Origin of the sequence: Streptomyces sp. Tu6071, from assembly GCF_000213055.1 — a bacterium.
In the GTDB taxonomy this organism is placed as follows: Bacteria; Actinomycetota; Actinomycetes; order Streptomycetales; family Streptomycetaceae; genus Streptomyces; species Streptomyces evansiae.
In genome coordinates this window covers 5324235-5381905 of record NZ_CM001165.1, presented here as the reverse complement: position 1 = coordinate 5381905, position 57671 = coordinate 5324235, and the positions used below count along the sequence as shown (strand labels likewise).

At 72.7% G+C, this 57671-nt stretch carries 39 protein-coding genes and 2 tRNA genes (2 of these 41 cut by a window edge); 3 read left to right on the top strand and 38 right to left on the bottom strand.

Annotation, left to right across the window (positions count from 1 at the left end; translation table 11 throughout):
• The 21 genes from STTU_RS22525 to proB all read right to left on the bottom strand — a co-directional run.
• Window positions 1-255, bottom strand: partial view of a helix-hairpin-helix domain-containing protein gene (locus tag STTU_RS22525; RefSeq protein ID WP_007827143.1) — the beginning only. The gene continues 714 nt to the left of window position 1, outside the view; the window shows 255 of its 969 coding nt (coding positions 1-255); its start codon is at window positions 253-255; its stop codon lies off the left edge, out of view.
• Between the two features lie 229 nt (window positions 256-484).
• Window positions 485-1330: a DegV family protein gene (locus STTU_RS22520; RefSeq protein ID WP_007827142.1), complete on the bottom strand. Its 846-nt coding sequence runs from the start codon at window positions 1328-1330 to the stop codon at window positions 485-487.
• A 129-nt stretch (window positions 1331-1459) separates the two neighbouring features.
• Window positions 1460-2203 carry a hypothetical protein gene (locus tag STTU_RS22515; RefSeq protein ID WP_007827141.1) on the bottom strand — a complete coding sequence of 248 codons (744 nt, stop codon included), beginning with the start codon at window positions 2201-2203 and terminating at the stop codon, window positions 1460-1462.
• A 219-nt stretch (window positions 2204-2422) separates the two neighbouring features.
• Window positions 2423-5323, bottom strand: a complete 2901-nt coding sequence (gene leuS / locus STTU_RS22510; RefSeq protein WP_007827140.1) for a leucine--tRNA ligase — start codon at window positions 5321-5323, stop codon at window positions 2423-2425.
• A 331-nt stretch (window positions 5324-5654) separates the two neighbouring features.
• Window positions 5655-5727 (bottom strand) — tRNA-Ala (locus tag STTU_RS22505).
• A 185-nt stretch (window positions 5728-5912) separates the two neighbouring features.
• Entirely contained in the window at window positions 5913-6146 is a 234-nt protein-coding gene (locus STTU_RS22500; RefSeq protein WP_009065228.1) for a hypothetical protein, read from the bottom strand.
• Window positions 6147-6434: 288 nt separating this feature from the next.
• A tRNA-Ala gene (locus tag STTU_RS22495) sits at window positions 6435-6507 on the bottom strand.
• 854 nt (window positions 6508-7361) lie between these two features.
• Window positions 7362-8015, bottom strand: coding sequence for a histidine phosphatase family protein (locus STTU_RS22490; protein WP_007827138.1), 654 nt, complete (start codon window positions 8013-8015; stop codon window positions 7362-7364).
• A 2-nt stretch (window positions 8016-8017) separates the two neighbouring features.
• On the bottom strand, window positions 8018-8485 hold the full coding sequence (rsfS, locus tag STTU_RS22485) for a ribosome silencing factor (RefSeq protein WP_007827137.1): 468 nt from the start codon (window positions 8483-8485) through the stop codon (window positions 8018-8020).
• Between the two features lie 568 nt (window positions 8486-9053).
• Entirely contained in the window at window positions 9054-10895 is a 1842-nt protein-coding gene (locus STTU_RS22480) for an LCP family protein (RefSeq protein WP_007827136.1), read from the bottom strand.
• 15 nt (window positions 10896-10910) lie between these two features.
• A complete protein-coding gene (gene nadD, locus STTU_RS22475) occupies window positions 10911-11561 on the bottom strand; it encodes a nicotinate-nucleotide adenylyltransferase (RefSeq protein ID WP_007827135.1) in 651 nt (216 codons plus the stop codon).
• 47 nt (window positions 11562-11608) lie between these two features.
• Window positions 11609-11767 (bottom strand): hypothetical protein, encoded by a 159-nt coding sequence (locus STTU_RS35010; RefSeq protein WP_010286342.1) that lies wholly within the window; start codon window positions 11765-11767, stop codon window positions 11609-11611.
• 160 nt (window positions 11768-11927) lie between these two features.
• Window positions 11928-12296 carry a hypothetical protein gene (locus tag STTU_RS22465; RefSeq protein WP_007827133.1) on the bottom strand — a complete coding sequence of 123 codons (369 nt, stop codon included), beginning with the start codon at window positions 12294-12296 and terminating at the stop codon, window positions 11928-11930.
• A gap of 290 nt (window positions 12297-12586) precedes the next feature.
• Window positions 12587-14002, bottom strand: coding sequence for an extracellular solute-binding protein (locus tag STTU_RS22460; RefSeq protein ID WP_007827132.1), 1416 nt, complete (start codon window positions 14000-14002; stop codon window positions 12587-12589).
• A gap of 5 nt (window positions 14003-14007) precedes the next feature.
• Window positions 14008-16566 carry a caspase family protein gene (locus STTU_RS22455; RefSeq protein ID WP_043256017.1) on the bottom strand — a complete coding sequence of 853 codons (2559 nt, stop codon included), beginning with the start codon at window positions 16564-16566 and terminating at the stop codon, window positions 14008-14010.
• Window positions 16567-16569: 3 nt separating this feature from the next.
• Window positions 16570-17250 carry a hypothetical protein gene (locus tag STTU_RS35630; RefSeq protein ID WP_007827130.1) on the bottom strand — a complete coding sequence of 227 codons (681 nt, stop codon included), beginning with the start codon at window positions 17248-17250 and terminating at the stop codon, window positions 16570-16572.
• 150 nt (window positions 17251-17400) lie between these two features.
• A complete protein-coding gene (locus STTU_RS22445) occupies window positions 17401-18483 on the bottom strand; it encodes a hypothetical protein (RefSeq protein WP_234019300.1) in 1083 nt (360 codons plus the stop codon).
• A gap of 69 nt (window positions 18484-18552) precedes the next feature.
• Window positions 18553-19119 carry a hypothetical protein gene (locus tag STTU_RS22440; protein ID WP_007827128.1) on the bottom strand — a complete coding sequence of 189 codons (567 nt, stop codon included), beginning with the start codon at window positions 19117-19119 and terminating at the stop codon, window positions 18553-18555.
• 131 nt (window positions 19120-19250) lie between these two features.
• Window positions 19251-20534, bottom strand: a complete 1284-nt coding sequence (locus STTU_RS22435) for a glutamate-5-semialdehyde dehydrogenase (protein ID WP_007827127.1) — start codon at window positions 20532-20534, stop codon at window positions 19251-19253.
• 184 nt (window positions 20535-20718) lie between these two features.
• Complete coding sequence (locus STTU_RS22430; protein WP_007827126.1) at window positions 20719-21207, bottom strand: hypothetical protein; 489 nt, start codon at window positions 21205-21207, stop codon at window positions 20719-20721.
• A 188-nt stretch (window positions 21208-21395) separates the two neighbouring features.
• Window positions 21396-22511 (bottom strand): glutamate 5-kinase, encoded by a 1116-nt coding sequence (gene proB / locus STTU_RS22425; protein ID WP_043256016.1) that lies wholly within the window; start codon window positions 22509-22511, stop codon window positions 21396-21398.
• A 645-nt stretch (window positions 22512-23156) separates the two neighbouring features.
• On the opposite strand from proB, the gene STTU_RS22420 reads away from it, so the two are divergent.
• Window positions 23157-25292: a hypothetical protein gene (locus tag STTU_RS22420; RefSeq protein WP_007827124.1), complete on the top strand. Its 2136-nt coding sequence runs from the start codon at window positions 23157-23159 to the stop codon at window positions 25290-25292.
• 218 nt (window positions 25293-25510) lie between these two features.
• On the opposite strand, the gene galE is transcribed toward STTU_RS22420, so the two are convergent.
• Window positions 25511-26482 carry a UDP-glucose 4-epimerase GalE gene (galE, locus tag STTU_RS22415; RefSeq protein ID WP_007827123.1) on the bottom strand — a complete coding sequence of 324 codons (972 nt, stop codon included), beginning with the start codon at window positions 26480-26482 and terminating at the stop codon, window positions 25511-25513.
• A gap of 275 nt (window positions 26483-26757) precedes the next feature.
• Between galE and STTU_RS22410 the strand changes: the two genes are divergently transcribed.
• Together STTU_RS22410 and STTU_RS22405 are read left to right on the top strand one after the other, a co-directional pair.
• Window positions 26758-29802, top strand: a complete 3045-nt coding sequence (locus STTU_RS22410; protein WP_007827122.1) for a CDP-glycerol glycerophosphotransferase family protein — start codon at window positions 26758-26760, stop codon at window positions 29800-29802.
• Window positions 29803-29836: 34 nt separating this feature from the next.
• A complete protein-coding gene (locus STTU_RS22405; RefSeq protein ID WP_007827121.1) occupies window positions 29837-33427 on the top strand; it encodes a bifunctional glycosyltransferase/CDP-glycerol:glycerophosphate glycerophosphotransferase in 3591 nt (1196 codons plus the stop codon).
• A gap of 70 nt (window positions 33428-33497) precedes the next feature.
• Here STTU_RS22405 and STTU_RS22400 read toward each other — a convergent pair whose 3' ends face one another.
• The 16 genes from STTU_RS22400 to folC form a co-directional block, all read right to left on the bottom strand.
• Window positions 33498-37238: a bifunctional glycosyltransferase/CDP-glycerol:glycerophosphate glycerophosphotransferase gene (locus STTU_RS22400; RefSeq protein WP_007827120.1), complete on the bottom strand. Its 3741-nt coding sequence runs from the start codon at window positions 37236-37238 to the stop codon at window positions 33498-33500.
• 316 nt (window positions 37239-37554) lie between these two features.
• Window positions 37555-39000 (bottom strand): GTPase ObgE, encoded by a 1446-nt coding sequence (gene obgE / locus STTU_RS22395; RefSeq protein ID WP_007827118.1) that lies wholly within the window; start codon window positions 38998-39000, stop codon window positions 37555-37557.
• 180 nt (window positions 39001-39180) lie between these two features.
• Entirely contained in the window at window positions 39181-39435 is a 255-nt protein-coding gene (gene rpmA, locus STTU_RS22390; protein ID WP_007827117.1) for a 50S ribosomal protein L27, read from the bottom strand.
• Between the two features lie 14 nt (window positions 39436-39449).
• Window positions 39450-39770, bottom strand: a complete 321-nt coding sequence (gene rplU, locus STTU_RS22385) for a 50S ribosomal protein L21 (protein WP_007827116.1) — start codon at window positions 39768-39770, stop codon at window positions 39450-39452.
• A 514-nt stretch (window positions 39771-40284) separates the two neighbouring features.
• On the bottom strand, window positions 40285-44334 hold the full coding sequence (locus STTU_RS22380) for an Rne/Rng family ribonuclease (RefSeq protein ID WP_007827115.1): 4050 nt from the start codon (window positions 44332-44334) through the stop codon (window positions 40285-40287).
• A 358-nt stretch (window positions 44335-44692) separates the two neighbouring features.
• The gene (locus STTU_RS22375) at window positions 44693-45607 is read right to left on the bottom strand and encodes a TIGR03936 family radical SAM-associated protein (RefSeq protein ID WP_234019297.1); all 915 of its coding nucleotides are present in this window, start codon (window positions 45605-45607) and stop codon (window positions 44693-44695) included.
• Window positions 45608-45729: 122 nt separating this feature from the next.
• Window positions 45730-47667 (bottom strand): TIGR03960 family B12-binding radical SAM protein, encoded by a 1938-nt coding sequence (locus tag STTU_RS22370; RefSeq protein WP_007827114.1) that lies wholly within the window; start codon window positions 47665-47667, stop codon window positions 45730-45732.
• A 194-nt stretch (window positions 47668-47861) separates the two neighbouring features.
• Window positions 47862-49397, bottom strand: coding sequence for a CYTH and CHAD domain-containing protein (locus STTU_RS22365; protein WP_007827113.1), 1536 nt, complete (start codon window positions 49395-49397; stop codon window positions 47862-47864).
• A 98-nt stretch (window positions 49398-49495) separates the two neighbouring features.
• The gene (gene rodA, locus STTU_RS22360) at window positions 49496-50692 is read right to left on the bottom strand and encodes a rod shape-determining protein RodA (RefSeq protein ID WP_007827112.1); all 1197 of its coding nucleotides are present in this window, start codon (window positions 50690-50692) and stop codon (window positions 49496-49498) included.
• Window positions 50692-52947: a penicillin-binding protein 2 gene (gene mrdA / locus STTU_RS22355; RefSeq protein WP_007827111.1), complete on the bottom strand. Its 2256-nt coding sequence runs from the start codon at window positions 52945-52947 to the stop codon at window positions 50692-50694. The genes rodA and mrdA overlap by 1 nt, the downstream gene beginning before the upstream one ends.
• Window positions 52948-53134: 187 nt before the next feature.
• A complete protein-coding gene (gene mreD / locus STTU_RS22350) occupies window positions 53135-53827 on the bottom strand; it encodes a rod shape-determining protein MreD (protein WP_007827109.1) in 693 nt (230 codons plus the stop codon).
• Window positions 53828-53834: 7 nt separating this feature from the next.
• The gene (mreC, locus tag STTU_RS22345; RefSeq protein ID WP_007827107.1) at window positions 53835-54815 is read right to left on the bottom strand and encodes a rod shape-determining protein MreC; all 981 of its coding nucleotides are present in this window, start codon (window positions 54813-54815) and stop codon (window positions 53835-53837) included.
• Window positions 54816-55189: 374 nt separating this feature from the next.
• Window positions 55190-56209, bottom strand: coding sequence for a rod shape-determining protein (locus STTU_RS22340; protein WP_029397024.1), 1020 nt, complete (start codon window positions 56207-56209; stop codon window positions 55190-55192).
• 356 nt (window positions 56210-56565) lie between these two features.
• Complete coding sequence (gene ndk, locus STTU_RS22335) at window positions 56566-56979, bottom strand: nucleoside-diphosphate kinase (protein ID WP_007827104.1); 414 nt, start codon at window positions 56977-56979, stop codon at window positions 56566-56568.
• Between the two features lie 157 nt (window positions 56980-57136).
• Entirely contained in the window at window positions 57137-57499 is a 363-nt protein-coding gene (locus tag STTU_RS22330; protein ID WP_007827103.1) for a DUF4233 domain-containing protein, read from the bottom strand.
• Window positions 57500-57501: 2 nt separating this feature from the next.
• Window positions 57502-57671, bottom strand: partial view of a bifunctional tetrahydrofolate synthase/dihydrofolate synthase gene (folC, locus tag STTU_RS22325; protein WP_007827101.1) — the final stretch only. The gene runs 1351 nt beyond the window's last position; only the last 170 of its 1521 coding nucleotides appear in the window; the start codon falls outside the window, past its right edge; the stop codon is at window positions 57502-57504.

The following is a 57671-nucleotide window of genomic DNA, read 5'->3' as shown; positions in this document are numbered from 1 at the left end:
CAGCACGACGGCCAGCGCCAGCACTCCTCGCCGTTCGAGCGCGAAGCGCGACCTCAGCCACAACGGAAGGTGATCGGCGACCGCGCTCAACCCCCGCCTGAACGGCGTGGCGACGTTGGGAGTTTCGGTGCCCGGCGCCCCGCGCGGGGGCGCCTTTCCCGCGTGCCGGGCCCACGGCGCTCTCCCGTCGCCCGCGTACGTCGGTCCGGAAGCCATGAGCGCGAGCGCCGCATTGATGTCTGTGCGTCGTTCCATGTCACCGAACGTAATCGACGCCTACGTCACCACTCGCCTCACGAGTGGAATCTGTGGATAACTTCGCGAAACCCGATATTCCTCTCACTCAAGAGAGTGATGAGAGTGCCAGCGAAGAGGGCCCGGAGACCAACTGCCCTGTGGATAACTACCGCTGACCCCGCCGCGCGGGAAGACAGCCCAGCGGCAGAACCGCCCACCGTCAGAACCACTCGGCGGGAAGAGCCGTTCAGCGGGGAGAGACCACGACCCCCAGGAGCCCCGGCCCGGTGTGCGCGCCGATCACCGCGCCCACCTCGCTGACGTACAGCGACGCCACCCCCGGCAGGCGGGCACGCAGCCGCTCGACGAGGGCCTCCGCACGGTCGGCGGCGTCGAGGTGGTGGACGGCGAGATCCACCTGCCCCGCACCCGCCCGCTCCGCCACGAGTTCTTCCAGTCGGGCGACGGCCTTGGTCGTGGTGCGGACCTTTTCCAGCGGCTCGATGCGGCCCCCGGTCAGCTGGAGCAGCGGCTTCACCGCGAGAGCGGAGCCGAGGAGCGCCTGCGCGGTCCCGATCCGGCCGCCGCGCCGCAGGTGGTCGAGGGTGTCGAGGCAGAAGTACGCCGAGGTCCCGGCGGCACGTTTCTCCGCCGCCGCCACGATCTCCTCGGCCGTACCGCCCGCCTCCGCCTGCTCGACGGCACTGAGCGCGCAGAAGCCGAGCGCCATGGCCACCGCGCCGGTGTCGACGACGTGCACGGGCACCGCGGCGTCCCGGCCCGCGAGGGCGGCGGCGTCGTACGTCCCGGACAGCTCCGCGGACAGGTGCAGCGAGACGATCGTGGACGCGCCCTCCTCCGCGAGCCGGCGATAGGTGCGCGCGAATGCCTCGGGGCTGGGTCGTGACGTCGTCACGGGGCGGTGTTTGCGCAGGGCCTGGGCGAGCGCCCCGGGCGAGATCTCCGTGCCCTCCTCGTACGCGCTGCCGTCGAGCACGACGGTCAGGGGTACGGAGGTGATGCCGTGTCGCGCGCTTGTCCCGGGCGGCAGGTAGGCCGTGGAATCAGTGACGATCGCGACATGGCGTGACATGGCTCGGAGGTTACCTGGCCCGCACAGCGCCCGGCAGCCCGCCCCCGCCGGAGCAGGAGGAGCGAGGGGAGCGACAGGGTCCGTGAGGGGGATGACAGGCGCGGGAGGCGGGGCGGGGCCGGCTGCCTGTCACTCCGGGCGGGGCTGCTCCTGCGGCTTCTTGAGCAGGCGTTCCCAGGGATGTGGTGCGGGCCGCGCCTGGTCGAGCGGGGGTGGGGACTGCCCGGGGGCCGGCGCGGGACCGTCGTCCCAGCGCTGCGCCACCGTGTCGGCGTCCGGCCCTGTCGGCGCGGCCGGCCAGGGCTGCGGGGCGGGTTCGGGGCCCTCGGCGGGCGCCCAGTGGCGCAAAGCCCCGGTCTCCATGTCGATCTGCCGGCTCAGCTCGTCCAGCTCGTCGTCCGCGTCGTGGTGCGCGCGATCCCTGAGGGCGTGGCGCAGGCCGTCCGCCGCTCCCACGATCTTCCGGGTACGGTCGCGGAGCGCGGGCAGTTCGGCGGCGAGCCCCGCGCGGTCCGGGTCGCTCTCCAGGCGTCGCAGCTCGTCGTCCAGCGCGTGGCCGTGCACGCTCAGGCGGCGGAAGAGGTCGCGGGACTCGGTGAGGCCGCCGTCGTCGCCCGCTCGCGCGGCGAGGGATTCCTGCGTCGCCCGCATCGAGGAGCGCAGGGAGAGCCGAAGCCCGGCGATCTCCCCGTGCGGACCCGGGCGCGTGTAGGAGCGCGCCTTGAGCGTGGAGTCCTCGACCGCCCTGCGGGCCTGGTTCACCGTACGGTCCACGCCGCGCTTGGCCGCGCCCACCACCTTGACCGTCACGTAGGCACCAGTGGCGACGAACAGCACGAAGATCAACGCAAGGACGATGAGCACGGCCGACATCGGGTCCCCTTCCACCGGTGGTCGCGGTACTTCTCCAAGGTAAACGGCGAAGGGTGGATCAGGGGTTCCCTCGCGAACCCTGATCCACCCCCTAGGGGAAAACCCCTATAGACACGGTGCGTGAGCTTCGCGCACGCTGTGTGCATGAACGTGTTCACGCACCGTGTCGCCGGTGTCCTTCGCGCCTTGCGGGCGCCTGCCGCTTCGGACGGTCCCGGTTCAGGCCGTCACGATGTTGACCAGCTTCGGGGCCCGCACGATGACCTTGCGGACATCGGCGCCCCCCAGGGCCGCCACGACGCGCTCGTCGGAGAGCGCGACTTTCTCCAGGTCGCCGTCGGTGATCTCCGGGGAGACCTCCAGGCGCGCCTTGACCTTGCCCTTGATCTGCACGACGCACGTCACGGTCTCGTCCACGACGTAGGCCGGGTCGGCGACGGGGAAGGGCTGGTGGACGACGCTGTCGTCGTGCCCGAGGCGCCGCCACAGCTCCTCGGCGATGTGCGGCGCGAGCGGCGCGACCATCAGTACGAGCGCCTCGGCGACCGGGCGGGCGAGCGGGCCGCCCGCCTTCGTCAGGTGGTTGTTCAGCTCGGTGATCTTCGCGATCGCCGTGTTGAACCGCATCGCCTCCAGGTCGTGGCGCGTGCCGTCGATCGCCTTGTGCAGCGCGCGCAGCGTGGCCTCGTCCGGGGCGTCCTCGGAGACCGTCAGGGCTCCGCTCGCCTCGTCCACGACGTTGCGCCACAGCCGCTGGAGCAGCCGGAACTGGCCGACGACCGCGCGGGTGTCCCAGGGGCGCGAGACGTCCAGCGGGCCCATCGCCATCTCGTACAGGCGCAGCGTGTCGGCCCCGTACTCGGCGCAGATCTCGTCGGGCGTCACCGCGTTCTTCAGCGACTTGCCCATCTTGCCGAGCAGGCGCGAGACCTTCTCGCCCTCGTAGTAGTACGCGCCGTCGCGCTCCTCCACCTCGGCGGCGGGCACGGCGATGCCGCGGCTGTCGCGGTAGACGAAAGCCTGGATCATGCCCTGGTTGTAGAGCTTGTGGAACGGCTCGGCGGAGGAGACGTAGCCCAGGTCGAAGAGCACCTTGGACCAGAAACGCGCGTACAGCAGGTGCAGCACGGCGTGCTCGGCGCCGCCGACGTAGAGGTCGACACCACCGGTGGGCATGCCCTCGCGCGGCCCCATCCAGTACTGCTCGATCTCGGGGTCGACGAACTGCCGCTCGTTGCGCGGGTCGAGGTAGCGCAGCTCGTACCAGCAGGAACCGGCCCAGTTGGGCATGGTGTTGGTCTCGCGGCGGTACGTGCGGGGCCCGTCGCCCAGGTCGAGGGTGACGTTGACCCAGTCCTCGTTGCGCGAGAGCGGGGTCTCGGGCTCGGCGGTCGCGTCGTCGGGGTCGAAGGTGCGCGGCGAGTAGTCCTCGATCTCGGGCAGTTCGAGAGGCAGCATCGACTCGGGCAGCGAGTGGGCGATGCCGTCCTCGTCGTAGACGATCGGGAAGGGCTCGCCCCAGTACCGCTGACGGCTGAACAGCCAGTCGCGCAGCCGGTAGTTGATGGTGCTCTCGCCGATGCCCCGCGCGGTCAGCCACGGGGTGATCCGCGCCTTGGCATCGGTGACGCCGAGGCCGTCCAGGCTGATGTGCTTGTTCGTGGAGTTGACGAGCTTCGCCTCGTACGAGGAGAAGGCGTCGTCCCACGTGGCGGGGTCCTCGCCGCGGCCGTCCGTGGGCGCGACGACGCAGCGCAGAGGCAGCTCGAAGGCGCGGGCGAAGGCGAAGTCACGGCTGTCGTGCGCGGGCACGGCCATGATCGCGCCGGTGCCGTACCCCATCAGCACGTAGTCGGCGATGAAGACGGGGACGCGTTCGCCCGAGACGGGGTTGGTCGCGAAGGTGCCGGTGAAGACGCCGGTCTTGTCCTTGGCCTCGGCCTGACGCTCGACGTCCGACTTGGCCGCGGCCTGGGCCCGGTAGGCGGCGACGGCGTCGGCGGGGGTCGCGTGCCCGCCGGTCCACGCCTCGCGGGTGCCCTCGGGCCAGCTCGCCGGGGTGATCGCCTCAACCAGCTCGTGCTCGGGGGCGAGGACCATGTAGGTGGCGCCGAACAGGGTGTCCTGCCGGGTGGTGAAGACGGTGATGTCCCGCGCCTCGCCCGCGGCGGTGGTGACGGGGAAGTCGACGCGGGCGCCCTCGGAGCGGCCGATCCAGTTGCGCTGCTGGAGCTTGATCGCCTCGGGCCAGTCCAGCCCGTCCAGGTCGTCGATCAGGCGGTCCGCGTAAGCGGTGATGCGCATGTTCCACTGCCGCAGCTTCGCCTTGAAGACGGGGAAGTTGCCGCGCTCGGAGCGGCCGTCGGCGGTGACCTCCTCGTTGGCCAGGACCGTGCCCAGGCCGGGCGCCCAGTTGACCGGCGCCTCGGAGGCGTAGGCGAGGCGGTACTCGCTCAGCAGGTCGGCGCGCTCGCTGCCGCTCAGCTCCGCCCAGGGCCGGCCGTCGGGGGTGGGGCGGGTGCCGGCGGCGAACTGCTCGATCAGCTCCTCGATCGGGCGTGCCTTGCCGGCCTCGGTGTCGTACCACGAGTTGAAGATCTTGACGAAGATCCACTGCGTCCAGCGGTAGAACTCCGGGTCGATCGTGGCGACGGAGCGGCGCTTGTCGTGGCCGAGGCCCAGCCTGCGCAGCTGCTGGCGCATGTTGGCCATGTTGGCCTCGGTGGAGATACGGGGGTGGGTGCCGGTCTGCACCGCGTACTGCTCGGCGGGCAGCCCGAAGGCGTCGAAGCCGAGGGTGTGCAGGACGTTGTGCCCGGTCATCCGCTGGTAGCGGGCGAAGACGTCGGTGGCGATGTAGCCCAGCGGGTGGCCGACGTGCAGTCCGGAGCCCGAGGGGTACGGGAACATGTCCATGACGTACTTCTTGGGGCGGCCGACCAGTTCGGGGGAACCGGCCAGGTCACCCGTGGGGTTGGGCGCCTCGTACGTGCCGTGGGCGTCCCAGAAGTCCTGCCAGCGTGCCTCGATGTCGGCGGCGAGGGCCGCCGTGTAGCGGTGCGGCGCGGCCGTCTCGGCGGCGCCGGCGGGCCCGGCTGCGGAGGGGTTCGTCTGACTCATCGGTTCTCAAGACTCCATCGATCGCATCTGCTCCCGGAAACGAAAAAACCCCTCGCACAGGAGGGGACGCCGCGCCGATTCCGGCCACAAAGCCCGGTGGGTTCTCACCGGGAGCCAGGGTGGCGGGGACTGATCAGCGCGGCTCGCTAAGCAGAAGGCGTACGGCACGCATGGCGTCAGGGTACCGCAGTGCCCGCGAGGCCCGCACGGTATGCCCGGCCCGTGGACGGAGCGCGGGGACGGCACGAGGCCGGGCGCATCGGGGCGCCGACCCCCGCCACAAACAGCGAGCGGGCCACCCGTACCGGATGGCCCGCTCGATCAATCGCTGTGGAGCTAAGGAGAATCGAACTCCTGACCTCTTGCATGCCATGCAAGCGCTCTACCAACTGAGCTATAGCCCCGCACTCTTCAACACCTCCGAGGAGGTGTCTCACAGTCGGTGTCACCGGTCCGGACGGGCCGTTTCCCTGGCGACATCGAGAACTTTAGCGGGTCCCCCGGCCGTCCACCAAATCCGTTGCCGACCGCGACGCATTGCCCGGTTCGCCCCGCTTGGGGCAGCCGATTCGGGACGGAAACGCCGGGGTCAGGCGGAGGCGAAGGAGTAGAAGCGCTTGAGCGTGCAGTGCTCGTCGAGAAGGCGGCCATAGATCGGCTCGCCCTCCAGTTCGCGGTACGTCTCGATCGGGTCGCCGGTGATGATCAGCGCACGGGCGCACTCCTCGCACCAGTACTGGTAACGGCTGCTCACCGGCTCCATGTCGCGGACGATCGGCGTCCCGCTTCCGCACCAGTCGCACGTCCTCCTGTGCGCGCCCAAGCGGTCACCTCCGCCCTTCGCCGCGAGGAGCGGCACAGGCCGGGGTGTCTCCGGGAGAGCGAGAGGGCTCCCCGCAGACGTGCACAGGCATTCCGCGCTCCCTCCTGTGAGGCCCGTCTCCTCTGCCGGGCGTCCGATTCTGCCACGGGCCGGGCCGCCGGGTCAGTGCCGCGGAAATACCGGTACGGACACGGTCCTGCGGCCGGCGAGGGAAGAGGCCCGGAACGGGGTGGCGATGGGTGCCCCGGCAACGCGAAAGGTCCCACCCGGAGGTGAGACCTTTTCCTGTGGAGCTAAGGAGAATCGAACTCCTGACCTCTTGCATGCCATGCAAGCGCTCTACCAACTGAGCTATAGCCCCGCGCGTTCTTCCCGCCCTGCGGGCCGAACAAGAGGAACTTTAGCCTGTGACCAGCCGGAAAGTGAAATCCGGTCCTGGCGCCGTTCCCGAGGCCCACAGCATCGACGGCTGACCGTGACCGGCCGGGTCCTCGGGAGGCTCGCTGTCACCGGCAGGGAGCGGTGCGCAGCGGGGGCGAGTGGCCCGTGAAGGGGCCGGGTGCGGGCAAGAGGCGAGGGCTCGGTGCACGAGCAGTGCGCATCCACAGGCCCCGGCGCGAGCCGTCCCTCGTAAGGGTTCCGGATTCTCCCTGTAGCGGACATGCGCTGACACTCATCACCCCTGCGGGTGAGTCGCGTGGCAAGTTCGCCGGAGTTATCCACGGATTTCGGCGGATGGGTCGGCGGGGGTTGCGGAACGCGAAAGGATGGAATCGGGGCCGCCCCCCAGGGAGGGTGGGGGCTGCCCTGGCGCACCCAGGCGCGAAGTTCCGGCACCCGACCCCCGCCCGCCCCGGGCCTCAGACGAAACCCTCAGCCTTAAGCCGCCAGAGCCCAGCCCCAGCACTCAGCCCCTGAGCAGCGACCTCAGACCTCCACAAGCCCTCAGCCCCTAGGCCGCAGCCCTCAGCCTTCCAGCCGCAAGCCCTCAGCTCCTGAGTCACAAGCCTCAGGCCCAGCCGCGGCCCTTGAGCCCCAGCCCGCGCACCTCAACCCAACCGTCACCACTCACCGCTCACCGCTCATCACGAACCACTCGCCGCTCGCCACTCACGGCTCACGGCTCACGGCTCACGGCTCACGGCTCACGGCTCACGGCTCACGGCTCACGGCTCACCATCCACAGCCCGGCCGGGCCCCGCGCCCCCACACCCCTCAGACCTCATCCCCCAGCACCGGTTCCGCGAGCGTCCCCGCGTTGTGCTCCAGCAGCCGCCACCCCCGGGCTCCCTCGCCCAGGATCGACCAGCAGCAGTTGGAGAGGCCGCCGAGGCCCTCCCACTGGTAGGGGTCGAGCCCGATGAGGCGGCCGATCGTGGTGCGGATGGTGCCGCCGTGGCTCGTGACGACGAGGGTGCCGTCCTCGGGGAGCTTCTCGGCGTGGGCCAGGACGACGGGGGCCGCGCGCTCGGCGACCTCCGTCTCCAGCTCGCCGCCGCCCCTGCGTACCGGCTCGCCGCGCTTCCACGCCGTGTACTCGTCCCCGTGGCGTTCGAGGATCTCCTCGTGCGTGAGGCCCTGCCAGTTGCCGGCGTAGGTCTCACGCAGGCCACGGTCGAAGGTGATCTCCAGGCCGGTGAGCGCCGCCAGCTCGCCCGCCGTGTCGGCGGCGCGGCCCAGGTCGGAGGCGATGAGGGCGTCCGGCCGGAGCGAGGCGAGCAGCCGGGCCGCGCGCTTGGCCTGAGCGCGGCCCGTCTCGGTGAGCGGGACGTCGGTGTCGCCCTGGAAGCGGCGCTCCAGGTTCCAGGCGGTCTGGCCGTGGCGCCACAGGATGATGCGGCGCCCGCGCGGCGCGGCCGGAATGGTCACCGCTACTCCCCTTCGATGCCGATGCGGTCGAAGTCCGCGAACTCCGGTTCCTCGGGGGCAGCGGCGAGCTGCGCCGCGTACTCGGCGCCCTTGCCCTTGGTCGCCTTGGCGTCCTCGGGCAGGTCGATCTCGGGGCAGTCCTTCCAGAGCCGTTCGAGCGCGTAGTAGACGCGCTCCTCGGAGTGCTGCACGTGGACGACGATGTCGACGTAGTCGAGCAGGATCCAGCGGGCGTCGCGGTCCCCCTCGCGGCGGACGGGCTTGGCCCCGAGGTCCTTGGCGAGCCGCTCCTCGATCGCGTCGACGATCGACTTGACCTGGCGGTCGTTGGGGGCGGAGGCCAGCAGGAAGGCGTCCGTGATCGACAGCACATCGCTGACGTCGTACGCGATGATGTCGTGGGCGAGCTTGTCGGCGGCGGCCTGGGAGGCGGCCTTGATCAGCTCGATGGAGCGGTCCGTGGCGGTCACTGCACAGCTTTCGGGTAGGCGGGCATACAACCTCAAGGGTCTCACGCCGCCCGCCCCCACCTCTCGGCGGTTTTCCCGGCACTCGCGCGGTACGGGCCGAAAGGGGGAACGACCGGCCCGGAATCGGGTACGGGCCGCCGGCGGACGAGCCCCTCGCACCCACCGCACCCATCGCACCCGTCGCACCCCCACGGGCCTCGCCCCTCCCTCGCCGGTACGGGTCGGACGCACCACCCGCGCCGCGCACCACCCGCGCCGCGCCCACCCGCACCGCGCACCCTCCGCGCCCACCGCCACCACGAGCCGGGACGGCCCGTAGACCTCCCGGACCGCCCCAAGCCGCCCGCTCACTGAGCCCGCAACCGCAGCGCTCACAACGAGAGCACCCGCGCCCAGGCCCCGAGCCTCAGGCCCTCACGCCCCGGGCCCCCGCGCCCAGTCCCTCCCCCGCAGCCAGAGCCTCGCGCCAAGCCCCCAGCCCCGCCCCAGCCCCCGCCCGTCACTCAACACCCGACACCCGACACCCGACACCTGGCACCCAGCACCCAGCCCCCGGCACCCAGCCTCCTCACTTCCCCGTGTAGTCCTCCCCCAGCACCACCGACACCGGCGCGTTCCCCCCGACCTTGCCCTTCTTGACCGCCGCGTCCTTGAGGCCCAGCGTGCGGGCGATCTCCACGGCCTTGCCCTTGTTCTTCTCGTCGGCGTACGTGACGGCCGAGGTCGCGACCGCGTCCGTGCTGCTGCCGTCGACGAAGGTGTAGCCGCCGTTGACGAGGGTGACGCGGGCCTTCTGCGCGAGGTCCTTCTTGCCCGTGGCGTTGCGCACGGCCACGCGGGTGTCGTCCTCGGAGGCGCCGCCGGCGGTCTTGCCCGTGCCGCCGAGCACGTCCTTGACGATCTTCTCGTTCGTCGCCTCGGAGAGCGTGCCGTTCTTCTCGACCGGGAGGACCGTGCTCGTGTAGTCGCCGCCCTTGGCGAGGTCCGAGAGCTTGGCGAGGAAGGCGCCGAGGTCCTTGTCGGTGAGCGGCGGGTCGAGGATCTGCGCGAGCGACTGGATCGTGAGCGTCGCCGACTGCTGATCGCTGGAGATCTTCCGCAGGATGCCGCGCATGACGTCCGCGAACCGCTTGAGCTGCGCGGTCTCCGGCTCGCCCTTCGCCTGGTACGTGGCATAGGCGACGGCCATCTCGCCGCTGAGGCTCTGCGCCTCGCCCTTGTGGACGAGCGGGTCCGCGCCCTTCTTCTTCGGGTCGGGCACGGCCGTGTCCGTGTCGACCTCGATCGTGCCCACGAGGTCGACGAGGTTGCTGAGGTACGGGGTGTCGAGCCGCCAGGAGCCCTGGATCTCGGTGCCGAGCAGGCCGTCGAGCGCGTCGCTCGTGCCGCTGGAGCCGTCGTCCGAGACCGACTTGCCGAGCGTCGTGTCGTTGCCGTCCTCGTCGGTGAGCGCGAGGTCCTTGGGCAGCAGGACCGCGTAGCCGTGCTTCGCCGTCGTGTTGTCCACGAGCAGCATCGTCGACGAGGCGCCGTCCTTCTTCGTGTTGCGCAGGTGGACCACGAGCACGTCGCGGTTCTGCGGGCCGCTCGTGTCGGCCGCGCCGGAGCCGGAGTCCGAGGAACCGGGGAGCTTCCCCGCGTACCAGAGATAGCCGAGGCCGCCCACGACGACGAGGGCGAGGACCACGACGAGCGCGATGACGCGGCTGCGTCCCCTGCGGCGGGCCTCCTCGCGGCGCTCGCTGCGGCTCTCGCTGAACTTCAGCCAGTCGATGACGTCTTCGGACTGCTCGGTGGGCTCCTCGATGAAGGAGAACATCTCGGTGCGGTAGTCGCGCGGGTCCTCGCCGGGGGCGGGACCGCCGGGGGTCGCGGGGCGCGGCGGCGCGTCGGTGCGCGGGAGTTCACCGCTGGGCGGGCCCTCGGGCGTCGCGGGCTGCTGCTGCGGAATCCACGCCTTCGGCTCCTCGACCCGCGTGTCGGGCGCCTGCTGCCGCTCGTACGCGCCCGGGGCCTGCTGCCCTTCGTACGCGCCGGGCGCCTGCTGCCGCTCGTAGCCGCCGGGCGCCTGCGGGGCCGCCGGGTTGTCGTAACCGGGGTTGCCGTAACCGGAGTTGTCGTAGCCCTGGCTGTCGTAGCCCGTGTTTCCGTAGTCCTGGTAACCGGCCTGCGGCTGCCCCTGCTGCTGGCCGCCGTACGTGCCGTAGGGGTCGTAGCCGTAGCCGCCGCCCTGCGGGGGCGGGGACGGTACGGCGGGCTGCTGCCCGGTCTGCTGCTGGGCCTGTTGGTAGACGGGGCGGCCGTACGCGTCGTAGCCGACGAGTTCGTACGGACCGGAGCCCTGGCCGCTCTGCCCGTTGCCGTAGGGGTCTCCCTCGTACGGCGGGTACGGGTTGTCTCGGTCGTTCACCGGTGCCCCTCTCGGCTACGCGCCGCGGTACAGCTGTCGCTTGTCGATGTAACGCACCACGCCGTCCGGAACCAAGTACCAGACCGGCGCTCCCCGCGCCACTCTCGCCCGGCAGTCCGTCGACGAGATCGCGAGCGCCGGGACCTCCACGAGGGAGACCCCGCCCTCCGGCAGCCCCGCGTCCGTGAGCTGGTGGCCCGGTCGGGTGACGCCGATGAAGTGGGCGAGCGAGAAGAGTTCCTCGGCATCGCGCCACGTGAGGATCTGGCCGAGCGCGTCGGCCCCGGTGATGAAGAAGAGTTCGGTGCCGGGGTTGAGCGTGCGCAGATCCCGCAGTGTGTCATTCGTGTACGTGGGCCCGCCGCGGTCGATGTCGATCCGGCTGACCGAGAACTGCGGGTTCTCGGCCGTGGCGATGACCGTCATGAGGTAGCGGTCCTCGGCGGGGCTGACCCGCTTCTCGCTCTTCTGCCAGGGCTGTCCCGTGGGCACGAAGACGACCTCGTCGAGATCGAACTGCATCGCGACCTCGCTCGCCGCCACGAGGTGCCCGTGGTGGATCGGGTCGAACGTGCCGCCCATGACGCCGAGCCGGCGTCGTCGGGTACTGATGGAGCCGCTCGCCGGGCTGCTGACCGGGCCAGTGGGCATGTCCTGCTCTCCCATGCGTGCAGAGCCTACTGTCCCGGCCGGGCGGCCCCCTCCGCGGCCGTTCAGCGGTCGCGGTTGAAGCGCGTGGTGATCCACAGCAGGAGGAGGAGCGCGAAGAGCGCGCCGCCGCCGGTCAGGTAGGGGCTGAGGCTTTCGTGGTTGCCGCCGTGCTCGCCCTCGGCGAGGGGGAGCAGCTGGATCGCGGTGCTGGAGAGGCTCATCGTCGGCAGGACCAATCGCGAGGTGAGAGGGGGATAAGTTCGCGCCCATCGTATGCGGGCCGCTCCCGGGCGCTCACGCCGACTCAGTTCCGCGGGGTACGAGGCGTCCGCCGAATGCCGAGCCCTCGTCAGGCCCGGCGCTCCGCGCACCGCGCCGGGATCAGTCCTCGGACGAGGACCGCTCGCCCGCGTCGGCGGAGCGCGGCGCCTCGGCGGCGGGGGCCGCGCCGGGGGCGGGCGACGTGCCGGGGGTACGGGGCGTGTCGGCGCCGGTGGTCGCCTCGCCCGTACGGTCCGTACCGCCCGCGGTCCCCGTCTCCGCCGCGCGGCTCGCCGGGACCCGCTCCGCCCGGGGCGCCTCCCGCGTCTCGTTCCCCTGCCGGTAGCCGCGCAGCAGGAACCACGCGAGGAGGATCGCCCCGAGCACCATGACGATCAGGACGGTGCGCAGGAAGTTCCCCGGGCCTGGCTGGTTCGAGATCACCGCGAGCAGGTGCTCGTGGTGGAGTCCGGTCGTGCTGTGCGTCATGGGGGTGGCTCCTTCGTGTACCGCGGCGGCCCCACGCTAGACGCCGGCCCCCCGCGACCCGTGCGCGCCCCACCCCGTTTTCCTCTCCCATGACCTCCTTGACCGGGCGGAGACCGTACGGGGACGGGGGCACCCGGATCCGCGGGCGGTGCGGGGCCGCGCGAGACGGGCAGGGGGCGCCCGGGGGCGCGGGCGCTACCGGACCGGCGCCGCCCGCGCGCCCGCCTCCTCCGCCCGCGCCCCACTCCCCGTCTCTATCCCCCCACCTCTCCCTCCCCACCTCTCCCCGCTCATCTCCCCCGCAGCGTCCTCGCCAGCTCCGCCGCGAAGGGGCGCACGTCACCCTTCCTCATCGCGCCGACCCGTTGCTGGATCTCCCGCGTCACCGCCGCGTAGTACGGCGTGACGGGGCGTGTGCGCGCGTCCTCCAGGGCGGCGCGCAGGGCCGTGTCGTACGCGCGCCGGAAATCGGCGGGCAGCTCGGTGCCGCGCGGCGTGGCGCCCCCGACGTCCTCCCCGGCCTCGCACTCCCCCGCGAGCGCGGAGCGTCGCGCGGGCACGAAGCCGCCGTCGCGCAGGCAGCGCTCGGCCCCGGCGCCGGTGAGGTACGTGAGGAGGTCGCGCGCGAGGGAGTCGTGCCCGCTGCCCGCCACGACGGCGAGGTTCTGGCCGCCGAGCGCCGCCGCCGAGGCACCCGTCCTGGCGCGTGGGAGCTGGGTGACGCCGTAGCGGGGGCGGTCCTCGCCCGTGCCGCGTTTCTCGGCCTGGGCGAGCTGCACGGCGGCGAAGGGCCAGTCGCGGAGCATGAGCGCGTCGCCGGAGAGGAAGCGCTCCAGGCTGCTCTGCTCGTCCAGGTGCCGCGAGGAGTCTCCGATGACGGGCAGCCCGGGGCTGTCCTCGTCGCCGACGGCCTTGACGAGGTCGAGCAGCCCGGCGGTCGCCGCGGGCTCGTCCACGGTCACCCTCGCCTTCTCGCCCTCGCCCGAGACGATCTCGCCGCCCGCGCGCCACACCGCCTCGGCCGCGTTGACGGTGAGTCCCTCGTACGGCCTGAGCTGCGTCAGCAGTCCCGCGCGCACGCGTGGGTCGCGTTCGCGCCGGAAGGTCCTGACGGTCTCGGCGAGCGCGTCCCACGTGCCGAGTCCGCCGGGGCCGATCAGGTCCGCGCGGTAGAAGAGCAGGCCCACGTCGGTGTTCCACGGCACGGCCCAGCTCTCGCCGCCGTAGCGCACGCCCTTGCTCGCGGCCGGCCAGAAGTCGTCGCCGCCGGGGTCGACGGGGGTGATGAGGCGCTGCGCCGCGAACTCGGCGGTCCAGGTGACGTCGAGGTTGACGAGGTCGTAGCAGTACGGGTTGCCCGCCTGGAGCGAGGCCACGAGCTGACTGCGCTGGCCGTCCGCCGTGTCGGGGAGCTGGACGATCCGTACCGGGACCTTCCGCTCCTCGGCCCAGTGCTGGATGAGCAGCGCGCGGATGTCGGTGCCGGTGAGGTCGCCGCCCGTCGCGATGCGCAGGGTGTCGTCCCCGGGGCGGCAGGCGGCGGAGCGGGGCGCCGGAGGGTCCTCGTGCCGCCAGGAGCAGGCGGCGGCGAGCAGGCACAGGACGAGGGCGAGCACGAGTCGTGCGCGGGGCCTCGCCGCGGCCCGGCCCCGGAGCGCCGCTCCCGTACCCGGCCGCGCCCCGTCTCCCGCCCCCCGTTTCCGCATCGCGCTCAGTCCTCCCCTTCGTCGAGGGCCGTGACGGTGCGGCTGAGCGCGGCGGCGAGTCCCGGGCCGAGGCGGGTGCAGCCGCCGCCCGAGTTCTGCGCGACGGTGTCGGCCTCGTGGCCGGCCGCGCAGCCTTCCGGGCGGGTCGCCACGACGTGGACGGGCGCGCCCTCGACGCGGCCGAGCCGCGCCGCCACGTCGGCGAGCGCGCCGAGCTGGGGCCGCTTCCCCTCGCGGTAGTCGCCGTCCGTCACCAGCAGCACGGCGTACTGGTGGGGCGGCTCGTCGCCGGGCGTGCTCCTGTCGGCCGCCTTGGCCGCCGTGATGTCGCCGCGCACCGTGCCGAGGACGCTCACGAGGTCCGCCTGCCGGTCCTTGTTGACGTCCCCGGGCCCCAGCCCCAGTTTCTTCGTGCCCGTGGCCCGCCAGGGGCCGTCGCGCAGGGCGCTGCCCTCGCCGTCCTCGCCGGTCGGGAAGACGCGCAGCTGGTAGCGGGCCTTGCCGCCGAGGTGGCCGAGTGCCTCGTCGAGGGCGGCGCGCGCGCCGGTGAGCTTGCTGTCCTCGGCCATCGAGCGCGAGACGTCGAAGACGACTTCGACGCGGAGTTCGGGGTGTGCGGCGCGGTAGGCGTTGAGCTGGTCCGCGACGTGCCCGGGGTCGAGCCGTACGTTCTCCTCGCGCGCGGCGGGATCGAGGTGCACGGCGGTGAGGGCCTTCCTCCCCGCCCCGGACGTCGTCCAGGCGAGGAAGTGCGCGATCTCGTCGGCGCGCGGCGAGCCGTCGTCCGTGCCGACGCGTACGAGCGGGTGGTCGAGGGCGGGTGCCCCCGCCACGCGGTAGGCGCGCAAGGGGGTACCGGGGTCCTCGGCGGTGTGCCGTTCGCAGTCGGCGGCCTGGAAGGAGCGGGTCGCGCGCAGCGTGGTGAGCGCCCCGGCGTAGCGCGCGGCGGGTTTCCCGGCGAGGAGGGCGCACAGCGCGTCGTCGCCGTCGAGCACGGACCCGCCGCCCGCGATCAGGGTGCGTTCCAGGTCGTCCCGCTCGGCCGGGGGGATGGTCGGGGTGCCGGTCCGGTACGTGAACGACTCGCCGCGCTCGCCGCCCGGGTCCGCGCGCCCCGCCGGGGGGACGTCGTGGCCCATGCCGAGGTAGTGGACGAGCCCGGTCCCCGAGAGGGCCGGGCTGGGGCGCAGGAGGCGCGCGTGGTCCTTGAGTCCCGCGAGGGCGCGGCGCAGGGTCGCCCAGTCGACGGTGCCGAGGCGGCCGGGCCCCGGGTCGGGCAGTCCGAGCCGCTCGCCGCCGCGCGCGGTGACGGTCAGGACGGGCAGGTCGCGGGCGACGTGGACCGGCGCGGAGAAGCGTGTGTCCGGGCCCCGCACCCGGTCGAGGTCGGCGCTCGACGGGAGGAGCAGCAGGTCGGGCTGGGGGCCGGCGGTGCTGAGCAGGTTGTTCGCGCCCTCGCTCCAGCCCTGCGGGTCGCGGAAGCCCTCGGCGAGGGCGTCGAGCCCGGCCCCGGTGACGCTGACCCGGCCGCGGTGGCAGGAGGTGCCGAAGGCGGACTCCTCGTAGGCGGTGGCGACGGCGGTCATCGCCGCGGCCTCCTCGGGCGCGGTGGCGAGCCGGAGTTCGACGGGCGGCGCGCACGGGGACTCCGCTCCGGCACGTACGAGGGCGGGGACGCCGGCGCCCGCGGCGAGGAGCGTGAGCACCGCGGCGAGCGTGAGCAGGCGCCGCCCGCGCGTTCCGGTGAGCAGGACCCACAGGCGCGCGAGCGGTCCGGGGCCGGGGTCGTCGTCGTGGTGCGGGGGCGCGGGCGGGGGCGGGGGTGTGCCGGTGGGGCGGGTCAGGTGGGTACCGGCGCCGTCGCCGCTGGAGAACTCCTCCGGTTTCCAGGGGAAGACCGTCTCGGGCGGCTGCCTCTTCGCGAGGTTCTTGAGCGCCTTGCCGAGCTGGTGGACCGTGAGGGGGCGGCCGGGCGGCCCGGGGGTGCGCAGGACATCGGCGAGGGCCGCGGTGAAGGGGGTGACGCCGCCGTCCTCGCCCGCCGTGACGCGCTGGCGCTGGCGGGCGGAGGTGAGGAAGGAGAGGTTGCGGTCCTCGCGGAGCAGGTGGTGCGTCAGGTTCCCCGAGTAGCACGTGTCGAGGACGAGGACGACGCGTTCGCTGCCGCTCGCGAGCGCCCAGGCGACGAGGTCCTCCAGGGCGACGGCGGTCGAGGTGACGTGCCGCGGGTCGGTCTGGCTCACCGTGAGGTAGAGGCGGTCCTGGAGCGGTTCCGCGCCGGGCAGGAGGCGGCCGTGGCCGACGTAGTAGAGGAGGAAGAGCGCGGGCGCGGAGCGTGTCGCGGCGTTGACGGCGCTCTCGACGTCGCCGGTCAGCGCGGGGGAACGCAGCCTTTCGATCCCGGCGCCCCTCGTCCCCCTGAAGAGCGCGTGCGGCGGCTCGGTGAGGGCCCGGTACACGGCGTCGATGCTCGCGTCCGCCTGGCCGGGCCGCAGCAGCAGGTCCTCGTCGTGGTAGGTGTCGACGCCGATGAGGAGGGCGCGCATCCGGGGCGCCTTCGCCATGGCTCACTCCCCCGCGGCGGTCCCGCCCCGCGGCACCTCGGGCGCGCCGCCGGCCGGTCCCCCGCTCGCGGCGGGGCCACCGTCACCCGGACGGGGCGCGTCGCGGCCGGTACGCGCGTCGCCGCGACCCGCATCCCCGTCGCCGCCCGCACCCCCGTCGCCGCTCGTATGCCCGTCGCCGGGACCCGCGCCTCCGTCGTCCCCTGAGCCCTCGTCGCCCTCCGCGTCCTCCCCGCTCTCCGCCCCCGTCGCCGCCCGCCGGTGGGCCTCCACGGCGGTGCGGACCAGCGCCGCCATCTCCTCGTTGCTCGCGGGGTGGCGGCGCAGGGTGTGGCGGCTGCCGTCCTCGAAGTGGATCGTGACGGTCTCCTCCTGCTCGCTGCGGGGCTGGCGGCTGCGCAGGAGGCGGTAGAGGACCACGGTGGCGGCGGTGATCAGGTCGGGGGTGATGTTGACGAGGACGTCGTACCAGAAGTCGCCGAAGCCGAGCGAGGGCGTCGTCTCCTCGGCGGTGCGCGGGAGCCGGACCTCCTCGACCGTCGCGAGCTCCGTCAGCTCGGTGGTCCCCGCGAGCCAGGTGCGCAGCTCGGCGGCGGCGTGTTGCTCCCCGGCCGCCGGTCCGTCGCCCACGCGCAGCCGCAGGCGCACCACCTCGTCCCCCGTGGTCCCAGGCGTCGACGGCATGACCGGTTCCTCCCCCGACTCCGGTGCGCGCGGAGTGCAATGGTAAACCCGGGCTTGCGCAACTACCCCCGTTTCGCGAGGAGTTGCTTGAAGGGCGGAGGCTCGGCCGGACCCGTGAAACACCCGGGCGGGGCCCGCGCCCTCCCCGGCTCAGGTCCTCGTCGGCAGCGCGTGCTCGGCGAGCGTGCCGCACAGGCTCGTCGAGGCGTCGGGCGCGTACGGGTCGGTGCCCTGTGCGGGCCCGCCGCCGCTCGCGCGGGCGCCGGCGAGGAGCGGGTGGAGGCGGTCGGCGGACTCGGTGGCGCAGTCGAGCGGGCCCGCCTGGACGGTGGAGGTGAGCACCTCGGCGCGGTGGCCGCGCAGGTCGGCGGGGTCGATGCGGAAGTGGAGTTCGCGGCGGACGCTGAGGAGGGAGACGAGCGAGCCGGGCTTCGGGGCGCGGAGCGCGTAGGCGAAGACGTGGTCGGAGGTGACCTCCAGGGTGCCGCCGCGTTCCTCGACGCTCAGGGTGCCGTTGACGCGGGCGGGGTGGCGCGGGTCGGCGAGGCTCACCTCGTGCGGGTCGAAGCGGACGACCCAGCCGGTCGCGGCGTGACGGCCGTCCGGGCGCGGGCGGTTCATGCTCGCGTCGAACTGGCGCCACTGCCCCTCGTCGACGAGGGCGCGGACGGCGTTGGTCGGGCCGCCGGAGAGGACGCGCGGGTCGAGCGAGGAGCTGACGAGGTAGTCGGAGGCGATCCGCAGCGCTTCGATGACCTGGCCCTGCGTGTAGTGCCGGGTCGCCGCGGCGCCCTTGGGCACCGAGATGCCCGCCGCGCCGGTGCGGAAGGCGGCGGCGGGGCTCGCCGCGTAGACGTCGGCGGCGGTGCGGGCGCCGTGGACGGTGTCGGGCGGGGCGAGCGGGATGACCGTCGTGCGCAGCGCCTCGGTGCGGCGGGCCGCCGCCGAGGAGGCGGTGACCTCGCCGGTGCGCACGCCCATGACGACGGCGGTGGCGAAGGCGAGCACGATGACGACGACCATGACGAGCAGTTGCCGGTTGAGGCCGCGCCGGGGACGGCTGCGGACGGCGGGGGTGTGCTCGCCCTGGAGGCGTTCGTCGGCGGAGAGTTCCTGGAGGCGGGCAGCGTTGACGAACGATTCGTCGAACACGACGGACCGGTACTCCTCGTCCCTGTCCGGGCCGCCTCCCTCGGGAGGTATGCCCTCAGGGGGTTCCGTTGCCCCTGCCATACCTTCAGCCTAGGTCGTGCGGCGGCGCGGCAAACGTGGTGGTACGTCTGCGGGGCGTCGTGGCGCGGGTCACGGGGTGCGTGGCGTGGCCTGGACGACGGGGCGGGAGTAGTCGGGGGACGCGGTGGGCGGTTCGGCCGCGTTCGCGCCCTGCTCGCGTTCGCTGCCCGCCGAGGCGGGCGGCGGGGCGAGGGGGTCGTCCCCCGTGCCGGAGCCGCCGCGGTAGACGGCGGAGAAGGCGAGGGCGACCATGCCGACGCCGAGGACGAGGGCGAGCATCCAGGCGATGGGGCGGTGCCAGCGAATCCGGCCGCGGTGCTCCCGGGCGCGGGTGTCGCGGTACTCGTCGTACTCCTCGCCGCCGCCCCAGTCGGCGAAGGGGTCGTGGACGTCGGAGGGGTCCCCGCGCTCCTCGCCGAGCCGCCGTCCGCCGCGCCCGCTGGCCTCGGCCTCCGCGCGCGCCTCGGCGGCGGCGAGCAGTCGTTCGACGGCGGAGGGCTCGTGGATACGGGCGCCCCGTACGAAGTCCTCGTCGAAGACCACGGCGGCGAACTCCTCGTCCGCGCGTCCGTGGTCGTGGTCGTCGTCGGGCTCCCAGCCGTCCGCGAACGGCGCGCCCCCCACGTCCTCCGGCACAGGATCAGAGTAGACCGGTGCGGGCGATTTGGGCAGACCGTAGGAAAATTAGCCGGGCGGTACGGAAATCGGGTGAGCCGACGGTGTGCCGGGCCCCTGGCCGGGGTGGGCGGCGGGGCCCGGCCACGCGGTCAGCGGACGTGGCCGTCGCCCGTGACGATGTACTTCGTGGAGGTCAGCTCGGGCAGGCCCATGGGGCCGCGCGCGTGGAGCTTCTGGGTGGAGATGCCGATCTCGGCGCCGAAGCCGAACTGGCTGCCGTCCGTGAAGCGGGTCGAGGCGTTGACGGCGACCGTCGTGGAGTCGACCAGCTGGGTGAAGCGGCGCGCGGCGGCCTGCGAGGTCGTCACGATCGCCTCGGTGTGGCCCGAGGACCACAGCCGGATGTGCGCGACGGCGCGGTCGAGGTCGTCCACGACGCAGGCGGCGATGTCGTACGAGAGGTACTCGGTCTCCCAGTCCTCGGGCGTCGCCGGGACGACGGTGGCCCCGCTGCCGTCCGCGTGGGCGAGGACCCGCTCGTCGCCGTGGACCGTGACCCCGGCCTCGGCGAGCGCGGCGAGCGCCTTCGGGAGGAACGCCGGGGCGATGTCCTGGTGCACGAGCAGCGTCTCGGCCGCGTTGCACACACTCGGGCGGCTCGCCTTGGAGTTGACGAGGATCTCGACGGCCATGTCCACGTCCGCCTGCGCGTCCACGTAGACGTGGCAGTTGCCCGTGCCCGTCTCGATGACGGGGACGGTGCTGTTCTCGACGACGGTACGGATCAGCCCCGCGCCGCCGCGCGGGATGAGCACGTCGACCTGGCCGCGCGCCCGCATCAGCTCGCGGACCGGTTCGTGGCCCTCGCCCGGCACGAGCTGCACCGCGTCGGCGGGCAGGCCCGCGCCGCCGATCGCGTCGCGGACGACCCGGACGAGCGCCGTGTTCGACTCGACGGCCGAGGAGGAGCCGCGCAGCAGGACCGCGTTGCCCGACTTCAGGCACAGCGCGGCGGCGTCCACGGTGACGTTGGGGCGGGCCTCGTAGATGATGCCGACGACGCCGAGCGGGACGCGGATCTGCCGCAGGTCGAGGCCGTTGGGGAGGGTCGAGCCGCGGACGACCTCGCCGACCGGGTCGGGCAGCGCGACGACGCCGCGGACGTCCGAGGCGATGGCGCGGACGCGTTCGGGGGTGAGGCGGAGCCGGTCGACCGTGGCCTCGGGCGTGCCGGCCTCCTCGGCGCGGGCGATGTCGCGGGCGTTGGCCTCGATGATCTCGGCGGAACGGACCTCGATCGCGTCGGCGATGGCGAGGAGGACGTCGTCCTTGACCGCGCGGGTCAGGGGGGCCAGCTCTGTTGCCGCTGCGCGGGCCCGGTAGGTCGTCTGGGCTACGGGGGTCATCGTGTCGTACGGGGAGAGCTGGGTCATGGCCCGAGCGTAGACCGGGGGTGGGGGCGGGGGCCTCGCGTTTCGACGTGTGGACCTCGCGGGGCTCCGCCCCGGGCCCCGGTATCGGTGCTCGTGAGTTGTAGTGCGGGTGGGGCTCGGTACGAAGCGAAGGCGCGAGGCAGGCCGAGGCGGCGCACTGGCCCACCTTGGCCGAAAACCGCCCCTACTCGCTCCTTCCCCGGAACGGGTGCACCCCGACCGGGGCCGCCGGGAGCGGGCCCGCGTTCTCCGCCACGCGGTGGTGGTAGGTCTCGCGGTCGATGACCTCCAGTCCGACGATCTCCCACGGCGGGAGGTGGGCCGTGTGACGGTGTTCGCCCCACAGGCGCAGGGCGAGGGCCGCCGCGTCGTGGAGGTCGCGGGCCTCCTCCCAGTAGCGGATCTCCGCGTGATCGGCGGCGTAGCGGCTGGTGAGGAGGAAAGGGTGGTCGTGGGCGAGCTGTTCGAGTGCGCGGCGGACGTCGGGGAGCGGGGTGCGCTCGCCCGAGACCGAGAGGGTCACGTGCCACAGCCGCGCGTGTTTCGGCGCGGGGGCGACCGCCTCCGGCTCGCGGCGGCGTTCCTCCTGCTCCCGCTGCTCCCTGCGCCGCACCTCCACGTTGCGCACGCTGCTGAGCGTCCGGGGCCGTGCCCCTGGCTGTGCTCGTACCACCACGGCCTCCGTCCCGCCGGACCGCGGGCCCCCGCCTGCCGCGAGGGCCGCCCCCTCAAAGTGGAGCAGTCCCGGCGTCCGCGCGAAGGCGTTTTGCCCAAGCGCAACCCGGGGGGTGAGCGCTTTCGGCCGTGGGCGCGGACTCGGGAACCCGTTCGGGGGGTGGCGTACGAGGAGCGCGTGCGGTCTCAGGGGCGGCGCAGCAGGACGAGGTCGTCGCGGTGGACGACCTCGCGCTCGTACTCGGGGCCCAGTTCCTTCGCCAGCTCGCGGGTGGAGCGGCCGAGGAGCCGGGGCAGTTCCTCGGCGTCGTAGTTGACGAGGCCGCGGGCCACGGGCCTGCCGTCGGGGTCGCGCAGCTCGACGGGGTCCCCCGCGCTGAAGCGGCCGGTGGCACCGGTGATCCCGGCGGGGAGCAGCGAGGCGTTCCCGTCGACCACGGCCCGCACCGCGCCCGCGTCGAGCGCGAGCGCGCCCTGCGGGGTCGAGGCGTGCTGGAGCCACAGGAGCCGGTCGGCGTAGCGGCGGCCCGTGGGGTGGAAGTACGTGCCGGTCGCGCTCCCGGCGAGGGCTTCGCCCGCGCGGCTCGCCGAGGTGAGGACGACGGGCACCCCGGCGGCGGCGGCGATCGCGGCGGCCTCGACCTTGGTGGCCATGCCGCCGGTCCCGACCCCGGCGCGCCCCGCGCTGCCGATCTCGATGCCCCGCAGTTCGGCGGGGTCCCGCACCTCCGGGACGAGGGAGGTGCCGGGGGCCGCGGGGTCGCCGTCGTAGAGGCCGTCCACGTCGGAGAGGAGGACGAGGAGGTCGGCGTGGACGAGGTGGGCGACGAGGGCGGCGAGGCGGTCGTTGTCGCCGAAGCGGATCTCGTCGGTGGCGACGGTGTCGTTCTCGTTGATGACCGGGAGGGCGCCCATCGCGAGGAGCTGGTCCAGGGTGCGGTAGGCGTTGCGGTAGTGGGAGCGGCGGCTCGTGTCGGCGGTGGTGAGCAGGACCTGGCCGACCCGGACCCCGTACCGCGCGAAGGAGGCGGTGTAGCGGGCGACGAGGAGGCCCTGCCCGACGCTCGCGGCGGCCTGCTGCCGGGGCAGGTCGCGGGGGCGGCGCGTGAGGCCGAGCGGGGCGAGCCCGGCGGCGATGGCGCCCGAGGAGACGAGGACGAGGTCCCGTTTTCCCTTTCCCTGCCCGCGCGCGCCCGCGAGGGCGTCCACGAGCGCGTCCACGCGGTCGGCGTCGAGTCCGCCCGAGGCCGTGGTGAGCGAGGAGGAGCCGACCTTGACCACGATCCTGCGGGCCTCGGCCACCCGCTGCCTTGCCGCTGTCACGCGCTGTCCCACTTCCCGGCCCGCGGGCGCCCCGGCCCGGCGGGCCCGCCATCCGGTGTGCCCCGTACGTACCACTCGTGCCGCTCGTCGTCGCCGCGCGTCCGATCGTCCCGGTGCGGCTTCTCGCGGCTCCGGCAATCTAGCCGCCGGGCGGCGCGCTCACCTCCGCGTTCCGTCTGGCGGACGCTTTCCGGGCGTTTCCGGGCGTTCCCTGGTGCCGCGGGGCGGGGTGGCCGCCCGGAGACGCGCTCGGGTGTGAGCAATTGGACACCGCGTGCGAGAGATCACAGGCAACCGTCGTATTCTTCTCACACTCTTCTCAACAATGCCCGCGAGAATGCCCCTCAGGACATGGAAGGGTGGAGTGGAGTCGTCCTCCTGACCGGCGGGTTCGCTGATTTCACGAGCATGATCGAATACCGGACGGGCAGGACGGCCGGGCGATGTCACCGGAACTTCCCCCAAGTGTTCCCGGTCCGCCGCCCGCAGCCGCTACCCAAAGCGTCGCCATACCGTTGTACCCGACGGTGCGCTTCGCCGCGGGTCCCTCGTCACGCCCCCGTGGCCCTGCTTTCGGATGTGTACGTGTCTTCTTCCCCGATCCGAGTCCTTGGAGTCTGAGTAGTGCCCCCCACCTCTCTCGCTCTTCGCAGTCAGGCCATCGGCAGACTGCTGCCCACCGTCGTCCTCGCCGCGAGCTTCGTGGCGTCGGCGGTGGGGGCCGCCATGGCGCTGCCGTGGCTGCTCGTCGGTGCCGCCGCCGTGGGCCTGGTGACAGAGCTCGTCGTGCACCGCTGGTTGAAGCTGACGCTCGCGCGGCTCGGACGGTTGCGGGTGGACGCCACGCTGCGCCAGGTGCTGCGCGATCTGCTGCTCGTCGTGGGCGTGGTCCGGACCGCGGGCGCCGAGCACGAGGGCGGCTGGACGGCCCTGCTCCTGGGTCTTCTCGCCGTGTACGGGCTCCACTTCGTCTCGCAGGGCGCCGCGATCCTGGTCCGCAGGACCCGCACGCTGCCCTTCGTGACGCGCAACATCGACACGAGCGGCCTCAAGCTCACCGCCGCGCCGCCCGCGCTGCTGCTGCGCCGCCCCGGGCACCGGCTGCTCGGCTTCGGGCTCCCCGCGACCGCGGGCCTGATCGCCACTGTCGCCGCCGACGCGACCGTGTGGGCGCTCGCCGGGATCGGCGTCTCGCTCGTCCTCTCGCTCGCCGGGATCGTCCGGCTCGCCGTGCACCTGCTGCCCCGGCGCCGCGCGCTCAACGAGGAGCGGGCCCTGGCCTGGCTCGACGAGTGGCTCGCCGCGTACGGCCCGACGACCGGTATGTACTTCTCGGGCGGTGCCTCGTCCGCGTACCAGGCGAACATGTGGCTGGAGCCGCTCGCCGCGCTGCCGGGCCGGCCGATCATCATCCTGCGCGAGCGGTTCATGGTGCAGAAGATCGCCGCGACGGACCTGCCGGTCCTGTGCCTGCCGAAGGTCGCGCATCTCATGCGCATCGAGCAGTCCACGCTGAAGTCGCTCGTCCACCCCTCGAACTCGGGCAAGACCTCGCAGGTGCTGCGGATGCCCGGCATCAAGCACGCCTTCATCAACCACGGCGAGAGCGACAAGCTCTCCAGCTGCAACCCGTACGCGAAGGCGTACGACGAGGTGTGGGTCGCCGGTCCCGGCGCGCGCGAGCGGTACGCCCTCGCGGACGTCGGCGTCGAGGACAAGGACATCGTCGAGATCGGGCGCCCGCAGCTCAAGGGCATCGACACGGTGGCCCCGGGCGGCTCCGTCACGACCGTGCTCTACGCGCCGACGTGGGAGGGCTGGGACGGGCAGCCCGGCAACACCTCGGTCATCGAGGCGGGCGAGAACATCGTGCGGCGGCTGCTCGCCGACCCGAAGGTGCGGCTGCTCTACAAGCCGCACCCGATGACGGGCTCCGTGGACCCGCGCGCGGGCGCGGCGAACGAGCGCGTTCAGGAGCTGATCCGCGCCGCGAACGGCGGGCGCGCGGCGGCGAAGGACCCGAAGGACAAGGGCGCGGCGGAGCTGGAGCGGCTCGCGGCCGAGCTGGACCGGCTCACCGCGGCCGACTACCGCGAGGGCTCCGACGAGATGGAGCGCATGCTCGTCCAGGGCACCCCCTCCGGCGGCCGTGACAAGGCCGTCGACGAGGCGACCCGCCGCTGGGAGGACGCCTACTGGGCCTCGCTGCCCGAGGACGCGCACCAGATCATCACGGGCCCGCGCCCCGCGCTCTACTCCTGCTTCAACCAGGCGGACGTGCTCATCAGCGACGTCTCCAGCGTCGTGTCCGACTACCTCGCGAGCGGCAAGCCGTACGCGGTGGCGAACACGGCGGGCGTCAGCGAGACGCAGTTCCGCACCGACTTCCCGACCGTACGGGCCGCGACGATCCTGACCCCGGACGCGGCGCAGGTCCCCGAGCTGCTCGCGGCGGCGCGGGACGCCTCGCGCGACGGATTCGCGCACGCGCGCGGGGAACTGAAGCGGTATCTGCTCGGACCCGACGAGCCGAGCGCGCAGTCCCGCTTCGCGCGGGCCGTCGAGGCGCTGTCGGCCAAGGCGCTGGAGCGCGAGGAGCGCCAGCTCGCCCGCGAGGGCACGTCCACGCTCGTCCCCAGCCAGGCGGACCGCGCCGCCGCCGCGCGCGCGGCGGTGGCCGAGGGCGAGGAGGAGCGCGACTTCGCCGCGGACGCCCTCGCCGGGTCCGAGCCGGACTCGCTGGAGCGCACGGGGGACTGAGACCCCCACCGCACACGGAAACGGCGGCCCATTCCCCGGTGGTACGGGGGGTGGGCCGCCGTTTCCGTGCGGATGGGCTTGGGGCGGACGGGCGCCGGGCCGACGGACTCCGCGCGGACGGGGCGCGGCGCACCTCGGGCGCAGGGGCTCCGGACGTACGGGCTCCGGGCGTACGGGCCGCGTGCGCACCGGCTCCGGGCGCGCGGGCCCGATCCCGCTCAGTCGTGGAGGTGGCGCCAGCCCTGCCAGGCGGACTCGATCATCTCGTCCAGCCCGTACCGCGCGCTCCAGCCCAGCTCCGCGCGGATCGCGTCGGCGGAGGCCACGCAGCGGGCCGCGTCGCCGGGGCGGCGCGGGACGACCTCGGGGACGAGGTCGGTGCGGCCTGTCGTCTTGAGGACGCGCTCGATCATTTCCAGCACGGAACTGCCCTCGCCGCGGCCGATGTTGAGCCGCAGTGCGATCCCCTCGGGCGCCTCGTCGAGGCGGCGGGCGGCGGCGAGGTGCGCCTCAGCGATGTCCTGCACGTGCACGTAGTCGCGCACGCAGGTGCCGTCGGGGGTGTCGTAGTCGTCACCGAAGACGAGCGGCGGGCGGCCCGCGTCGACGCGCTCGAAGATGAGCGGCACGAGGTTCGCCGCGCCCTTGTCGGCGAGTCCGGGCAGCCCCGCGCCGACGACGTTGAAGTAGCGCAGGGCGATGGTCCGCAGCCCGTACGCGACCGAGGCGTCCCGCAGCAGCCACTCGCCGATGAGCTTCGTCTCGCCGTACGGGGAGATCGGCAGGCAGGGCGTGTCCTCGGTGACGAGTTCGGGCTCGGGCACCCCGTACACGGAGGCGGAGGAGGAGAAGACGAGCCGGTCGACCCCGGCGGCGCGCATGGCCTCCAGCAGGACGCGCAGCCCCTCGACGTTCTCCCGGTAGTAGTGGAGCGGTCGCTCGACGGACTCGGCGACCTGCTTCTTGCCCGCGATGTGCAGGACGCCCGTCACTTGGTGTTCACCGAGCACCGCGTCGAGCCTCGCCCGGTCGAGCACGCTCCCGGTCTCCAGCGGCACCCCCTCGGGCAGCCGCGCGGCCTCCCCCGTGGACAGGTCGTCGAACACGACGACCGGCACCCCCGCCCCCGCGAGCACCCGCACCACATGCGCCCCGATGTACCCGGCCCCGCCCGTCACCAGCCACGTCATCCCGGCACCTCTCCGTCGTTCTCAGCGGCAGCATCGCACAGCCCCGGCGTGACCCGAATCACCCCGGCGGGGAGCCGTGCGATGATTCTTTTTCCCCACCTCTGTCCGCATTTGCGATCAGATTCACAGCGAAACGCGACAACACCACCCAAGCCAATAGCACTACCTTCTCTCAGGAAACTTCAAAAGAATCACATAAACTGTCGCAGCGCCCGCCCGGCCCCAGGGTCGCGCGAGTCCCCCATCCTTCAGGTCCGTGGAGCAGGTCTTCAGAGATGCCGCGTTTCTCGATCGTCGTACCGGTCTACAAGGTCCCGGCATACCTGGGCGAATGCCTGGACTCCGTGCTCGGACAGGACTTCGGCGACTTCGAGGTGATCGGTGTCGACGACTGCTCACCCGACGTGTGCGGCGAGATCCTCGACCAGTACGCGGCGAACGACGCCCGCGTGCGGGCGGTGCACCTGCCGGAGAACGTCGGCCTCGGGAACGCCCGCAACGCGGGACTGGCCCACGCGGGCGGGGAGTACATCCTCTTCCTCGACAGTGACGACGTCCTGCTGCCCGGCAGCCTGAGCGCCATGGCGGAACGGCTCGACGCGGCGGACTCGCCCGACATCCTCGTCTACGACTACGCGCGCTCCTACTGGGACGGGCGCCTCGTGCGCAACTCGCTCGCCCGGCACCTGCACGAGGACGGCCCCGCCTCCTTCTCCCTGGCCGACCGCCCGGAGCTCCTCAACCTCCTCCAGGTGGCCTGGAACAAGGCGTACCGCAGGGAGTTCGTCGAGGCCGCCGGGCTCCTCTTCCCCGCGGGCTACTACGAGGACGCCCCCTGGACGTACTGCGCGATGGCAGCCGCCGAGTCGCTCGCCGTGCTCGACCGGGTGTGCGTCCACTACCGCCAGCGGCGCGAGGGCGGCAACATCCTGAGCACGGTCAGCCGCAAGCACTTCGACGCCTTCGACCAGTACGACCGCGTCTTCGCCTACCTCGACAGCCGCCCCGAACTCAATCGCTGGCGCGGGCCGTTGTTCCGCAAGATGATCGACCACTACCTCACCATCCTGGAGCGGCCCGGACGGCTGCCCGAGGAGGCGAAGGCGGAGTTCTTCCACCGCGCGGCACACGACTACCGCCGCCGGATACCCGCCGGCTTCGAGCGCCCGGCCGGACGCGACGGCTACAAGTTCGCGATGCTGGAGCGGGACGCGTACGCCCTCATGACCGGCTCCGCGACCGCGGTCCGCACCCGGCAGGTCGTCAAGACCAAGGCGCGGCAGGCCGTGAAGGGCTCCAAGAAGCGCGCCATGGGCCTCTTCTACCGCTCGCAGCAGCACACCGACCTCGACGAGAACCTCGCGCTCTTCTCCGCCTACTGGAGCCGCTCGGTCTCCTGCAACCCGGCGGCGATCGACGCCGAACTCGCCCGGCGCGCACCCCACATCCGCCGCGTCTGGGCCGTGCGTCCCGACCTGATGGACAGCGTGCCGCGCGGGGTGCGAGCCGTGCCGCTCGGTTCGCGCGACTTCTGGACGGTCGCCGCGCGCGCCAAGTACCTCGTGAACAACGTCAACTTCTCGGACCGCCTCGTCAAACGCCCCGGGCAGATCCACCTCCAGACGCACCACGGCACCCCGCTCAAGAAGATGGGGCTCGACCAGCGCGAATACCCGATCTCCACGAGCATGAACTTCGACGACCTGCTGCGGCGCTGCGACCGCTGGGACTACAGCCTCTCGTCGAACGCCCACTCCACGCGGGTCTGGGAACGCGTGTACCCCAGCCGCTACGAGACGCTGGAGACCGGCTACCCGCGCAACGACGCACTCGTCAACGCGAGCGCGGCGGACGTGCTCGCGGCCCGCGTCGAACTCGGCCTCTCCGAGGACACCACGGCGCTGCTCTACATGCCGACCCACCGCGACTACGAGAAGAGCTTCCGGCCCCGCCTCGACCTCGCGCGCATCGCCTCCGAGCTGGGGCCCGACACGGTGCTCCTCGTACGCGGCCACTACTTCTACAAGCCCTCGCCGCAGGTCGAGGAGTTGCGCGCGACCGGGCGGATCATCGACGTCTCCGCCCATCCCCGCGTCGAGAGCCTCTACCTGGCGGCGGACGCGCTCGTCACCGACTACTCCTCGGCGATGTTCGACTACGCGCTGCTGGACCGGCCGATCGTCGTCTTCGCCGACGACTGGGAGATCTACTCGACGGTGCGCGGGGTCTACTTCGACCTCCTCTCCGAGGCACCGGGCGCGGTCGCGCGCTCGCAGGACGAACTGCTCGACGTGCTCGCCGGCGGGGCCTGGCGCGGCGCCGAGGCCGACCGTCGGCGCGCCGCCTTCCGGCGACGCTTCTGCGACTTCGACGACGGCCGGGCGGCCGAGCGCGTGGTACGGAAGGTCTTCCTCGGCGACGACCGCGAGATACCCGTGACCCCGCTCGCCGACCGCCCGCACGTCCCGTCCCCCGCGGAACTCGCGGGCACCGTCCGCGTCCCCTCGCGGACGGAGAACAGGGCGCCGGTGTATGTGCCGGAGGGCGAGCGGGCGGACGAACCGGCGTACATGCCGGAGCGGCTGGTCACGGCGGAAGCGGGGTATGCGGCGGAGCCTGATCCCGTAGCGGAAGCGGGGTATGCGGCGGAGCCTGATCCCGTAGCGGAAACTGCGTACGCGCCGGAACACGAACTCACGGCGGAACCCGCGCTCGCGGAGGACCCGGCGTACGCGCCGGAACCCGGACTCGTAGCGGAAACGGCGTACGCGGAGGAACCCGAACTCGCGGCCGAGTCCTGGTTCGCACCGGAGCCCGCATTCACGGCCGAGCCCCTGCCCGCGCCGGAGCCCGTCCCTGCGGCCGAGTTCGCCTACGCGGAGCTCCGCGAGGAGGAGCGCGCGGAGGAAGAGCCGGACGAGGGGCCGGACGACGAACCGGACGCCCGAGACGCCCCCATCGACGCCGACGCCGAGGAGAGCGCGCCCGAGATCTCGGTCCCCGCGTGGGCCAGGGCCGAGCCCTTCGCCCCCTCCGCCCCGCTCGACGCCGACTCCTTCTTCGGCCCCCCGCCCACCCGCGCGCCCCAGGAGCGCGCCGTGGCGGCGCCCGTGAGCGAGGCTCTCGCCGCGTACTCCGAGCTGTTCCCGCAGTCGGGCCACGGCGTGAGCATCCCGCGGCAGCCGGTCTCCGCGGACCGGGCCGGTCACGACGTGGCGGAGGACCGCGCGGACGACCGCCCGGCGGCCCGCGGCCTCCCGCTCTCCGGCGCCGACGAGCCGGTCACCGCTCCCGAGCCTCCCTCCGCCGAGACGGCCTGAAGACCTCAAGAACTGCAGAATGGACCTCTCTCCCATGGCCCCGCGCCTGAGCGTCATCGTCCCCGTCTATGACGTGGAGGCGTACCTCCCGGCCTGTCTGGACTCCCTGCGCGCGCAGACCTTCCACGACCTCGAAGTGATCATGGTCGACGACGGTTCGCCCGACGACTCCGCGCGCATATGCGCCGAGTACGCGGCGGAGGACTCCCGCTTCAAGCTGGTGCGCAAGGAGAACGCGGGTCTGGGCGCGGCCCGCAACACAGGCGCCGAACACTTGCACCCTGCCTCCGAGTTCCTCACTTTCGTCGACAGCGACGACACCGTGCCCCCGGACGCGTACCGCCTGATGGTGGCGAGTCTGGAGGAGAGCGGCTCCGACTTCGTCTCGGGGAACGTGCTGCACATCAACTCGACACGGGTGTGGCAGTCGCCGATGCACCGGTTCCTGCGGGACGGGTCGGCCAAGCGGACGCACGTGAGCGAGAACCGGCGGTTGCTGGGCGACCGGACGGCATGGAACAAGGTGTTCCGCCGGAGGTTCTGGGAGAAGCACGCCCTGGCCTTCCCCGAGGGGGTGCTGTACGAGGACACACCGGTGATGGTGCCCGCGCACTTCCTCGCCGAGGCGGTCGACGTGATCGGCGAACCGACGTACCACTGGCGGCTCCGGGACGGCGAGGGCGCCCCCTCGATCACCCAGCGCCGCACCGAGGTGCGGGGGCTGCGCGACCGGATCGCCGCCGTCGAGAGCGTGAGCAAGTTCCTGGCGGCACGCCCGGAGCCCGAGGCGAAGGACCTGAAACTCGCCTACGACCGTTCGGTCCTCACCAGTGACCTGCGGCTCTTCCTGACCGTGCTGCCCGACGGGGACGAGGAGTTCCGCGCCGAGTTCATCCGGGGCGTGAACCGTTTCCTCAACGGCGTCGACCCCGAGATCGTCCTCGGCATGCAGTCCCAGCCGCGTCTGAAGTGGCTCCTGGTCCGCAAGCACGCCCTCACGGAACTCGTGGCCCTCCTGGAGGCCGAGCGGCAGGGCGACCGGGGCGAGGTCGAGGGGCTGCTGCGCAAGTACGCGAGTTTCCCCTCCGTGAAGGGAATCGGCGACCTCCTGCCCAAGAAGGCCCTGCGGCTGGACCAGGACCTGAAGCTGTGGACGTCCTTGCGCGAGGTGTCCTGGCGGGGCGGGCGGCTGCGGCTCGCGGGGCACGCCGCGATCCAGCGGGTGAGCCAGCCCGGCAAGCACAGCTCGGTGAAGGTCCTCGCGATCCAGAAGGTCGGCAGCCGCCGCCCGTTGCTGATCCCGATGCCCAACGTCCACGCCCCCGAGGCGACCGCGGCCTCGAAGACCACCGACGTCAACTACGACTGGTCCGGGTGGGAAGCCGACATCGACCCGCGCCGCCTGCGCAAGGGCGACACGTGGGAAGAGGGCGTCTGGCGCGTCGGGATGGCCATGACCTCGGGCGGTCTGCTGCGCAAGCGGGCCATCAGCGCGAAGGGCCCCGACAGCCCCGGCGCGCCCCCCTACCAGTGGCTCGACCGCGATTACCGCCTTCTCCCCTTCGCGGAGAAGGGTGCCCTGCGCCTGCGCGTCGAACGGGTCCGCGCGCTCGTCACGGGATACCGCGAGGTGGACGGCTCGATCGCGATCAGCGGCGAGATCCGGGTGCCGGTCGGAGCGGGCGAGCAGGTCGCGCTGCGGGTGACCAACCGGGGTACGGGCGAGGTGCTCGACTACCCGGTCACCGTGCGCCCGCAGCCCGCGGCCGACACGTACTTCGAGGTCTTCGTCCCGCTCGCGGACGTCGCACTGCTCCCCGAGTACCCGCGCGCCGAGGAACCGGATGCCACAGCCCTCGCCGCGCGGCGCAACTGGAGCACCACGCTCCTCGTGACCGCCCCGGACGGCACCTCGCGGAACCTGCCCACCGTCGTGGGAGCGGGCCTCGCCGACGCCCAGTTCGCGCTGAGCCGGGGCCTCGCACCCGGCGCCGAGGACTACGAGGTCGCCTGCCAGGCGGGCAACAACGGCTACCTCAAGTTCAGCGGCCGACCGCTTCAGGCACGCGTCACCAAGGTCGAGTGGACCGGGGACCGCTTCGTCCTGCACGGCTCGGCGCCGGTCCCCCTCGACGACGCCGCCTTCTTCGTCTCGGCGCGCAGCCGCGCCGACGAGAAGCGGAGCGAACTGCGGCTCCTGCCCGACGGCACTTTCGTCGCCTCGTTCGCGCCGGGCCGGATGTCCGGGCCGAACAAGAACCTGCCGCTGCCCACGGGGCGCTGGAACTTCCTCCTGCGGATTCCCGGGCGCGCGCTGGACATCCCGTTCGTCATCGACCGGCTCGCCGTCGAGCGGTTCCCCGTCGTCGGCACGGTGGACGGCAACACCTTCGAGTTCCAGGCCCGCTGGTACAACTTCCCGCAGCTCAACTGCCTCTCGGACCTGGACGTCGGCCAGCAGGGCCCGTACCACCAGGCCCGGCTGCGGAAGGACGTCTACGAAGCCGGCCGTTCCCTCCCCCTGCGCGACTCGGTCGTCTTCATCAGCTTCAACGGGCGCCAGTTCTCCGACAGCCCCCGCGCCGTCCACGAGGAGCTGGTCCGCAGGGGCAGTGACCTCGAACAGCTGTGGGTCGTGCGCGACAACCAGGTGGAACTGCCCGACACCGTGCGTCCGCTGCGCATGTGGAGCAAGGACTGGTACGAGGCGCTCGCCCGGTCCCGGTACATCGTCACCAACGCGCACCTGCCGCACTGGATCGAACGCCGCCCCGGACAGGTCGTCGTGCAGACCTGGCACGGCACGATGCTCAAGAAGATCGGCCTCGACATCGAGGCCCCGGCCTTCAACCCCGACTACCACGAGCAACTGCGCGCCGAGACGAAGAACTGGTCGCTGCTCGTCTCCGCGAACCGTTTCAGCACCCCGATCCTGCGCCGCGCGATGGGCTTCGAGGGCGAGATCCTGGAGACCGGCTACCCGCGCAACGACCACCTCCACGCCCCGGACAAGGAGAAGCGGGCCGCCGAGGTGCGCCGCGCGCTGGGGCTGCCGGAGGGCAAGAAGGTCGTCCTGTACGCGCCGACCTGGCGGGACAACCAGGCGCACCGCAGGGGGCAGTTCCGCCTCGATCTCCAGCTGGACCTGGAGGACGCCGAGCGCAGGCTCGGGCGGGACCACGTCGTGCTCGTCCGCCGTCACTCGAACGTGGTGGACGCCGTGAGCGGGGCGGGCAACGGCTTCGTCTTCGACGTCTCGGACTACCCGGACATCGCCGACCTCTACCTGGTCGCGGACATCCTCGTCACGGACTACTCGTCGGTGATGTTCGACTACGCGAACCTCCAGCGGCCGATGCTCTTCTTCACGTACGACCTGGAGCACTACCGGGATGTCCTGCGCGGCTTCTACTTCGACTTCGAGCGCGAGGCGCCGGGGCCGCTGATCCCGGACTCGGACGGGCTGATCAGCGCGATCCGCGACATCGACACCGTCCGCGCGACGTACGCGGACCGCTACCGCGACTTCCACGAGCGCTTCTGCGGCCTCGACGACGGGCAGGCGACGGGCAGGGTCGTCGACCGGCTGCTGCGCCGGGGCGAGGAACTGCGTCACGAGAGCTGAGCGCGCGCTCGCGGAGACACGGCGCGGGGCCCCGGAACCTTTCGGCTTCCGGGGCCCCGCGCCGTTCCGGTCACCCCCCCGACGCCCCTTCCGCCAGCATCCGCTCCACCAGCCGTTCCGTCGCGTGGCCGTCGTCCAGGTCGCAGAACTCCTCGTGGAAGAGCTGGTAGCGCTCGCTGTAGTCGGCGGTGACGCGGTCGATGTCGCGCAGGGCCGAGACGAGTTCGTCCGTCGTGCGGACGAGGGGGCCCGGGGCGTTGCGCTCGAAGTCGAAGTAGAAGCCGCGCAGGGTGTCGCGGTAGTGCTCCAGGTCGTACGTGAAGAAGACCATCGGGCGGCGCAGGTGCGCGTAGTCGAACATCACGGAGGAGTAGTCCGTGACGAGGATGTCGGCGGCGAGGTAGAGCTCGGAGATGTCCGGGTAGTCCGAGACGTCGAGGACGAAGCCGTCGCCCGCGCCCGTCACGCCGTCCACGGTGTTGGAGTGGCGGCGCACCAGGAGAACGTGGTCGTGGCCGAGTTCGGCGCGGGCGCGCTCCGTGTCGAGCTTGAGGTCGAAGCGGAAGCGGCCCTGGCTGTGGGCGTCGTCGTCGCGCCAGGTGGGGGCGTAGAGGATGACGCGTTTACCGGGCGGTACGCCGAGGGATTCGCGGATCTCCTTGGCGCGCTCGGCCAGGTCGGGCGCGTAGAGCACGTCGTTGCGCGGGTAGCCGGTCTCCAGGATCTCGCCGTCGAAGCCCATGGAGCGCCGCAGGATCGGGGTACTGAAGCGGTTCGCGGAGACGAGGAAGGTCCAGTTCTTCGTCTCGGCGCGCAGTTGCTCGTGGTAGTCGGGGTTGAAGGCCGGGGCCTCGATGTCGAGGCCGATCTTCTTGAGCATCGTGCCGTGCCAGGTCTGCACGACGACCTGTCCGGGGCGGCGTTCGATCCAGTGCGGCAGGTGCGCGTTGGTGACGATGTACCGGGCGCGCGCGAGGGCGTCGAACCACTCCTCGCTCCACAGCCGCACCTTGCGCGCGGTGGGCGGCAGCGCCGCCTGGTCGTCGCGGACGAGCCAGAGCTGTTCGAGGTCGCTGCCCCTGCGGACCAGTTCCTCGTGGACGGCGCGGGGGCTGTCCGAGTACTGCTTGCCGTTGTAGCTGATGAAGAGGACGGCGTCGCGCAGCGGTTTGGCGCGGCCCGCCTCGTAGACGTCCCTGCGCAGGCGTGCCTGGTGGTAGACGCCGCGCTCGTGCGTCCGCAGTTCGGAGAGGCAGTTGAGCTGCGGGAAGTCGTGCCAGCGGGCCTGGAGTTCGTAGGCGCGGCCGTCGGCGGTACCGTGCACGGGGAAGGCGGGCACGGAGAGCCGGTCGATCGTGAGGGGCACGTCGAGCGGCTGTCCGGGGACGCGCAGGAAGAAGTTCCACCGGCCGCTCGCGAGCGGGAGCCGCTGGCGGCGGGACATGCGCGAGGGCGTGAAGCGCGCCTCGAAGCGCCCGCCGGGGAGCGTGCGCACCTCGCCCGCGTGCTCCTCGAAGCGGTCGCGCGCCTTGACGACGAACCCGGCGCCTTCGAGCTCGAGCGGCGCGCTGCCGCGCAGGGTGTACGTGTCGTCCTGCCACGTCACCTCGGTGAGGCGGGCCTGCAGGGCGCGGCCGACGATCTTGAGGTAGCCGTTGCTGCCGCTCAGGAGGGCGACCTCGTAGTTCTCGGCGCCGGGCGCGAGGGAGGCGGGCAGCCTGGCCTGGAGGTCGCCGAGGCCGTCGCGCACGACGGTGGAGTAGTGGCGGCGCGGTCCCGTCGCGGGGATCACGACGAGGCTCGTGCTCCAGGCCCTGCGGGCGGCGAGGAGGGCCGAGGCGGCGACGGGCGTGGGGGTGCCGGACGGGGAGTCCGGCCGCCCGCTCTCCGGCGCGGGTACGGGGCGCAGGTCCGCGTCCGCCGTGGCGGTGCCCCCGCTCGCGTCGGCGGCGGCGCGGGCGTCCTCGCGCTCCTGGCCCGCCTCGGCCGTCTCGCCGGTCTCGGCGGCGACGGTCCCCGGGAGCAGCGCGACGACGTCGAGCGGCACTCGTACCGTGTAGTCCGTGTTCTCCGCCCCGCGCCGCACCTCGGCGTCGAGTTCGTGGACCTCGCCGGTCCTGCGGTTGGTGAGGCGCAGGACGAGTCGGTCGTCCTCGGCGAGCGGGGAGCGCAGGGTGCCCGCGATCTCCAGCGCGTCCTCGCCGAGCGGGCGGTGGCCGGTGACGAGCGCGCGCACGCGCTCGACGCGCAGCCGCAGCACGCCGTGGTCGCTGTACGGGAGGAGCCGGTGGTCCTCGTCGAGCCACTGGTACGGGGGGTTGCCCGCCGTGTCGGGGCCCTTGGCCGCGAGCCCGCGCCGCCGTACGAGCCCGCCGCCCGCCATGACGATCCCGACCCGCCACACGCTCTCGCGCCAGCCGTCCGCGGGGCGCAGCCGCGCGGGGTCGAGGAGGTGGCTGAAGCCGGACCAGTCGTAGGTGTGCTGCCTGCGGCCCGAGAGCACGGTCGCCTCGGGGCAGTGGACGTTGCGCGTGGGCAGCACGAGGCGGCGGCCGGTGCCCTCCTCGACGAGGGCGAGCGCCTTGACCGCGCTCAGCGGGCCCGTCTGGTCGATCCGGTCGATCCAGGCGTGCCCTGTGAGCCGCAGCCCGCCCTCCTCCCAGGACAGCGTCCTGAGCGAGGCGAGCAGGTGCAGGTCGCGGTCGATGCGGTGGACCCGCCGGGGCAGCGGCCCGCCGGTGGCGGGGGCGGACTCGTACGAGACGTACTTGCGCAGCCTGCCGTGGACGCGCCCGCGTCCGCCCGCGCGCTCCTCGGCGAGGATGCCGAGCAGCGCCTCGGTCTCGTGCTTGCGCACGAGGAGCCATTTGATCCGGGCCTGCGCCGGCAACCGGTGCACGGTCCGCGGGTCGACGCGGTCGAGGAAGGCGTTGGCGGCGCGGACGAACGCGGCGCGGTACGCGTCGTCGCCCTCGGGGAGGACCTTGAGGAAGGCCCACAGGTCGCTGACGAGGACGTTGCGGTCGAAGGCGGCGCGCAGCCGGGCCGCCTCGGGCTCGGGGCGCCCGGCGAGGAAGCGGCTCACCTCGGTGACGGCGGCGGCCCGGTCCCGTACCGCCTTGGGCTCGGTGCGGCGCTGGGTGATCGAGGGGCCTGCCTCGCCCTCGCGCATCCGCCAGTAGTAGACGGGCTCGGAGACGATGTCGACGGCCTCGGCGAGGAAGTGCGCGGGGACGATGACGGGGGTGTCCTCGTAGAGCACGCCGACCGGGAAGCGCAGGCCGTGCCGGGTCCAGAATTCCTTGCGGAAGACCTTGTTGCAGGCGATGCGGTCGGTGAGGAGCTTCTGCTTGCGCGTCACGTGCGTGCGCTGCTCGGCGCCCGTGCCGAGGAAGCGGTGCATGGGCGACTGCCACACCCGCCGGGAGTCGATGTGCCGCACGTTGCCGGTCGCGAAGTCGGAGCCGCTCGCGTCGAGGCTCGCGAGCATGAGCCGGTACGCGTCGGCGGGGACCATGTCGTCGCTGTCGACGAAGGCGAGGAACTCGGCCTCGGGGTGCGCGGCGTCGATCCCGGTGTTGCGCGCCGCGCCGAGCCCCTGGTTCTCCTGCCGCACGAGGCGGAAGCGCGGGTCGCGCCGCGCGTACTCCTCGGCGATGAGGGCCGAGCCGTCCGGCGAGCCGTCGTCGACGACGATCACCTCGATCTCGCGCAGCGTCTGCGCGGCGAGTGAGTCGAGGCACGCGGGGAGGTAGGTCTCGACGTCGTAGACGGGGACGATGACGCTCAGGCGGGGCGGGACGGGAGACATGGCCCCACGCTCGCAGCGGATCGCCCGTCCCGCGCGGAGACGCCGTCCTTCTGGGTGTTTTTATCGCACTGTCAGCCGATACTTCGTGCGGTGTGGGGTGGGGAACCGTACGGGGGGCCGCTCCGGACAGGTGCTCACGCCCGCCGGGCACGAGCCCCGTCACCGCGACCGGCCCGGCACAGGCGCGGGGGCCCGTACCCGCGAGACGGTGCGGGGCCCCGTACCCCCGAGACGGCGCGGGGCCCCGTACCCCTAAGACGGTGCGGGGCCCCGCACACCCGAGGAGGTGGCGGGGCCCCGCGAGGAAAGCCGTGGCTCAGAGTTCGCCGAAGGGGTCGAAGCCCTCGAACTGCTTCTGCGCCTCGTCCCGCTCCGCCTGCCGGTCCCTGCGCCGCTGCACCGCGGGGCGCATCGGGTCGAGCCGGTGGTCCTCGCCGCGGCGGCCGAGCATCTCGGCGCCCGCGAGCATCGTGGGCTCCCAGTCGAAGACGACCGCGTTCTCCTCGGGCCCGATGGCGACCCCGTCGCCGGTCCGCGCACCCGCCTTCATGAGCGCTTCCTCGACACCGAGCCGGTTCAGCCGGTCCGCGAGGTAGCCGACGGCCTCGTCGTTGTTGAAGTCGGTCTGCCGCACCCAGCGCTCGGGCTTCTCGCCCCGCACGCGGTAGATGCCGTTGTCCTCCAGCGTGACCGTGAACCCGGCGTCGTCGACGGCCTTCGGGCGGATGACGACGCGCGTCGCCTCCTCCTTCGGCTTCGAGGCGCGGTAGCGCGCGACGAGGTCGCCGAGCGCGAAGCTCAGCTCGCGCAGCCCGGTGTGCGCGACGGCCGAGACCTCGAAGACCTGGTAGCCGCGCGCCTCCAGGTCGGGGCGGACCATCTCGGCGAGGTCCTTGCCGTCCGGCACGTCGATCTTGTTGAGGACCACGACGCGGGGCCGCTTGTTGAGGCCCCCGTACTGCTTCAGCTCCTCCTCGATGACATCGAGGTCGGAGACGGGGTCGCGGTCCGATTCGAGCGTGGCGGTGTCGAGTACGTGCACGAGCACCGAGCAGCGCTCGACGTGCCGCAGGAACTCCAGGCCGAGGCCCTTGCCCTGGCTCGCGCCGGGGATGAGACCGGGCACGTCGGCGACGGTGAAGACCGTCTCGCCGGCCGTGACGACGCCGAGGTTGGGGATGAGCGTCGTGAAGGGGTAGTCGGCGATCTTCGGGCGCGCGGCCGAGAGCACCGAGATGAGCGAGGACTTGCCCGCGCTCGGGTAGCCGACGAGCGCGACGTCCGCGACGGTCTTGAGCTCCAGGAGGAGGTCACCGGCGTCGCCGGGCTCGCCGAGCAGCGCGAAGCCGGGGGCCTTGCGGCGGGCGGAGGAGAGCGCCGCGTTGCCGAGGCCGCCGCGACCGCCCGAGGCGGCGACGAAGCTCGTGCCCTGGCCGACGAGGTCGGCGAGGACGTTGCCCGCCCTGTCGAGCACGACGGTGCCGTCCGGGACGGGGAGGACGAGGTCCTCGCCTTCCTTTCCGGAGCGGTTGCCGCCCTCGCCGGGCTTGCCGTTGGTGGCCTTGCGGTGCGGGCTGTGGTGGTAGTCGAGGAGCGTCGTCACGGACTGCTCCACGACGAGGATCACGTCGCCGCCACGCCCGCCGTTGCCGCCGTCCGGGCCGCCGAGCGGCTTGAACTTCTCCCGGTGCACGGAGGCGCAGCCGTGGCCTCCGTTACCCGCGGCGACGTGCAGTTCGACGCGGTCCACGAAGGTGGTCATGGGTGTGCCTCCAGTACTGCGGGTGAAAAGTGCTACGAGTTGTTTCCATGGTGCCGGATCGCGCGCCAAGGGTGCATAACGCGCGAAAGGCGGACTCACTTCCCGCCGGTGCTGTCGGTGGGAGGGAGTCCGCCCTCGCGAAAAACCACGCGTGAGGTCACGCGCCGCCGATCCGTGCGATCAGGCGACCGGGACGATGTTCACGACGTTGCGGCCACGGCTCGTGCCGAACTGGACCGCACCCGCGTCGAGCGCGAAGAGGGTGTCGTCCTTGCCGCGGCCGACACCGGCGCCCGGGTGGAAGTGGGTGCCGCGCTGGCGGACGATGATCTCACCGGCGTTGACGACCTGACCGCCGAAGCGCTTCACGCCGAGCCGCTGAGCATTGGAATCGCGGCCGTTCCGGGTGGACGACGCGCCCTTCTTGTGTGCCATGTCTCCTCAGTCCCTTACTTCGCAGCCGTGGGGATGTCAGTGACCTTGACCGCCGTGTACTGCTGGCGGTGACCCTGACGACGGCGGTAGCCGGTCTTGTTCTTGTAGCGCAGAATGTCGATCTTCTGGCCCTTGTGGTGGTCGACGACCTCGGCCACGACCTTGATACCGGCCAGCACCCACGGGTCGCTGGTGACGGCCTCGCCGTCGACGAGCAGCAGGGTCGAGAGCTCGACCGTGTCGCCCACATTGGCAGTGGAAATCTTGTCAACCTCAACGATGTCGCCGACAGCAACCTTGTGCTGGCGACCACCGCTGCGCACGATGGCGTACACGCGGATCTCACTCTCTGTGCTCGAAAACGGGACCTCCTGATGCCAGCCGCCCGCCGGAGGCAGGGAAGAACCCCGGTCCACCGAAGGAGGGATGAGCGGCCTCCCCGGGGCTCATGACGGCGAGGACGCCGCTCGCCCGGAGGTGGGGTGCTCAGAAGGTGGCGCCAGAGACGCCAAGGGCCAAGACTACGGGTCCCCCGCACAGAGGGTCAAACCGACCCCGTCCCGGTACCTAGCGGCCCCCGCGCCCCCCCTCACGCTCCACCACCCCCGCCGCGGGCAGGCGTTCCGCCGGGCGTGGGGGCGCCCGGCCGAAGGCTCGGAGAGGGCGAGCACAGCGAAGCGGGCGGGCGGCTCAGCAGGCGGCCGGGCAGTCGGGCAGTCGGGCAGTCGGGCAGTCGGGCAGTCGGGCACAGCGAAGCCCCTGGCAACCGCGAGCCCCCACACGAAGAGGCCGCCTCCGTCCCCGCGGGGACGGAGGCGGCCTCTCACAGCCGTCCGCTCAGGACTCGGCTCAGGACTCCGCGCCCTCCGGCGATTCCGCCGCCTTCCGCGTCGTCGCCTTCTTCGCGGGCGCCTTCTTGGCAGCCGCCTTCTTGGCCGGGGCCTTCTTCGCCGCGGTCGTCTTCTTGGCGGCGGCGGTCGTCTTCTTCGCCGCCGTCTTCCGCACCGCCTTCTTCGCGGGCGCCTCCTCGGCGGGAGCCTCCTCGACGGGAGCCTCCGGGGCCGTCTCGGCGGTCTTCCCGGCCGTCGCCTTCTTCGTGGCGGCCTTCTTGGCGGGAGCCTTCTTCGCGGCGGCCGTCTTCTTGACGGCCGTCGTCTTCTTGGCCGCCGTCTTCCGGGCCGTCGTCTTCTTCACGGGAGCCGCCTCGGCGGGCGCCTCCTCGACGGGAGCCTCCGCCGCCGGTACCACGAGCACCGCGTTCTCGTCCGGGGCCGAGGTCGCCGGAGCGGCCACCGCGCGGACGGCCCGGCGCCTGGTCCGCGCCGGGGGGGCCGCCTCGGGGACGACCTCGGCCGGCTCGGGCTCGGCGGCCAGTTCGGCGACGGGCTCGGGCGCGGAGACCTCCGCGACCGGCACGACGACCTCGACGGGCTCGGCGGCCTTCGGCGAACCCGCCGGAGCGCTCGCCTTGCGCGTCGCCCGGCGCCGCCCGCGGCCCCGGGGGGCCTCCTCGGCGACGGTGTCCGCGACGGCCGAGGCGGGCAGCGTCGCCGCCGTCACGACCTCGACGGCCTCGGGCTCGACGACCGGCTCCACGACCGTGTCGGCGAGCGGCTCGACCGCGGCGTCGGCGACCGCGTCGGCCGCCGGCTCCTGGACCTCGACGATGGCCTCGGGCTGCTCGCCCTTCAGCTCCTCGGGGTCGTAGGCCCCGACCGTGTCGGTGTCGGTGACCCGCGAGCCGCGCGGCGTCCCGGCGGGCGCGGAGGCCCGGCGCGAGGCACGGCGGCGGCTGCGCTCACGGCGCCCGCCGTAACCGGAGGCGGCTGCCTCGGCCTCGGCGGCGCTGCTGTACAGGTCCTCGTCGGGCGTGAAGACGGGCTCGGGCAGCGCGGCGGGCCCGGTGACGACCTCGGTGGCGGGCTCCTCCGAAGCCTTGGCCTCCTCGGCCTGCTCGGCGCTCACGTACTCGTACGTCAGCTCGTGCTCGGCGTGGTCGTGCTCGGCGTGCTCGCCGCCCTTGCCCTTCTTCTTCCGCTTGCCGCCGCCACCGCCGCCGCCCTGGGTCGTGGGCTGGTCGAGGTGGACGATGACGCCGCGCCCGTTGCAGTGGACGCAGGTCTCGGAGAAGGACTCCAGGAGCCCCTGCCCGACACGCTTGCGGGTCATCTGCACGAGACCGAGCGAGGTGACCTCGGCGACCTGGTGCTTGGTGCGGTCGCGGCCCAGGCACTCCAGGAGGCGCCGCAGGACGAGATCGCGGTTGGACTCCAGGACCATGTCGATGAAGTCGATGACGACGATCCCGCCGAGGTCGCGCAGCCGGAGCTGGCGCACGATCTCCTCGGCCGCCTCCAGGTTGTTCCTGGTGACGGTCTCCTCCAGGTTGCCGCCCTGCCCGGTGAACTTCCCGGTGTTGACGTCGACGACGATCATCGCCTCGGTCTTGTCGATCACGAGGGAGCCGCCGGAGGGCAGCCACACCTTGCGGTCGAGCGCCTTGGCGAGCTGCTCGTCGATGCGGTACGTCGCGAAGGCGTCGACCTCGGAGGTCCACCGCGACAGGCGCCCGACGAGGTCGGGGGCGACGTGCGAGACGTAGCCGTGGATGGTCTCCCAGGCCCGGTCGCCGCTGACGACGACCTTCGTGAAGTCCTCGTTGAAGATGTCGCGGACGACCCGGACGGTCATGTCGGGCTCGCCGTAGAGCAACGTCGGCGCGTTGCCCGTCTTCGCCTTCTTCTGGATGTCCTCCCACTGCGACTGGAGCCGCTCGACGTCGCGCCGCAGCTCGTCCTCGCTCGCGCCCTCGGCGGCCGTGCGCACGATGACGCCGGCGTCCTCGGGGACGATCTTCTTGAGGATGGTCTTCAGGCGCGCGCGCTCGGTGTCGGGGAGCTTGCGGCTGATGCCGGTCATCGAGCCCTCGGGCACGTAGACCAGGTAGCGGCCCGGGAGCGAGACCTGGCTCGTGAGCCGGGCGCCCTTGTGACCGATCGGGTCCTTCGTGACCTGCACGAGGACGGACTGGCCGGACTTGAGGGCGGTCTCGATGCGGCGCGGACCGTGGTAGCCGAGCGCCTCGAAGTTGACCTCACCGGCGTAGAGGACCGCGTTGCGGCCCTTGCCGATGTCGATGAACGCGGCCTCCATGGAGGGCAGCACGTTCTGCACCTTGCCGAGGTAGACGTTGCCGACGTACGAGGTCGACTCGGCCTTGTTGACGTAGTGCTCGACGAGGACGTCGTCCTCCAGGACGCCGATCTGGGTGCGCTCGCCCTGCTCGCGGACGACCATGACCCGCTCGACGGCCTCGCGGCGCGCGAGGAACTCGGCCTCGGTGATGATCGGGACGCGGCGGCGGCCCTGCTCGCGGCCCTCGCGGCGGCGCTGCTTCTTCGCCTCCAGACGCGTGGAGCCCTTGATCGACTGCACCTCGTCGCTGTGGTCGTTCTCCTTGCGCCGTTCCTTCGGCTCGCGGATCTTGACCACGGTGCGCTCGGGGTCGTCGGCGGCGGGCGTCGCCTCGGCCTCGCCGGAGGCGTCCGAGGCGCGGCGGCGACGGCGACGGCGGCGACGGCTGGAGGAGGACCCGGAGCCCTCGTCCTCGTCCCGCGCCGCGGAGCCCTCGGGCTCCTCGTCCCGCTCCTCGTCGGCGGGGGCCGGGCGGCGCTCGGCGGCGGGGGCGGCGGTCTCCTCGGCGGCGGGCTCCTCGCCCTCCTCCTCGTCCTCGCGGTCCTCGCGCTGGTCCTGCTCGGCGCTCTCGCCGCGCCTGCGGCGCCTACCGCCGCGGCGACGGCGGCGCGAGGGACGCTCGCCCTCGTCGCCGTACTGGCGCTCGTTGTCCTCGCCCGACTCGGCGGAACCGGTGGAATCGGCGGTCTCGGCCTCGGCCGGCTCGGCGGGCTCGCTCGTGTCCTCGGCGGGCCGGGGGGCCGTCCGGGCCTGGGCCGCGGGCGCCTCGGCGGTACGGGGCTGCTCGCGCTCCTCGCGGCGGCGCCGCTTGCGCCGCCCGGACTCGGCCTCCTCGGCGCGGGCGGGGGCGGGCGCGGAGGTGGCGGCGGGCGCGCTGTCCTCCTCGTCGCCCGTGGCGGCGGCCTCGGCGGCGGCGCTTTCCAGGGTCTGGAACTGGAAGGTCGGCTCGGTGAAGACCGGGGCGCGGAAGACGGGCACGGCGGGCTTGCGACCGCCGCGGCTCTCCTCGCCGCGCTCCTCGCCCTTCGCGCCGCCCTTCGCGGACTGGCGGGACTGGATCTGCGGCTCGGTGAAGGTGGCGCGGCTGCGGGCGGGCTTGCGCCGCGCGCGGCGGCGCACGTCGCCGTCGTCCTCGTCGGCCTCGGCGGCGGCACCCTGTGCGGGCTTCTCGGCGCGCGCGGCCTTTCCGGCCTGGGCGGGCTTCTCGGTCTGGGCGGCCTTCTCCGGCTGCGCGGCGGCCTGCGGCTCCTCGTCGGCCGGGGCGGCCTGCGGGGCACCGGCCGGCGCGGAGGCGCGGCGGGTGGCACGGCGGCGGCGCGGCGCGGCGGGCTCGGCGCTCTCGTCGGCCGGGTTCGCGACGGCTGCCGCGACCTCTGCGGGCTCGGGGGCGCCGGGCGTCTCCTCGGCCTGGGTGGCGCCCTGCGGCGCCCCGGCGGGCGCGGAGGCGCGGCGGGTGGCACGGCGGCGGCGCGGCGCCGCCGGCTCGGCCTCGCCCGTCGTGGTGGGCTCCGTCTCCCGCGCCTTCGCCGGTATGGCCGGTGCGGCCTGCTCGGCGGCGGAGTTCTCCGCGGCGGCCTGCCCGGCGGGCGGGCCCGCGGGGCGCGAGGCGGCGCGGCGCCTGCGGCGCGGCGGCAGCGTGTCGCCGGGCGAGGAGGGGGTGTCGTCGTGGGTCCCGGAAGTGCCGGGTTCCTTCGGCTCAAGCATTGCGGGGGTGTCTCCCGTCGTGCTCCCGGGCGCCGCGCCGTTTACCGGTGACGCGTGCGGCTCGCGCTGGACGCGGTGGCCGCCGGACCGGAGGGCGCGGGCGCCGCTCAGGAGCTTGTTCGTGTCTGTCTCGCCGGTTCCGGCCGCGGGTGCGGCGGCCTGGCGAAAGTCTTGTGGTCGGGTGCCCCGCCCGGTCCCGTTGGATTCCGGGTACGAGGGCGGTGCGGTGCGACGGCCGGTCAGGAGGCTTCCCGCCGTTCCCGGGGCCGGGGCCGCAGGTGTGGAGGCTCTTCCCAGCCAGGGGCTGGGCAGTGCCGTGCCAGGTGCTGCGGGCCCGCCGGGGTGGGCGGGACACTCCCTACGCGGTGCCTTCCTCGGCGGGCGTCGTCGCGGTGGCGGAGCCGGCGCTCACGGTGGCTGCCGTGGCTGGCGGTGCCGCCTCGCGGTCGGGCGCGAGCGGGTCGGTGACCGTGCCGGACTCCTCATCGAGCGGCCCCTGCGCCAGCCTGGTCACCGCTGCGGGGACCGGCGGCGCCAGTTCGGCCACGGCTCGGAGGCCGGACAGGACGTCGTCAGGACGCACGGCGGGTGTCAGGTGCCGTACAACCAGGCGCAGTATCGCACAAGGACGCTCGCTCGGCTCGTCGGCCCGCTGTTCGGCGAGGCCGAGACGGACGACGGCGGCGCGGGCGTCGAAGGTGCGTACGCCGTTCTTGGTGAGGCGTTCCACCTCGACCGCGCTCCGCGCCATGAACTTCTCGGCGGCGAGCGCGGCGGTCTCGGGGGTGACCTGGTCGAGCCGCAGATCCCACACGCTGGCCTGGAGGCGCTCGGTGAGGTGCGGGGTGCGGGCCTCGACCGCGTCGACGATGTCGAGCCCGGTGGGCAGGGACTCGTCGAGCAGTTGACGCAGGCGTTCCGGGTCGCGGGACGCGGCGAGGCCGATCTCCAGGTACTCGGCCTCGCTGCCGGTGCCGGTGGGTGCGGCGTTGGCGTAGGACACCCGCGGGTGCGGGGTGAAGCCCGCGGAGTAGGCCATGGGTACCTCGGCGCGGCGCAGCGCGCGCTCGAAGGCGCGCTGGAAGTCGCGGTGACTGGTGAACCGGAGGCGCCCGCGCTTGGTGTACCGCAGCCGGATGCGCTGCGTGACCGGCGCCGGAGGGGGGCCTTCGGGCTGTCGCTTGCCCAGGGGAGTCAGTCCTTCGGGAGTGTGGTCGTCCTTGTCTCTAGAGTACGTGCAGCGGCGAGCGGAGGTTCCCGCATGGTCCCCCATGCGGGAACGCACCCCGCTCCAGCCGCATCACATCCCGACGGCATCACACCCCAGCCCCTCCGGCGTTTGAGGAGCGGGGCCCGGGGCGGAGCCCCGCGAGGCCCGCCCCGGCAAGCGCCGAGCTACTGCCCCGCCACCGACAACGGCAGCAGCTTCCGCCCCGTCGGCCCGATCTGGATCTCCGTCTGCATCGACGGGCACACCCCGCAGTCGAAGCACGGCGTCCACCGGCAGTCCTCGACCTCGGTCTCGTCGAGCGCGTCCTGCCAGTCCTCCCACAGCCAGTCCTTGTCGAGACCGGAGTCGAGGTGGTCCCAGGGCAGGACCTCCTCGTAGGAGCGCTCGCGCGTCGTGTACCAGTCCACGTCCACGCCGAAGGCGGGCAGCGTCTTCTCGGCGCAGGCCATCCAGCGGTCGTACGAGAAGTACTCGCGCCAGCCGTCGAAGCGCCCGCCGTCCTCGTACACCGCGCGGATGACCGCGCCCACGCGGCGGTCGCCGCGCGAGAGGAGGCCCTCGACGATGCCGGGCTTGCCGTCGTGGTAGCGGAAGCCGATCGAGCGCCCGTACTTCTTGTCGCCGCGGATCTTGTCGCGGAGCTTCGCGAGGCGCGCGTCGGTGTCCTCGGGCGAGAGCTGCGGGGCCCACTGGAAGGGGGTGTGGGGCTTGGGCACGAAGCCGCCGATGGAGACGGTCGCGCGGATGTCGTTGCGGCCCGAGGCGGCGCGGCCCTCGGCGATGACGCGGGTCGCCATGTCGGCGATCTGGAGGACGTCCTCGTCGGTCTCGGTGGGGAGCCCGCACATGAAGTAGAGCTTCACCTGCCGCCAGCCGTTGCCGTAGGCGGTGGAGACCGTGCGGATCAAGTCCTCCTCGCTGACCATCTTGTTGATGACCTTGCGCATCCGCTCGCTGCCGCCCTCGGGGGCGAAGGTGAGCCCGGAGCGGCGCCCGTTGCGGGTCAGCTCGTTGGCGAGGTCGACGTTGAAGGCGTCGACGCGGGTCGAGGGGAGCGAGAGGCCGATCTTCTCCTCCTCGTAGCGGTCCGCGAGGCCCTTGGCGACGTCGCCGATCTCGGAGTGGTCGGCGGAGGAGAGCGAGAGCAGGCCGACCTCCTCGAAGCCGGTGGCGCGCAGGCCCTTCTCGACCATGTCGCCGATGCCGGTGATGGAGCGCTCGCGCACCGGGCGGGTGATCATCCCGGCCTGGCAGAAGCGGCAGCCGCGCGTGCAGCCGCGGAAGATCTCCACGGACATGCGCTCGTGGACGGTCTCGGCGAGCGGGACCAGCGGCTGCTTGGGGTAGGGCCACTCGTCGAGGTCCATGACGGTGTGCTTGGAGACGCGCCACGGGACGCCGGAGCGGTTGGGGACGGTACGGGCGATGCGGCCGTCGGGCAGGTACTCGACGTCGTAGAAGCGCGGGACGTAGACGCCGCCCGTCTTCGCGAGCCGCAGCAGCACCTCGTCCCGGCCGCCGGGCATGCCCTCGGCCTTCCAGGCCCGGACGACGTCGGTGATCTCCAGGACGGCCTGCTCGCCGTCGCCGATCACGGCGCAGTCGATGAAGTCGGCGACGGGCTCGGGGTTGAAGGCGGCGTGGCCGCCCGCGACGACGAGCGGGTGCGCCTCGGTGCGGTCCGCGGCCTCCAGCGGGACGCCCGCGAGGTCGAGCGCGGCGAGCATGTTGGTGTAGCCCAGCTCGGTGGAGAAGCTGAGGCCGAAGAGGTCGAAGGCGCCGACGGGGCGGTGGCTGTCGACGGTGAACTGCGGGACGTCGTGCTCCCGCATGAGCTTCTCCAGGTCGGGCCACACGCTGTAGGTGCGCTCGGCGAGGACGCCCTCGCGCTCGTTCAGCACCTCGTAGAGAATCATGACGCCCTGGTTGGGCAGCCCGACCTCGTACGCGTCGGGGTACATGAGCGCCCAGCGCACATCGCACTCCTCCCACGGCTTCACCGTGGAGTTCAGCTCACCGCCGACGTACTGGATGGGCTTCTGCACGTGCGGGAGCAGGGCTTCGAGCTGGGGGAAGACCGAGGGTGCGGACTCGACGGGCATCTGGCTGACCTTGTGACGTCGGGAGCTGGGCACGATCCGGGGAGGGATCACGAACTCTCAGCGTAACCGCCCCCGGCCCGCCCCCCGCGCCCGCACGAGGACCGCCTCCCCCGGGAACCCCGGCCCCGCCCCACCCGTTGGGCCCGCCGGGGGCCCACGCGACCCTTAGGGGAAAACCCTGAGACCTGCTCCCCTCACTCCCCCGCCCGCAGCCGCTCCGCCTCCCTCTCGGTCTCCCGTGCGCGTCCCTCCTCCCTCCCGTACAGCAGCCCCCACGTGAAGCCCGGTTCGCCCGCCGTCTGGGCACCGGCGGCGATGCGGAGGAGTACGGCGCGGGCCTCGACGCCGTCGTGGTGGTCGCCGAGGAGCGAGGTGAGGGCCTTGGCCTCGCGGGTGAGGCGCTTGGCGGGTTTGCCGAGGACGGGCCGCGCGGACTCCGCCGCGTACCGCAGCCGCTTCGTCTTCTTGCGCGCCTCGTGCAGCGCGACGTCGCGCGCGGGGCCGTGCGGGAGCGCGAGGGCGCGCGCGAGGAGCTTGCGCGACCTGCGGCGTTCCTTCCTGACCGCCTTGCGGAAGTGCCGCGGCGCGGGACGCATCGCGGCGGGCCTCAGGGGCGGTGCGGCGAGCAGGTTCGCCCAGTCGTCGAGCAGCGCGCGGCAGCGGGGGTCGTCGAGCGCGGCGAGCGCCGTGGCGCGGCTCGTGTCGCCCGCGCGGACGGCCCAGGTGGTGATCCTGGCCTCGGCGGGCCCGAGCAGGAGCGGCCCCGCGACGTCGGCGAGCTGTCCGCGCAGGCGTTCCTCCAGGACCTCGCGGTCGCGGTCGGTGCCGAGTTCGCCCGCGAGCCACTTGAGTTCGGCGCGCAGCGCGTCCACGCGGGCCCGGTCGAGGAGCGTGCGGTGGCTGCGCAGGGCGCTGCGGGTGCGGCGCAGGGCGACGCGCGCCTTGTGCACGGAGTCCGGCCTGTCGCGGCGCACGCCGGCCTCGCGGTCGAGGAAGGCGAGGTACTGGGCGCGGAGGTAGCGCAGGAGGTGGCCCCCGGCCGTGTCGCGCGCGGCGCCGGGCGCGAGCGGGGGTGGCGGGGTGCCGGTCTCCGTGAGGGCGCGGACGAGCTTGGAGGGCCCTTCGGCCCGGCGGATGCCCGCCTCGCGCAGCCGCTCCTCGACGCCGTCGAGCAGCGCCGTCGTCCCCGCCCCGGTGAGCTCCGCCTCTGCCTCGCGCCAGGACGCCCCCGCACCTTCGCGTGCCTCGCCGCCGCCGTCGAGCCGTTCCGCGCGTACGGCGTCGTCCGCGATCTCCGCGAGCGCGCGCCCCTCGGCGTCGCGCAGCAGCCGCGTCGTCCGCCGCGTGCGCAGCCGTACGACCGGGACGAGCGCCGCGCCCCTGGTGCGCGCGGCCAGCAGCCGTACGAACTCCTCCGGCACCGCGGCGCTCCCGGTCTCCCCCTCCGGCGTCTCCCCGAGCGGCAGCCGGAGCTCCTCGCGGGTGTCGCCGCCCACGGGCAGCTTCAGGTGCCAGCCCGCGTCCTCGCCGCCCGTGCGGCGGCGCAGGGTGGCGCGGCTGCTCGCGAGGCGCAGGTCGGTGGTGTCGTAGTAGACGGCGTCGAGTGCGTGGACCTCTCCCCCGGTCTCCGCGCGCACTCCGGGCACGGAGCCGAGGGCGGGGAGGGGCGCGCCGGGGTCGAGGCCGTCGAGGTCGTACTTGCGTTCCGTCTCGTGCGTCGCGGTCGCCATAAGGGGAACGTAACCGGAAAACGCGGGCCCGAACGGGCCCGCGTCACCGAAGAACCACCACCGTCGGGATCAGGCCACCGCCGGTCCCTGCCGCCGGTTCAGGCCGACAGCGGCTTCTGCAGCTTGATCGACTGGAGCAGCCCCACCGCGATCCACACGGCGAACATCGAGGTGCCCCCGTAACTGACGAACGGCAGGGGCAGTCCCGCGACGGGCATGATGCCGAGGGTCATGCCGATGTTCTCGAATGCCTGGAAGGCGAACCAGGCGATGATGCCGCCCGCGACGACCGTCCCGTACAGCTCGGTCGTCTCGCGCGCGATGCGGCAGGCGCGCCACAGGAGGATGCCGAGGAGCACGATGATGAGCCCGGCCCCGGCGAAGCCGAGTTCCTCGCCCGCGACCGTGAAGACGAAGTCGGTCTGCTGCTCGGGCACGAACTGCCCGGTCGTCTGGGTGCCGTGGAAGAGACCGGTCCCCGTGAGGCCGCCCGAGCCGATCGCGATGCGCGCCTGGTTGGTGTTGTAGCCGACGCCCGCCGGGTCGAGGTTCGGGTTGGCGAAGGCGGCGAAGCGGTTGATCTGGTAGTCGTCCAGGATGCCGAGCTGCCAGATCGCGAGGGCCCCGGCGGTGCCCGCCCCGATGAGGCCGAGGACCCAGCGGTTCGAGGCGCCGGAGGAGAGCAGCACGCCGAGCACGATCATCACCATGACCATGACCGAGCCGAGGTCGGGCATGAGCAGCACGATGATGATCGGGAGCACGGCGAGGCCGAGCGACTGGAGCACCGTCTTGTGGTCGGGGTGGTCCCGGTCGCCCGCGTCCACGCGCGCGGCGAGCAGCATCGCCATGCCGAGGATGATCGTGATCTTGACGAACTCGGCGGGCTGGAGCGAGAAGCCCGCGACCATGAGCCAGGCGTGCGCGCCGTTGACGGTCACGCCGAGCGGCGTGAGCACGAGGAGCACGAGGAAGACCGAGAGCCCGTACAGGATCGGCACGGCGGTGCGCAGGGTGCGGTGGCCGAGCCAGACCGTGCCGATCATCAGGCCGAGCCCGATGCCGATGTTGACGACGTGCTTGACGAGGAACGCGTACGGGTCGTCGCCGACGAGTTCGGTGCGCCCGCGCGTCGCCGAGTAGACGAGCGCGCAGCTGAGGGCCGAGAGGGCGAGCGCGCACAGCAGCATCGGCCAGTCGAGCCGCCGGGCGAGGGAGCCCTTGGCGAGCAGCCGGGTCCAGGAGGAGCGCTCGGGGCCGTATCCGGCGACGGTGAGCGAGGGTCCCGCGGCCATCAGTCCCGCCTCCCTGCGGTGGTCGTGACGGGGGTTCCGGCGTTCGCGACACCGCCGCCGTCCTGCCCCCCGCCGCCGTTCTCCACCCCGCCGCCGTCCTGCGGGAGCAGCGGAGACGTGGAGGGCGGCGGGGCCTCCAGCTTGTAGGGCGCGAACTTCTTCTTGAGCGTGGGCGAGTCGATCGACCCGTCCTTCTCGATCTTCGGCAGCGCCTTCTCCGGCTCGGGGAGCAGCGCCTTCTTCTTGTTGATCCGCCCGGAGCTGTCGACGCCGTAGAGCGCGTCGTAGATCTTGCGCACGGCGGGCCCGGAGGCTCCGGAACCCGTACCGCCCTGGGAGATCGTCATGACGATCGCGTAGTCCTTGGTGTACGTCGCGAACCACGAGGTCGTCTGCTTGCCGTAGACCTCGGCGGTGCCGGTCTTGGCGTGCATGGGGATGTCCTTCTGCGGCCAGCCCTGGAAGCGCCAGGCGGCGGTGCCCTGCGTGGCGACGCCCGCGAGGGCCCCGTCGATCTCCTTGTGGAGCTTGGCGTCGATGGGGAGCTTGGCGTTGACCTTCGGCTTGATCTGCTCGACGTGCTTGCCGTCCGCGCTCACGACGGCCTTGCCGATGCTCGGCTCGTGGAGTGTGCCGCCGTTGGAGATCGCGGCGTAGATGCTCGCCATCTGGATCGGTGTGACGAGCGTGTCGCCCTGGCCGATCGAGTAGTTGACGCTGTCACCCGCGCGCATCTGGTTGCCTTCGAGGCAGTTCTCGTAGGCGATCTTCTCGGCGTAGTCGCCGTCCTTCTTGCCGGACTTGCACCAGGCGGCCTTGTTGGCCTTCCAGTAGTCCTGCTTCCACTTGCGGTCGGGGACCCGGCCGCTGACCTCGTTGGGGAGGTCGATGCCGGTCTCCTTGCCGAGGCCGAACTTGTGGGCGGTCTTGTAGAAGTAGTCGTGCGGGTTCTTCTTCGGCTTGGTGCCGCCGTCCTTCTTCCACTCGTTGTGCGCGATGCCGTAGAAGACGGTGTCGCAGGAGACCTCCAGGGCGCGGCCGAGGCTGATGGGCCCGTAGTTCTCCGACTCGAAGTTCTGGAAGACCTGGTTGCCGATGGAGTACGAGCTGGAGCAGTCGTAGCGCCCGTTGAAGGGGTAGCCGGCGGCGACCGAGGCGGTCGTGGAGACGACCTTGAAGATCGAGCCCGGCGCCGCCTGTCCCTGGATGGCGCGGTTGAGCAGCGGGTAGTTCGACTTCTTGCTGGTGAGCTTGGTGTAGTCCTTGGCGCTGATGCCGCCGACCCAGGCGTTGGGGTCGTAGTCGGGCAGCGAGGCCATCGCGACGACGCGGCCCGTCTTCGCCTCCAGGACGGCGACGGCGCCGGAGTCGGCCTTGTAGTTGCGACTGGTGTTCTTGTCGTACTCCTTGCGCGCGGCCTTCATCGCCTCGTTCAGCTCGTACTCGGCGACGGCCTGCACCCGCGCGTCTATGCTCGTGACGACGTTCGCGCCGGGCTCCGCGCGGTCGGACTCGGCCTTGCCGATGACCCGGCCGAGGTTGTCCACCTCGTAGCGGGTCACCCCCGCCTTGCCGCGCAACTGCTTGTCGTACTGCCGCTCCAGGCCGTTGCGGCCGACCATGTCGGAGCGCAGGTAGGGCGAGTCGGTCTTCTCGGCGGACTTGATCTCCTCGTCCGTGACGGGCGAGAGGTAGCCGAGCACCTGCGAGGTCTGCGCGCCGCCGGGGGCGGTGTAGCGGCGGACGGCGGTGGGCTCGGCGGTGATGCCGGGGAAGTCCTCGGAGCGCTCCCTGATCTGGAGGGCCTGCTTGGGGCTCGCCTCGTCGGTGATCGGGATCGGCTGGTACGGGGAACCGTTCCAGCACGGCTGCGGGGTCTTCGCGTCGCACAGCCGGACCTTGTCCATGACGTCCTTCGGCTCCATGCCGAGGACGCCCGCGAGCTTGGTGAGGATGGTCCTCCCGTCGTCCTTCGTCTTCATCAGGTCGGTGCGGGAGGCCGAGACGACGAGGCGGGTCTGGTTGTCGGCGAGCGGGACGCCGCGCGCGTCGAGGATCGCGCCGCGCACGGCGGGGTCGACGACCTGCTGGACGTGGTTCCCGGTCGCCTCCGCCTTGTACTCGTCGCCGTTGCGGATCTGGAGGTACCACAGCCGCCCGCCGAGCGTGAGCAGCAGCGACATCACGAGGATCTGGAGAATGACGAGCCGGATGCGGACCCTCGGGGTACGCCCGGTCTCTGGAATGTTCGACATGCGTCGCCTCCCCCTCAGGGGCGGAATGTACGGAGGACGGGCGGGAGGGCGGCGGCGGGCGTCGCTGCGGCGGTACGGGGCAGAGCGGCGGCACCGCGGACCGGGGTGGTACCGGGGACTGCGGCGGTACCGGGCACTGCGGGCGTACGGGCCGGTCGGGGCCGGCCCGCCGCCCCGCGCGGGGTGCTCACAGCCGCTTCACCCCCTTGATGCGCCCGCTGTTGCGGGTCGCGCGTGCCATGCGGGCCTTGCCCATGCGACCGCGCAGTCCGCCGCGTGCGCCGCCGCCGATGCTGAGCCCGGTGCCCGAGGCGAGCCAGCCGGCCGCGACATCGGCGCCGCGCGCCGTGCCACCGCCCGCGCTCTCGCCGAGCGGGTCGTTCTCGGAGCGGCGGGCCAGCCACATGACGAAGGGCACGATGAACGGGGCGAGGACGAGGTCGTAGATCGTCGCCGTCGTCAGGAGCCCCGCGAGGCCCACGTGGCGGGCGGCGGTGTCCCCGACGAGGGCGCCGACGCCCGCGTACAGGAGCGTCGAGCCGATGGCCGCGCCGACGACCACGACGAGCGGCACGAAGACGGACCGCATCCGCCCGTGCTCGGGGCGGAAGAGCCCGGCGACGTAGCCGACGAGGCACAGCACGAGCGCGTACCTGCCGGCGGCGTGGTCGGCGGGTGGCGCGAGGTCGGCGAGCAGTCCGGCGCCGAAGCCGATGAAGGCGCCCGCGAGGTGCCCGTAGACGAGGGCGAGCCCGAGCACGGTGAGGAGCAGCAGGTCGGGCACGGCGCCCGGGAGCTGGAGCCGGGCCAGCACGCTGACCTGGATCATGAGGGCGACGACCACCAGGGCGGTGGAGAGCAGAATCCGGTTGAGGCGCATGTGACCGCTACTCCTGGTCGCCGTCGCCGGCCCCGGCGGCGCCCGTGGGCGCGCCGGAGGGGGCGCCCGAGGGCTTGGTGCCGGGGGGCGTGGCCGTGACGGTGACGGTGGGGGTGGGCTGGGGCTTGGGCTTCGCCGGCAGGACCGCGTCGCGCGGGTCCTTGCGCGGAGCCTGGACGACGATGCCGACGAGGTCGAGCTTCGTGAAGCCGACGAAGGGATCGACGTAGACGGTGCGGGTGAGGTCGCCGCCCGAGGGGTCGACGCGGACGACGCGGCCGACGGGGACGCCGGGCACGAAGGGCTTGTCGGCCTGCGAGCCGAAGGTGACGAGCTGGTCGCCCTTCTTCACCTTGGCCTTGCCGTTGAGCATCTGCACCGCGAGCGGCCGGTCCCCGCGCCCGGAGGCGAAGCCGAGTTCGTCGGTCTTCTCCAGGCGCGTGCCGACCGTGAAGTCGGGGTCGTTGGCGAGCAGGACGGTGGCGCTCGACGGGCCGACCGTGGTGACCCGCCCGACGAGTCCCTCGCCGTTGAGCACCGTCATGTCGCGCTTGATGCCGTCGCGCGTGCCCGCGTCGATGGTCACGGTCCAGGAGAAGCCCTGGGCCGCTCCTATGCCGATGACCTCGGCGGCCTTGATGCCGTACTGCCCGGCGCCCGCCCGCTGGAGCATGGTGTCGAGCTGCCGGACTCTGCTGCGGTTGCGGGAGTCGCTGCCGAGGCGCTGCTTCAGCTCGGCGTTCTCGCGCTCCAGGGCGCTGATGCGGTTGTGGCGCGTGTCCGAGTCGCGGACCGCGCCGATCGCGTTGCCGACCGGGTCGACGGCGCCGGAGACGCCCTTCTCGACCGGTCCGAAGACGGCGGAGGCGGCCTGCCGGGCGCCGTCCACCGGAGAGTCCTCGCCACCGCGGATGTCGATCGTGATCAGTGCGAACGCGATGACGATCAGCAGCACCAGGAGCAGCCGGCTCTCTCGTGTGTCCCTCACGTGCGGCGGCCGTGCCTTCCTCGTCGGAATTCCGTGTCTCGACGGCTCCCGCACGGGGGTCCGCCGTACGGCGGGCCGCACCCGGGGGCCCGCCGATCGTGCCGGTCGTGCTGGCCGGGGCGCTCGCCCCGGCGGTCGTGCTCGGCCGGGGACGGGCCCCGGCGGTCGTGCTCGGCCGGGGACGGGCCCCGGCGGTCGTGCTCGGCCGGGGACCGCGTCCCCGACACGTCCTGCTCGGCCGGGGGCGCGCGGTCCCCGGCGGGGGTTCCGTGCCGGAAGCGGTACGGGCCGTTCCGGCGGAGCCCCGTCCTGGGCCGCTGCGGGCCTTCGGCGGGGCGGGCCCGCGGGACGCGTGTCCCCGCGGGCCGGGAGAGCTAGCGGCGCGGCTGCGCGTCCAGCACCTGCTGGAGCGCCTCGAACTCCTCGACGCACTTGCCGGAGCCGAGCGCCACGGAGTCGAGCGGGTCCTCGGCGATGTGGATCGGCATCCCGGTCTCGCGGCGCAGCCGCTCGTCGAGGCCGCGCAGCAGGGCGCCGCCCCCGGTGAGAACGATGCCCCGGTCCATGACGTCACCGGAGAGCTCGGGCGGGCACTTGTCGAGCGTCGTCTTGACCGCGTCGACGATCGCGTTGACCGGTTCCTCGATCGCCTTGCGCACCTCGCCCGCCGAGATCACGACGGTCTTCGGGAGCCCGGAGACGAGGTCGCGGCCACGGATCTCGGTGTGCTCGTCGTTCTCCAGGTCGTACGCCGAACCGATGGTGATCTTGATCTGCTCGGCGGTGCGCTCGCCGAGGAGGAGGCTGTACTCCTTCTTGATGTGCTGGATGATCGCGTTGTCCAGCTCGTCGCCCGCGACGCGGATGGACTGCGCGGTGACGATGCCGCCGAGCGAGATGACGGCGACCTCGGTGGTGCCGCCGCCGATGTCGACGACCATGTTGCCGGTCGCCTCGTGCACCGGGAGCCCGGCGCCGATCGCCGCGGCCATCGGCTCCTCGATGATGTGCACCTGCCGCGCCCCGGCCTGGGTCGCCGCCTCGATCACCGCGCGGCGCTCGACCCCGGTGATACCGGAGGGCACGCAGACGACGATGCGGGGGCGGGCGAGGTAGCGGCGCTTGTGGATCTTGACGATGAAGTAGCGGAGCATCCGCTCCGTGATCTCGAAGTCGGCGATCACGCCGTCCTTGAGGGGGCGGACGGCGACGATGTTCCCGGGGGTGCGGCCGATCATCTTCTTCGCTTCCGCACCGACGGCGAGGATTCCGCCCGTATTGGTGTTGATCGCGACGACGGACGGCTCGTTGAGAACGATCCCTCGGCCCCTCACGTACACCAGCGTGTTGGCGGTCCCGAGGTCGACAGCCATATCACGGCCGATGAACGACATTGAGTTCCCCATGAGGATCGTCTGGCCTTCCCAAGTGGAGCGTTGACGGCTTTTCAGGAACGGCGCGGTGGGTGCTTTTGCTCGCGGTGGGTGCTGCCTGAGGAGCGGCTTCCATCGTAGTCGCGCCCGACAGGGCTCGGCGCGAGGGTACGCGCTCCCGTACGGGATTCTGCGCCGATGGGCGCACGCCTCGCCTGTGGAGACGTGCCATATGGGGCACGGGTTCCCCCGAACGTGGGCGCATATGCCAGAAGGCGACCGGAATTTCCGATCGCCTTCACCTTACGGCCGCGGGAATGCCCCGAAACGGGCACCGCATCTTTTTGGACTTTCGATACCCGGAAGCGGAAGCCGGATCAGAAGCGGCCGGGGAAGAAGATCTTCAGCTCGCGTTCGGCGGAGTCCTCGGAGTCCGAGGCGTGGATGAGGTTCTCGCGCACGATGGTGCCGAAGTCCCCGCGGATCGAGCCGGGCGCCGCGGCGATCGGGTCGGTCGGACCGGCGAGCGTACGGACGCCCTCGATGACCCGCTCGCCCTCGACGACGAGCGCGACGACAGGGCCGGAGAGCATGAACGCGACGAGCGGCTCGTAGAAGGGCTTGCCCACGTGCTCGGCGTAGTGCGTCTCCAGCGTCCCGCGGTCCAGCTCGCGCAGTTCGAGCGCGGTGACGCTCCAGCCGGCCTTGCGCTCGATCCGGCCGATGACCTCCCCCACCAGCCCACGACGTACGGCGTCGGGCTTGAGCAGAACGAGCGTGCGCTGGGACATGCGGGGTTTCTCCTTGGTACGGGGGCCTACGGTCAGGGAAGCGTATACGGACGCCACCGAAAGCCTGTACGCAGGCCGAGCCCGAGCGGCAAGGACCACCAGAATCCAACCCCTCCGGCGTGTGAGGAGCGGGGTGTGGGGCGGAGCCCCTCGAGGCTCATCCCGCGGAGGCCGCCGATTCCTCCTGAGCGGCCAGAGCGGCGAACCGCGCCTTTGCCTCGTCGATCTTCCGCCCGTACTTCACGGAAGCCCACCACAGCCCGCCGAACGCCGCCCCCAGGATGAACATCACCGGCACGACGAACCCCGAGAGGAACAGCGCCACCTGCAACACCCACCCGAGCGCGACCCCCGCGGGGCGCGTCACCACTCCGCAGAGCAGTACGCACAGGAGCATCGCGCCCCCGCACACCCCCCACACCGTGCCCTGCCCGAGGTCGTCCATCTTCATCGCGACGAGACCGGCGAAGCCGATGATGAGGAACTCGCCGATGAGCGTCGAAGCGCAGAGCGTCCGCACGGTCAGCCCTTCCTTCCCAGGAGCAGCCGGGCCTCGCCGACCGTGATGACGGAACCGGTCACGAGCACGCCGCCGCCGGCGAACTCGCCCTCCTCCTCGGCGAGCGTCACCGCCGCCTCCAGCGCCTCGGGCAGCCGGGGCTCGACCTGGACGCGGTCCTCGCCGAAGACCT

Bases quoted from the DNA above. Each gene is read 5' to 3' on its own strand.
- ndk (WP_007827104.1), bottom strand. From the start codon at position 56,979: ATGTCCCAGCGCACGCTCGTTCTGCTCAAGCCCGACGCCGTACGTCGT.
- STTU_RS22405 (WP_007827121.1), top strand. From the start codon at position 29,837: ATGGCCCCGCGCCTGAGCGTCATCGTCCCCGTCTATGACGTGGAGGCG.
- STTU_RS22370 (WP_007827114.1), bottom strand. From the start codon at position 47,667: ATGCCCGTCGAGTCCGCACCCTCGGTCTTCCCCCAGCTCGAAGCCCTG.
- STTU_RS22515 (WP_007827141.1), bottom strand. From the start codon at position 2,203: ATGTCGGCCGTGCTCATCGTCCTTGCGTTGATCTTCGTGCTGTTCGTC.
- nadD (WP_007827135.1), bottom strand. From the start codon at position 11,561: ATGGGAGAGCAGGACATGCCCACTGGCCCGGTCAGCAGCCCGGCGAGC.
- rpmA (WP_007827117.1), bottom strand. From the start codon at position 39,435: ATGGCACACAAGAAGGGCGCGTCGTCCACCCGGAACGGCCGCGATTCC.
- STTU_RS22435 (WP_007827127.1), bottom strand. From the start codon at position 20,534: ATGACCCAGCTCTCCCCGTACGACACGATGACCCCCGTAGCCCAGACG.
- STTU_RS22365 (WP_007827113.1), bottom strand. From the start codon at position 49,397: ATGGCGACCGCGACGCACGAGACGGAACGCAAGTACGACCTCGACGGC.
- STTU_RS22465 (WP_007827133.1), bottom strand. From the start codon at position 12,296: ATGACGCACAGCACGACCGGACTCCACCACGAGCACCTGCTCGCGGTG.
- STTU_RS22380 (WP_007827115.1), bottom strand. From the start codon at position 44,334: ATGCTTGAGCCGAAGGAACCCGGCACTTCCGGGACCCACGACGACACC.
- mreD (WP_007827109.1), bottom strand. From the start codon at position 53,827: ATGCGCCTCAACCGGATTCTGCTCTCCACCGCCCTGGTGGTCGTCGCC.
- obgE (WP_007827118.1), bottom strand. From the start codon at position 39,000: ATGACCACCTTCGTGGACCGCGTCGAACTGCACGTCGCCGCGGGTAAC.
- rodA (WP_007827112.1), bottom strand. From the start codon at position 50,692: ATGGCCGCGGGACCCTCGCTCACCGTCGCCGGATACGGCCCCGAGCGC.
- STTU_RS22400 (WP_007827120.1), bottom strand. From the start codon at position 37,238: ATGTCTCCCGTCCCGCCCCGCCTGAGCGTCATCGTCCCCGTCTACGAC.
- mrdA (WP_007827111.1), bottom strand. From the start codon at position 52,947: ATGTCGAACATTCCAGAGACCGGGCGTACCCCGAGGGTCCGCATCCGG.
- galE (WP_007827123.1), bottom strand. From the start codon at position 26,482: ATGACGTGGCTGGTGACGGGCGGGGCCGGGTACATCGGGGCGCATGTG.
- STTU_RS22340 (WP_029397024.1), bottom strand. From the start codon at position 56,209: ATGTCGTTCATCGGCCGTGATATGGCTGTCGACCTCGGGACCGCCAAC.
- STTU_RS22410 (WP_007827122.1), top strand. From the start codon at position 26,758: ATGCCGCGTTTCTCGATCGTCGTACCGGTCTACAAGGTCCCGGCATAC.
- STTU_RS22520 (WP_007827142.1), bottom strand. From the start codon at position 1,330: ATGTCACGCCATGTCGCGATCGTCACTGATTCCACGGCCTACCTGCCG.
- STTU_RS22375 (WP_234019297.1), bottom strand. From the start codon at position 45,607: ATGGGGGACCATGCGGGAACCTCCGCTCGCCGCTGCACGTACTCTAGA.
- STTU_RS22460 (WP_007827132.1), bottom strand. From the start codon at position 14,002: ATGCGGAAACGGGGGGCGGGAGACGGGGCGCGGCCGGGTACGGGAGCG.
- STTU_RS22445 (WP_234019300.1), bottom strand. From the start codon at position 18,483: ATGGCAGGGGCAACGGAACCCCCTGAGGGCATACCTCCCGAGGGAGGC.
- STTU_RS22455 (WP_043256017.1), bottom strand. From the start codon at position 16,566: ATGGCGAAGGCGCCCCGGATGCGCGCCCTCCTCATCGGCGTCGACACC.
- STTU_RS35630 (WP_007827130.1), bottom strand. From the start codon at position 17,250: ATGCCGTCGACGCCTGGGACCACGGGGGACGAGGTGGTGCGCCTGCGG.
- leuS (WP_007827140.1), bottom strand. From the start codon at position 5,323: ATGAGTCAGACGAACCCCTCCGCAGCCGGGCCCGCCGGCGCCGCCGAG.
- STTU_RS35010 (WP_010286342.1), bottom strand. From the start codon at position 11,767: ATGAGCCTCTCCAGCACCGCGATCCAGCTGCTCCCCCTCGCCGAGGGC.